The 55,883-nt window shown below is 60.7% G+C and carries 57 protein-coding genes and 2 tRNA genes (2 of these 59 only partly in view); 18 read left to right on the top strand and 41 right to left on the bottom strand.

From position 1 onward, the window contains the following. From KO492_RS06795 to modB, 4 genes are all read right to left on the bottom strand, one after another. Positions 1–1,064, bottom strand: partial view of an efflux RND transporter permease subunit gene (locus tag KO492_RS06795; RefSeq protein ID WP_216044247.1) — the beginning only. The gene continues 2,194 nt to the left of window position 1, outside the view; only the first 1,064 of its 3,258 coding nucleotides appear in the window; the start codon lies at positions 1,062–1,064; its stop codon lies beyond the left edge, outside the window. Beyond that, complete coding sequence (locus KO492_RS06790) at positions 1,057–2,040, bottom strand: efflux RND transporter periplasmic adaptor subunit (protein ID WP_216044246.1); 984 nt, start codon at positions 2,038–2,040, stop codon at positions 1,057–1,059. Before KO492_RS06790 ends, KO492_RS06795 begins: the two co-directional genes overlap by 8 nt. 324 nt (positions 2,041–2,364) lie before the next feature. Then, positions 2,365–3,447 (bottom strand): molybdenum ABC transporter ATP-binding protein, encoded by a 1,083-nt coding sequence (gene modC / locus KO492_RS06785; RefSeq protein WP_216044245.1) that lies wholly within the window; start codon positions 3,445–3,447, stop codon positions 2,365–2,367. Next, the gene (modB, locus tag KO492_RS06780) at positions 3,444–4,136 is read right to left on the bottom strand and encodes a molybdate ABC transporter permease subunit (protein ID WP_066605079.1); all 693 of its coding nucleotides are present in this window, start codon (positions 4,134–4,136) and stop codon (positions 3,444–3,446) included. Before modB ends, modC begins: the two co-directional genes overlap by 4 nt. Before the next feature lie 505 nt (positions 4,137–4,641). Here modB and KO492_RS06775 point away from each other — a divergent pair. Beyond that, positions 4,642–5,331 (top strand): sugar transferase, encoded by a 690-nt coding sequence (locus KO492_RS06775; protein ID WP_216044244.1) that lies wholly within the window; start codon positions 4,642–4,644, stop codon positions 5,329–5,331. Between the two features lie 135 nt (positions 5,332–5,466). Here the strand turns inward: KO492_RS06775 and KO492_RS06770 are convergent, their stop codons facing one another. From KO492_RS06770 to cydD, 10 genes are all read right to left on the bottom strand, one after another. Then, positions 5,467–6,894 (bottom strand): ArnT family glycosyltransferase, encoded by a 1,428-nt coding sequence (locus tag KO492_RS06770; RefSeq protein ID WP_216044243.1) that lies wholly within the window; start codon positions 6,892–6,894, stop codon positions 5,467–5,469. Then, positions 6,869–7,195 carry a lipid-A-disaccharide synthase N-terminal domain-containing protein gene (locus KO492_RS06765; protein WP_066604978.1) on the bottom strand — a complete coding sequence of 109 codons (327 nt, stop codon included), beginning with the start codon at positions 7,193–7,195 and terminating at the stop codon, positions 6,869–6,871. Before KO492_RS06765 ends, KO492_RS06770 begins: the two co-directional genes overlap by 26 nt. Positions 7,196–7,199: 4 nt before the next feature. Then, positions 7,200–7,940 (bottom strand): glycosyltransferase family 2 protein, encoded by a 741-nt coding sequence (locus tag KO492_RS06760; RefSeq protein WP_216044242.1) that lies wholly within the window; start codon positions 7,938–7,940, stop codon positions 7,200–7,202. Positions 7,941–8,180: 240 nt separating this feature from the next. After that, complete coding sequence (locus KO492_RS06755) at positions 8,181–8,543, bottom strand: DUF5368 domain-containing protein (RefSeq protein ID WP_216044241.1); 363 nt, start codon at positions 8,541–8,543, stop codon at positions 8,181–8,183. A 12-nt stretch (positions 8,544–8,555) separates the two neighbouring features. Then, complete coding sequence (locus KO492_RS06750; protein WP_216044240.1) at positions 8,556–9,872, bottom strand: NAD(P)/FAD-dependent oxidoreductase; 1,317 nt, start codon at positions 9,870–9,872, stop codon at positions 8,556–8,558. 189 nt (positions 9,873–10,061) lie between these two features. After that, a complete protein-coding gene (cydX, locus tag KO492_RS06745) occupies positions 10,062–10,184 on the bottom strand; it encodes a cytochrome bd-I oxidase subunit CydX (RefSeq protein ID WP_216044239.1) in 123 nt (40 codons plus the stop codon). Between the two features lie 13 nt (positions 10,185–10,197). Further along, on the bottom strand, positions 10,198–11,361 hold the full coding sequence (gene cydB / locus KO492_RS06740) for a cytochrome d ubiquinol oxidase subunit II (RefSeq protein WP_216044238.1): 1,164 nt from the start codon (positions 11,359–11,361) through the stop codon (positions 10,198–10,200). A gap of 5 nt (positions 11,362–11,366) precedes the next feature. After that, positions 11,367–12,980 (bottom strand): cytochrome ubiquinol oxidase subunit I, encoded by a 1,614-nt coding sequence (locus KO492_RS06735; protein WP_216044237.1) that lies wholly within the window; start codon positions 12,978–12,980, stop codon positions 11,367–11,369. 217 nt (positions 12,981–13,197) lie between these two features. Beyond that, positions 13,198–14,829 carry a thiol reductant ABC exporter subunit CydC gene (cydC, locus tag KO492_RS06730; protein ID WP_216044236.1) on the bottom strand — a complete coding sequence of 544 codons (1,632 nt, stop codon included), beginning with the start codon at positions 14,827–14,829 and terminating at the stop codon, positions 13,198–13,200. Beyond that, entirely contained in the window at positions 14,822–16,492 is a 1,671-nt protein-coding gene (gene cydD / locus KO492_RS06725; RefSeq protein ID WP_252735351.1) for a thiol reductant ABC exporter subunit CydD, read from the bottom strand. The genes cydC and cydD overlap by 8 nt, the downstream gene beginning before the upstream one ends. Before the next feature lie 290 nt (positions 16,493–16,782). Between cydD and KO492_RS06720 the strand changes: the two genes are divergently transcribed. From KO492_RS06720 to KO492_RS06695, 6 genes are all read left to right on the top strand, one after another. After that, a complete protein-coding gene (locus tag KO492_RS06720; protein WP_216044234.1) occupies positions 16,783–17,598 on the top strand; it encodes a helix-turn-helix domain-containing protein in 816 nt (271 codons plus the stop codon). Between the two features lie 123 nt (positions 17,599–17,721). Next, positions 17,722–18,732: an ArsJ-associated glyceraldehyde-3-phosphate dehydrogenase gene (locus KO492_RS06715; protein ID WP_216044233.1), complete on the top strand. Its 1,011-nt coding sequence runs from the start codon at positions 17,722–17,724 to the stop codon at positions 18,730–18,732. Then, a complete protein-coding gene (gene arsJ, locus KO492_RS06710; RefSeq protein WP_252735332.1) occupies positions 18,732–20,015 on the top strand; it encodes an organoarsenical effux MFS transporter ArsJ in 1,284 nt (427 codons plus the stop codon). The genes KO492_RS06715 and arsJ overlap by 1 nt, the downstream gene beginning before the upstream one ends. A gap of 170 nt (positions 20,016–20,185) precedes the next feature. After that, positions 20,186–20,743: a biotin transporter BioY gene (locus KO492_RS06705; RefSeq protein ID WP_216044232.1), complete on the top strand. Its 558-nt coding sequence runs from the start codon at positions 20,186–20,188 to the stop codon at positions 20,741–20,743. A gap of 3 nt (positions 20,744–20,746) precedes the next feature. Next, positions 20,747–21,412, top strand: a complete 666-nt coding sequence (locus tag KO492_RS06700; protein ID WP_252735331.1) for an energy-coupling factor ABC transporter ATP-binding protein — start codon at positions 20,747–20,749, stop codon at positions 21,410–21,412. Positions 21,413–21,416: 4 nt separating this feature from the next. Next, positions 21,417–22,010 carry an energy-coupling factor transporter transmembrane component T family protein gene (locus KO492_RS06695; RefSeq protein WP_216044231.1) on the top strand — a complete coding sequence of 198 codons (594 nt, stop codon included), beginning with the start codon at positions 21,417–21,419 and terminating at the stop codon, positions 22,008–22,010. A gap of 35 nt (positions 22,011–22,045) precedes the next feature. Here KO492_RS06695 and KO492_RS06690 read toward each other — a convergent pair whose 3' ends face one another. Next, positions 22,046–23,182, bottom strand: a complete 1,137-nt coding sequence (locus KO492_RS06690; protein ID WP_216044230.1) for a cytochrome-c peroxidase — start codon at positions 23,180–23,182, stop codon at positions 22,046–22,048. A gap of 188 nt (positions 23,183–23,370) precedes the next feature. On the opposite strand from KO492_RS06690, the gene KO492_RS06685 reads away from it, so the two are divergent. After that, positions 23,371–23,444, top strand: a tRNA-Gly gene (locus KO492_RS06685). Between the two features lie 88 nt (positions 23,445–23,532). Here KO492_RS06685 and KO492_RS06680 read toward each other — a convergent pair. Then, positions 23,533–24,327 (bottom strand): AraC family transcriptional regulator, encoded by a 795-nt coding sequence (locus KO492_RS06680; protein ID WP_216044229.1) that lies wholly within the window; start codon positions 24,325–24,327, stop codon positions 23,533–23,535. A gap of 101 nt (positions 24,328–24,428) precedes the next feature. Between KO492_RS06680 and KO492_RS06675 the strand changes: the two genes are divergently transcribed. Further along, positions 24,429–25,805: an SLC13 family permease gene (locus KO492_RS06675; RefSeq protein ID WP_216044228.1), complete on the top strand. Its 1,377-nt coding sequence runs from the start codon at positions 24,429–24,431 to the stop codon at positions 25,803–25,805. A gap of 18 nt (positions 25,806–25,823) precedes the next feature. Here KO492_RS06675 and murD read toward each other — a convergent pair whose 3' ends face one another. The 10 genes from murD to KO492_RS06625 all read right to left on the bottom strand — a co-directional run bounded on the left by murD (position 25,824) and on the right by KO492_RS06625 (position 37,489). Further along, complete coding sequence (murD, locus tag KO492_RS06670) at positions 25,824–27,221, bottom strand: UDP-N-acetylmuramoyl-L-alanine--D-glutamate ligase (RefSeq protein ID WP_216044227.1); 1,398 nt, start codon at positions 27,219–27,221, stop codon at positions 25,824–25,826. Between the two features lie 59 nt (positions 27,222–27,280). Beyond that, positions 27,281–28,363 (bottom strand): phospho-N-acetylmuramoyl-pentapeptide-transferase, encoded by a 1,083-nt coding sequence (mraY, locus tag KO492_RS06665; protein WP_216044226.1) that lies wholly within the window; start codon positions 28,361–28,363, stop codon positions 27,281–27,283. Between the two features lie 33 nt (positions 28,364–28,396). Continuing rightward, a complete protein-coding gene (locus KO492_RS06660) occupies positions 28,397–29,788 on the bottom strand; it encodes a UDP-N-acetylmuramoyl-tripeptide--D-alanyl-D-alanine ligase (RefSeq protein WP_216044225.1) in 1,392 nt (463 codons plus the stop codon). Beyond that, positions 29,788–31,272 (bottom strand): UDP-N-acetylmuramoyl-L-alanyl-D-glutamate--2,6-diaminopimelate ligase, encoded by a 1,485-nt coding sequence (locus KO492_RS06655; protein WP_252735329.1) that lies wholly within the window; start codon positions 31,270–31,272, stop codon positions 29,788–29,790. The genes KO492_RS06660 and KO492_RS06655 overlap by 1 nt, the downstream gene beginning before the upstream one ends. Positions 31,273–31,294: 22 nt before the next feature. Beyond that, on the bottom strand, positions 31,295–33,097 hold the full coding sequence (locus KO492_RS06650) for a peptidoglycan D,D-transpeptidase FtsI family protein (protein WP_216044223.1): 1,803 nt from the start codon (positions 33,095–33,097) through the stop codon (positions 31,295–31,297). After that, positions 33,094–33,450, bottom strand: coding sequence for a cell division protein FtsL (gene ftsL, locus KO492_RS06645; protein WP_216044222.1), 357 nt, complete (start codon positions 33,448–33,450; stop codon positions 33,094–33,096). Before ftsL ends, KO492_RS06650 begins: the two co-directional genes overlap by 4 nt. Before the next feature lie 2 nt (positions 33,451–33,452). Continuing rightward, positions 33,453–34,442: a 16S rRNA (cytosine(1402)-N(4))-methyltransferase RsmH gene (gene rsmH, locus KO492_RS06640; protein WP_216044221.1), complete on the bottom strand. Its 990-nt coding sequence runs from the start codon at positions 34,440–34,442 to the stop codon at positions 33,453–33,455. Position 34,443: 1 nt separating this feature from the next. Continuing rightward, positions 34,444–34,935, bottom strand: coding sequence for a division/cell wall cluster transcriptional repressor MraZ (gene mraZ, locus KO492_RS06635; RefSeq protein WP_332936584.1), 492 nt, complete (start codon positions 34,933–34,935; stop codon positions 34,444–34,446). Between the two features lie 745 nt (positions 34,936–35,680). Next, a tRNA-Thr gene (locus tag KO492_RS06630) sits at positions 35,681–35,756 on the bottom strand. A gap of 158 nt (positions 35,757–35,914) precedes the next feature. Then, entirely contained in the window at positions 35,915–37,489 is a 1,575-nt protein-coding gene (locus KO492_RS06625) for an ABC transporter permease (protein ID WP_252735423.1), read from the bottom strand. A 437-nt stretch (positions 37,490–37,926) separates the two neighbouring features. On the opposite strand from KO492_RS06625, the gene KO492_RS06620 reads away from it, so the two are divergent. Next, on the top strand, positions 37,927–38,805 hold the full coding sequence (locus tag KO492_RS06620; RefSeq protein ID WP_216044218.1) for a hypothetical protein: 879 nt from the start codon (positions 37,927–37,929) through the stop codon (positions 38,803–38,805). 16 nt (positions 38,806–38,821) lie between these two features. Here the strand turns inward: KO492_RS06620 and KO492_RS06615 are convergent, their stop codons facing one another. The 5 genes from KO492_RS06615 to KO492_RS06595 all read right to left on the bottom strand — a co-directional run bounded on the left by KO492_RS06615 (position 38,822) and on the right by KO492_RS06595 (position 42,499). Then, entirely contained in the window at positions 38,822–39,502 is a 681-nt protein-coding gene (locus KO492_RS06615; protein WP_216044217.1) for an eCIS core domain-containing protein, read from the bottom strand. A gap of 23 nt (positions 39,503–39,525) precedes the next feature. After that, positions 39,526–39,807, bottom strand: coding sequence for a DUF2312 domain-containing protein (locus KO492_RS06610; RefSeq protein WP_066603778.1), 282 nt, complete (start codon positions 39,805–39,807; stop codon positions 39,526–39,528). 125 nt (positions 39,808–39,932) lie between these two features. Further along, positions 39,933–40,688 carry a LamB/YcsF family protein gene (locus KO492_RS06605; protein WP_216044216.1) on the bottom strand — a complete coding sequence of 252 codons (756 nt, stop codon included), beginning with the start codon at positions 40,686–40,688 and terminating at the stop codon, positions 39,933–39,935. Positions 40,689–40,691: 3 nt separating this feature from the next. Continuing rightward, positions 40,692–41,705 carry a biotin-dependent carboxyltransferase family protein gene (locus KO492_RS06600; RefSeq protein WP_216044215.1) on the bottom strand — a complete coding sequence of 338 codons (1,014 nt, stop codon included), beginning with the start codon at positions 41,703–41,705 and terminating at the stop codon, positions 40,692–40,694. Next, positions 41,702–42,499 carry a 5-oxoprolinase subunit B family protein gene (locus KO492_RS06595; protein WP_216044214.1) on the bottom strand — a complete coding sequence of 266 codons (798 nt, stop codon included), beginning with the start codon at positions 42,497–42,499 and terminating at the stop codon, positions 41,702–41,704. Before KO492_RS06595 ends, KO492_RS06600 begins: the two co-directional genes overlap by 4 nt. Positions 42,500–42,635: 136 nt before the next feature. Here KO492_RS06595 and KO492_RS06590 point away from each other — a divergent pair, with 136 nt between their 5' ends. From KO492_RS06590 to KO492_RS06580, 3 genes are all read left to right on the top strand, one after another. Then, positions 42,636–43,601, top strand: a complete 966-nt coding sequence (locus KO492_RS06590; RefSeq protein WP_216044213.1) for a TRAP transporter substrate-binding protein — start codon at positions 42,636–42,638, stop codon at positions 43,599–43,601. Positions 43,602–43,678: 77 nt separating this feature from the next. Further along, positions 43,679–44,203, top strand: coding sequence for a TRAP transporter small permease (locus KO492_RS06585; protein WP_216044212.1), 525 nt, complete (start codon positions 43,679–43,681; stop codon positions 44,201–44,203). 5 nt (positions 44,204–44,208) lie between these two features. After that, positions 44,209–45,510, top strand: coding sequence for a TRAP transporter large permease (locus tag KO492_RS06580; RefSeq protein WP_216044211.1), 1,302 nt, complete (start codon positions 44,209–44,211; stop codon positions 45,508–45,510). Positions 45,511–45,535: 25 nt separating this feature from the next. Here KO492_RS06580 and KO492_RS06575 read toward each other — a convergent pair whose 3' ends face one another. Beyond that, positions 45,536–46,048, bottom strand: coding sequence for a winged helix DNA-binding protein (locus KO492_RS06575; protein ID WP_216044210.1), 513 nt, complete (start codon positions 46,046–46,048; stop codon positions 45,536–45,538). Between the two features lie 214 nt (positions 46,049–46,262). Here KO492_RS06575 and KO492_RS06570 point away from each other — a divergent pair, with 214 nt between their 5' ends. Beyond that, positions 46,263–46,478, top strand: coding sequence for a hypothetical protein (locus KO492_RS06570; protein ID WP_216044209.1), 216 nt, complete (start codon positions 46,263–46,265; stop codon positions 46,476–46,478). Between the two features lie 320 nt (positions 46,479–46,798). After that, positions 46,799–47,812 carry a phosphoadenosine phosphosulfate reductase gene (locus KO492_RS06565; RefSeq protein WP_216044208.1) on the top strand — a complete coding sequence of 338 codons (1,014 nt, stop codon included), beginning with the start codon at positions 46,799–46,801 and terminating at the stop codon, positions 47,810–47,812. An 8-nt stretch (positions 47,813–47,820) separates the two neighbouring features. Here KO492_RS06565 and ureG read toward each other — a convergent pair whose 3' ends face one another. Genes ureG through KO492_RS06550 form a run of 3 tightly spaced genes read right to left on the bottom strand, consistent with a single transcriptional unit; the run spans position 47,821 to position 49,673 of the window. Next, complete coding sequence (gene ureG, locus KO492_RS06560) at positions 47,821–48,435, bottom strand: urease accessory protein UreG (protein ID WP_066603775.1); 615 nt, start codon at positions 48,433–48,435, stop codon at positions 47,821–47,823. A 55-nt stretch (positions 48,436–48,490) separates the two neighbouring features. Further along, positions 48,491–49,129 (bottom strand): urease accessory protein UreF, encoded by a 639-nt coding sequence (locus KO492_RS06555; RefSeq protein WP_216044346.1) that lies wholly within the window; start codon positions 49,127–49,129, stop codon positions 48,491–48,493. After that, positions 49,122–49,673 carry an urease accessory protein UreE gene (locus KO492_RS06550; protein WP_216044207.1) on the bottom strand — a complete coding sequence of 184 codons (552 nt, stop codon included), beginning with the start codon at positions 49,671–49,673 and terminating at the stop codon, positions 49,122–49,124. Before KO492_RS06550 ends, KO492_RS06555 begins: the two co-directional genes overlap by 8 nt. Positions 49,674–49,748: 75 nt before the next feature. Between KO492_RS06550 and KO492_RS06545 the strand changes: the two genes are divergently transcribed. Together KO492_RS06545 and KO492_RS06540 are read left to right on the top strand one after the other, a co-directional pair. Next, positions 49,749–50,603, top strand: a complete 855-nt coding sequence (locus KO492_RS06545) for a hypothetical protein (RefSeq protein ID WP_216044206.1) — start codon at positions 49,749–49,751, stop codon at positions 50,601–50,603. 47 nt (positions 50,604–50,650) lie between these two features. Beyond that, positions 50,651–50,977 carry a hypothetical protein gene (locus KO492_RS06540; RefSeq protein WP_216044205.1) on the top strand — a complete coding sequence of 109 codons (327 nt, stop codon included), beginning with the start codon at positions 50,651–50,653 and terminating at the stop codon, positions 50,975–50,977. A gap of 29 nt (positions 50,978–51,006) precedes the next feature. Here the strand turns inward: KO492_RS06540 and KO492_RS06535 are convergent, their stop codons facing one another. The 6 genes from KO492_RS06535 to KO492_RS06510 form a co-directional block, all read right to left on the bottom strand. Then, positions 51,007–51,231, bottom strand: a complete 225-nt coding sequence (locus KO492_RS06535; protein WP_066603641.1) for a DUF1127 domain-containing protein — start codon at positions 51,229–51,231, stop codon at positions 51,007–51,009. A 154-nt stretch (positions 51,232–51,385) separates the two neighbouring features. Continuing rightward, positions 51,386–53,098, bottom strand: a complete 1,713-nt coding sequence (gene ureC, locus KO492_RS06530; protein ID WP_216044204.1) for an urease subunit alpha — start codon at positions 53,096–53,098, stop codon at positions 51,386–51,388. Positions 53,099–53,109: 11 nt separating this feature from the next. Next, positions 53,110–53,484: a lysozyme inhibitor LprI family protein gene (locus tag KO492_RS06525; RefSeq protein ID WP_303578278.1), complete on the bottom strand. Its 375-nt coding sequence runs from the start codon at positions 53,482–53,484 to the stop codon at positions 53,110–53,112. Further along, on the bottom strand, positions 53,481–53,786 hold the full coding sequence (locus tag KO492_RS06520) for an urease subunit beta (protein ID WP_216044203.1): 306 nt from the start codon (positions 53,784–53,786) through the stop codon (positions 53,481–53,483). The genes KO492_RS06525 and KO492_RS06520 overlap by 4 nt, the downstream gene beginning before the upstream one ends. A gap of 39 nt (positions 53,787–53,825) precedes the next feature. Next, on the bottom strand, positions 53,826–54,128 hold the full coding sequence (locus tag KO492_RS06515; RefSeq protein WP_066603632.1) for an urease subunit gamma: 303 nt from the start codon (positions 54,126–54,128) through the stop codon (positions 53,826–53,828). A 15-nt stretch (positions 54,129–54,143) separates the two neighbouring features. After that, the gene (locus tag KO492_RS06510; protein WP_216044202.1) at positions 54,144–54,980 is read right to left on the bottom strand and encodes an urease accessory protein UreD; all 837 of its coding nucleotides are present in this window, start codon (positions 54,978–54,980) and stop codon (positions 54,144–54,146) included. A 153-nt stretch (positions 54,981–55,133) separates the two neighbouring features. Between KO492_RS06510 and pyrC the strand changes: the two genes are divergently transcribed. After that, positions 55,134–55,883, top strand: partial view of a dihydroorotase gene (gene pyrC, locus KO492_RS06505; protein ID WP_216044201.1) — the 5' portion only. 291 nt of this gene lie beyond the right edge of the window; the window shows 750 of its 1,041 coding nt (coding positions 1–750); its start codon is at positions 55,134–55,136; its stop codon lies beyond the right edge, outside the window.

Below are 55,883 nucleotides of genomic sequence, written 5' to 3'. Positions count from 1 at the left end.
ACATCGACACTGTCGGGGATGACCTCGCCCTTCATCGCTTCGACGCGGGTCAGGATTTCATCGGCCACGATCACCGCATTCGCACCCGCACGTTTGGCAATCGCAAGAGTCACCGCAGGGCGACGGATGATTGGCGCGTCCATATCCGTTTCGCCATGCGCCTCCTCGGCCACATCTGCGCCAGCGCGGGTGAGCGTGGAGACATAGTGTTCGTCCAGATCAGAGACAAAGGCGACATCGGCCACGTCGCGCACATAAACAGTGCGTCCATCGCGTGCAGTCAGTTCGAGATTGCCGATTTCTTCGGGCGTTGTGAGCGTCTTGCCCACGATCAAACCGATCTGTTCGCCACCATCGCGCAACAGGCCCGCAGGGCTTGCGGAATTCGCGCCTTCGACCTTTCCGGCCAGTTGTTGCAGGGTGATGCCATAGAGCGCCAGTTTTTCGGGATCGGGGTCGATCCGCAGCGCCTCTTCTGTCTCGCCGATCACATAGGTCAGCCCGACATTCTCGATCCGCGCCAGTTGCACCTCGACCTCTTTGACCACCCGCGTCAGATCGGCGGCGGTCATGGTCTCGTTATCCTCGGAGGGACTGAATGTCAGGGCGACGATGGCCACGTCATTGATCCCGCGCCCGACCACGAGCGGTTCGTTGATGCCAACAGGCAAACGGTCGATATTGGCGAGGATCTTGTCCCGCACCCGCACAATCGCGGTCTCGGACGGCACACCGACGTTGAACCGCGCGGTCACCATCACATAGTCGTCGCGGCTTTCGGAATAGACATGCTCGACCTGATCTATGCCTTTGACGATGGTTTCCAAAGGCTCTGTGACCAGCTTCAGCCCGTCTTGCGCCTTCAACCCTGATGTATCCACATGGATGTCCACCAAGGGCACGGAGATTTGCGGCTCTTCCTCGCGCGGAAGCGACACCAGAGCAATCATCCCCACGGCCAGCGCGGCCATGAGAAAGAGCGGTGTGAGCGGGGAGAGGATGAAATTGCGGGTCAGATGGCCGGCGATGCCGAGCGCACCCGTTGGTCCTTTGGGATTATTCATGGCGCGTCACCACCTTGTCCCCCGCGGCCAGCCCGCTGAGGATTTCCACATAGGCGACACCGTCGCGCATCACCTCATTGCCCGGAACGACGACACGTTCGCTTGTCCCCGCCTCCTGTTCGATCTGCACAAAGTCCAGCCCACCCGATTGCGTCAGCGCAGTTTGCGGCACCAGAAAGGCGTCATGGCTGCCAACGGGCAAACGCACCTGCACGCGGCGACCGACAAAGCGGGCATCCAGCCCCTCAACCTCGACATCGGCTTCAACCCGTCCGCTCTCAATGAGCGGATAGATTTTTGCAAGCCGTCCCTCACGCGCCTCACCCGCGCCGGAAATCTGGATCGTGTCGCCTTCAGTCAGCGTGTCCGCATAGCGCTCGGAAACACCAAGGCGTAGAAATGTCCCGCCGGAACCGATGGTCGCGACCTCCTCGCCCGCCATGATGACACCGCCCTTGGACACCGGCACATCCAGCACCACACCCGCCTCGGGGGCGAGCACCTCGCCCTCTTCGATCTGGCGCGAGACGACCTGACGTTCGGCTTTGAGCGATGTGATCTGGCCTTCGAGCACGGTCACATTGGTTTGCAGGGCTTGCAGGCTGGAGGTGGAAATCACCCCGCGTTCGGACAGGGATTCACCGCGTGTCAGATCGTCCTGAGCTTTCTCAAGCTGGGAGTTCAGCGCGTCGAGCTGCGCGTCGATGCCTTCGATCTGGAACAGAAGTTTGGTGTCTTCGATCAAGGCAACACGTTGCCCCGCCTCGACGACATCGCCCTCGGTCACATCAAGCGTGGTGATCGTCCCCCCGATCCGCGCACGCGCAGGCACGCGGTCACGCGGCTCCACCTCGGCATAGACCGGTTTCCATTCGGTGATCGCCTGCGGTGTCAGGGTCAGGGTTTCCGAAAACATGGGCGTTCCGATCAGGAGCATCCCCGGCAGAAGTATCGTAAGCAAATGGGTGCGGCGCATTTTGACCTCTGTTTCAGGTTGAAAGCCCTTCACGATGCACTTGCCTCACAAGCTTGACGTGAAAGGCCCACGATATCCATCCGTGTGCGACGTTTCCCGAAGTCTATAGCTCAGGTTTCTCAAGAAACGCTTTAAGCGGACACTGGTATTCAATTTATTGCATATGTAGCAAGTTTTTTATCATCCGCAAGTATAGCATTTTTCACTATAGCTGGAAAATCCGGCGTTGTGTCGCGTCTCGCAGATTTGCGGTCAACACTGCTCCGTGAAACCGCGCGTCATCGCGAAGGCGGGATCAAGACTTGCCGTCACGCGCCGGTCCGGTCACGCACCGATATTGTCCCGCGCGATCGACACGGTTTTGATGACGGCATGACAGCGCACCCCTTCGCGCAGGTTCAGTGCCGCAACCGAGCGCCGCGTCACTTGCGAAAGCACCCGCCCCGCATCGGTGTCCAACACAATCAACACGCCCGCACCCTGTGTCGGGCTGATCTGGGAGACCACACCGCTCAGGATGTTGAGGGCGGACAAGCCGGTTGGCCGCTCCAGCGACAGCATGACATCCTGCGCCGCGATGCGCAGCCGCACGAGATGACCCACGGGCGTTTCCAGATGCGGCAGGAACAAGGCCGCACCGCCTGCCGAAAGCTCCGTCAGCCCGTCCTCGTGATGAGCATGGACCGTGGCCCGCAACAAGGCGCCCGCGCCTGCGGTGCCAACAGGCAACACCGCCGGATCGCTGAGCACCAGATCGGCAGCCCCCTGCCCGATCACGCGACCGGCTTCGAGCGCAATCACCGTGGTGGCAAGACGTGCCACCTCGGCGGGGCTGTGGCTGACATAGAGAACCGGAATGGCAATCTCGTCGCGCAGCCGTTCGAAATAGGGCAGGATTTCCGCCTTGCGCCCCTCGTCAAGCGCCGCGAGTGGCTCGTCGGCAAGGATCAACTCGGCCCCCGAGAGCAAGGCCCGCCCGATGGCCACCCGTTGCTGCTCCCCACCCGACAAGCCAGCAGGGCGACGCTCCAAAAGAGCCCCGATCCCGAGCATCTCGACCATCTGTGCCACCTCGCGCTCGGGCACATCACGGCGGGAGAACCGCCGCCCGAAATCGAGGTTTTGTGCCACGGTGAGATGTGGAAACAGGCGCGCGTCCTGAAAGATCGTGCCAACCCTGCGCTTGTGCGGCGGCAAAAACAGCTTGGCCTCGCTGTCACACAGAACACGCCCGTCCAGCGAGATCCGCGCATGGTCGGGTTTGAACAGACCCGCGATGGCCCGAATGACTGTGGACTTTCCAGACCCCGACCGCCCGAACAGGACGGTGATCCCTTCAGGCACTTCAAAATCCAGATCGAGCGCGAAATCCCGGAACCGGTGTTTGAGATCGATATGCAGGCTCATGAGCGCCCACCACCGGACATGCGCCGCGCCAGAATTTCAGACAAGATCAGTGCGCCCATCGCCAGTGCAATAGAAATCATCACAAGACGCAGTGCCGCCCCCTCCCCGCCCGGCACTTGCAAGAACGCATAGATGGCCGAAGGCAGCGTGCGCGTCTGGCCCGGAATGTTGGAGACAAAGGTGATGGTCGCACCAAATTCACCAAGCGCCTTGGCAAAGGCCAGAACCGCGCCAGCAAGAATACCGGGCCAGGAAAGCGGCAAGGTCACGCGAAAGAACACGGTCAAAGGCGATGCTCCCAGCGAGGACGCGGCCTCTTCGAGCTTCGTATCCACGGCCTCGATGGACAGGCGGATCGCCCGCACCATGAGCGGAAACCCCATGATCGCAGCAGCCAGCGCCGCCCCCGTCCAGCGAAAGGAAAACACAATGCCGAAATTCTGGAGAAACGCCCCGAGCGGCGCACGGCTTCCGAGGGAGATCAAAAGCAGGTAACCGGTCACAACGGGCGGCAGGATCAACGGCAAATGCACCAGGCCGTTCAGAATCTCGCGCCCCGGAAAGCGCCAGCGTGCCAGCGCATAGGCGACAAATATGCCAAGGGGCAAACTGGCCAGCGCGGCCCAGAACGCCACTTTGAGCGAAAGTGCAACGGCCTGCCATTCCTCCGGCCCCAAGGTGCCCTCCATGATCAAAGCGAGCGCCTGACACACAAGACGCCGCGCCGCGCCTCGGCTTTGGCAACACCCGTCCGGCTGCGCGACTTACTCTGTCGCATCATGATGTGCTGTGCGGTGTTCGTCATCATCCCGCGTCTTTACCCCTATTCGATACCCCTATTCGATTTGCCCCACAGGACTAACCAGCGTGCAAACCCAGTTCCCAGCCACGCCCACAGATTCGCGCGGCATATACCACTCTGACGGCGCGTCTTTACAGATGCATCCTGTTTTTGCGAACCGCCGAAACGTCTTCACATTTATATCGTGCATATTTCGTAGAGCTTTTCTCGAATTTGCTGCAAGAAACCGCCGAGGTGAACCAACCTTCACCTTTTTCGACATTCTCGCGGTAGGAATCGTCACACAAGAAAGATAAGGTGATGCAGATGCAGCATTCGAGGACTCTGCACCTGTGCTGCACGATGTCAAAACGGTTTTGTGCATAAAGATGAAAGTCATTTCGGGGGCGAATATGGTATTTCCTACAAAGAGCGAACGGACTTTTCGCGCCTCATCGAATGCTGTGGATGTGCCTAAAGTTACCTTCTCACCATACGAAACCTTCGGTAAGAGACTGTTTGATATAGCTTTTTTTATTCTAGTCTCTCCACTCGTCATCCCGGTTATTCTGATCCTTGCCATTCTGGTCAAACTGGATGGCGGGCCGGCGTTTTACGCGCAAAGGCGGATCGGACGGAACGGCAAGACCTTTCAGTTTTACAAACTCCGCTCCATGCGTGTGAATGCCGACGCCTATCTGGTGCAGCTTTGCAAGGAAGACCCCGAGATCGCGAAAGAGTGGGAAACCTACCAGAAACTGCGCAATGATCCGCGGATCACCAAAATCGGCAAATTCATCCGCAAGACATCGCTCGACGAATTGCCACAGGTTCTCAATGTGCTCAAAGGCGACATGAGTTTTGTCGGCCCCCGTCCCTTCATGCCCAGCCAACAAATGCTTTATGAAAACGCTCGCGGAGAAGCCTATTTCGACATGCGCCCCGGCATCACGGGCGTGTGGCAGGTCTCCGGTCGCGGTGAAACCAGCTTTGTCGCACGCGTGAAATATGACAATCTATATTATCGCAAACAGAGTTTCCTCACCGACATCAACCTTATCGTGCGCACGGTGACTGTCGTGTTCAAAAGCACGGGCCACTAAAGCCTTTCGCAATTCATTTTGGCACCGTCCGTCCCTACGCAGGGAATTCGAGGCCAATTCCGTGCGGAACTCGCCGCGAAATGCGCGCACTTCCGGATCAGAGGCCAAGCACAGCTCGGTCTGATGCTCGGTCGATCAAGACCCCGACTTGCCCAGCAGACAGTCGGCAGACACGCGACCGGCATGAAGATCCGAGCCCGCGTAAACTCCGGTCAGAACCAACCCGTCCATGAGCTCTGCCTCACAGCGCAGGCTGCCGGACCAGATGACCAGAACATCCCCGCTCACCGCCTCTGTGAGTGCAAAATTCTGCGCATAATAGCTTGAGGCGCGCCCCGTTTCCGGCATCGCATAGAGCGGCACATCGCGGTCGCGTCCGATGTAGAAAAGATCCGCAATGATATCCCGATCACTGGAAACCACGGGCACCCCCTCTGCCTCTGCGAGATCAAGAATACTTTCGGACAGGGCATGTCGCCCCAGATAGCGCTTGAGCAAGGGCTCACCCCCCACCTCCGGCCAAGGGGCCAGCACGATGAACAGCGGCAAGGTCGCGGACAGGGCCAGATTGACGCCAAGCGCCAGCCAGCGCCAAATGCGCGGCAGAACCATGACCGCGAGGATCACACCGGAGAAATAGGTCGCAACCGCCCAGTTTGCATAGGCTTTGTCCAGCAGCGCCTGCACGGTCACGGTCAAGAGCGCGGGAATGGAAAACAGCACCAGCGCGGCACGCGGGCTGCCCTTGGGGCGCAGATAGGCCACGAGCAAAGCGCCCATCGTGACCGGTCCGAACACGCCGAACTGGCTGAAGAAGAACTCGGCCATAGAGCCGAAACCCAACTGTGCCCCATGGCGAAGCCAGCCTGCGTTATCCATCGTATGCGACACGGTGGTCAGATCGTGCGACAGGTTCCAAAGCACATTCGGCAGGATCATGACAGTAAACCCTGCCAGCATCCCCGCCAGATTGCGCCATCCCGGTCGCAAGGCAGGCTGCGTCAGCATGACCAGCGCGGCTCCAACCAGAAAATAGATCGCCGCGTATTTTGCCATGAAGGCAAGGCCCGCAAAGACACCGACCGCCAAGGCATCGCGCAGCGCACGGGTGTCTGTCAGGCGAAAAAAGAATAACAAGGCCGCGGCAAAAAACGGTGCCATCACGGTATCGGTGGAAATCATCACCGAGCCGAGCGCCACAAAGGGCAGGCTCAGATAGAGCGCAACCGTCCAGAGCGCGGCAGTGCGCCCGACCAGACGGGCCGCCAAAGCGCCGAGCAGCAATGCCGTCACGCCATGCAGCACGGCTCCAGGCATCCGCACCCAGAACACCGCATCAGAACCGGCCAGATCGGTCACGGCGCGGATCAGCCAGCCGATCAGAGGGGGTTTGGAATAATAACCGAAATCGAGATTCTGCCCCCAGAACCAGTATTGCACCTCATCGACAAACAGATCGGTGCGGTCAAAAGCCAAAGCCAGAAGCCGCAGCGCCACCGCCACGGCCACAAAACCCAGCGCCAGAGGCAACCAGTCTTTAAGCGGCGTCTTTTGAAGGGTCATCTTCGGTGTTCCGGTTGGCATAGATCAGCCAGAGATTGCGGGAATAGATGACAACGCCCAGCGATTGTCCGAGCACAAAGACCGGATCCTTGCGATAGAGCGCATAGGCAAACAGCATCAATCCGCCCACCAAAGAGAAATACCAGAACGCCACCGGCACCACGGACTGGCGCGCGCGCTCAGAGGCGATCCACTGCAACAGAAACCGTGCCGTGAACATAAGCTGCGCGGAGAGGCCAAAGAGCACCCACCAAAGCTCGCCCACCGTATCCACATGCAAGATCGTCATCAGCCATTGCATGAGATCACCCCTCGGCCCGATCCGTTGTCACCTCGGTCGGGTGCGCTTTCTTGCGACGGCGCAACAACCATGCCACGCCGAGAAGGTCCACCACCCCGACAACCGCACGTTGCAGGTTGGAGTAATGCGACCGGCCGCCCCCACGCGCACGGTGGGAGACATCTACATGGCAGATTTCCCAACCATCACGGGCAAAGAGCGCCGGAAGGTAGCGGTGCATGTGATCGAAATAGGGCAGGCTCAGGAAATCGTCGCGGCGGAAGGCCTTGAGGCCGCATCCCGTGTCACGGGTGCCGTCCTTGAGAATTTTCGCCCGCACGGCGTTGGCGATTTTCGAGGCGTAGCGTTTGGAAAACGTATCCTGCCGCGCCACGCGCTGTCCGGCCACCAAACCGATTTTCTCGGCATTCGGCCCTTTGAACGGCGCGATCATGTTCGGGATTTCCGTTCCCGGATTCTGACCATCCCCGTCCAGCGTGCAGATCACCGTCCCGCGTGCGGCGCGTGCGCCGGAGTGAACCCCCGCCGACTGACCACCGGAGCGGTCATGGCGGATCACCCGCAGATTGGGCATCTCGCGCATCCGCGCGGCCAGAATATCCGCCATGCCGTCATCGGAGGCATCGTCAATCACGATGATTTCGAACGGGCCGATATCTGTGCAAGCGCCTGTGATCTCGTCGAGCAGAGCGCCAATGTTTTCCGCTTCGTTGCGGCAGGGAATGATGATGGAAGTGTCACACATAAGTCGGCTTGGCCCTTAATTGATTGCCTTCGCGCTTACCGGAGCCGCCCGTGGATGTAAAGTCAAACGCCGTTTGCCCCACGCGCCCCGTGCGCAGAAACACGCCCGCAAACGGCTTAAGTGACAGGGCGTTTCCAAGACACATTGACCCTGCCCGCCCCCTCTCACAAATGCGTAAAGACGCCCCCGGTCCGCACACCGGGAGCGCCACCCTTCAGATCGTTCGGAACGAGACGACCTTCAGGATTCGCTGTGTTTCTTCGGCGGATAGATCAGGGCCCCCGCTGTGTAGACGAGAATAGCCATGCCGATCGCCCCCAGAGCCGCAACGCCGAGGAAGACGATAAGGTCCACTGCCCCGCCAATGTCGGCGGGTGAGGATTGGGTAATGGCCATCACGAACCAGACAGCAAGAACCGCGCCCACGGGCATCGACAGTTGCGCCCAGAGGAATTTGTGCCAACTCACAGCACGGTCGCGGATCAGCACGAAGACATAGGCCAGCGTGACCACAGCCGCGATCACCACCATGGCCCAGAACAGGCCGCGTCCGAAGATTTCTTCGAACACGGCAATCATGGTTTGAAGTGTCAGATCTTTCATTGTCGTCCCTCCTCAAGCCTTGCCGCGCAGCATGGCGTTATACGTTGCCTTCAGCGCCACGTCTTCCATCAGCCAGGAAATCCACAGCTCTTCAAGCGGCGGGATAATCCCCGGGAAAGACGGTGTCAGGTTGTTGTTGTAATCGAACTCCACGAGCATCGCCCGACCGATCTTGGTGATCATCGGGCAGGAGGTGTAACCGCCGTAGAACTCGGTGGGATCCGTGCCGGCGATGGCGGAGACGATCTGGTCTTCGACCACCGGCACCTGCCATTTGACGGAGGCTGCGGTTTTGCCCTTCGGCACGCCCGCAACATCGCCAAGCGCCCAGATGTCGGAATAGCGCAGATGCTGCAGCGTGGCCATGTCACATTCGACCCAGCCCTGATCCGTCCACTTGTCAGCCCATGACAGGCCGGACTGACGGATCACCTCAGGGGCGCGTTGTGGTGCGATCAGGTGGATGTAGTCGTAATCCATTTCCTGCTCGCCGTCCGGCGTGTTGAATGTCACGCGTTTCGCGCCCGCATCAATGCCTTTCACCGTATGGTTATACACCGGATCAATGCCGCGATCTTCGAAGATCATGCGCACTTTCTCCGACACAATCGGCACCCCGAAAAGCGCGCTGTCATGGGCGCCATAGGTGATTTTGGCCTTGCCACGATTGCCCGCCCGACGCAGGCGGTCATCAATCAGGAATGCATGTTTCAAAGGCGCACCGGCGCATTTCATCTCTGTGCCCGGACGGGTGAAAATGCCCTGCCCGCCTTCGTCGGCGAATTTCGACGCGGCTTTCCAAGTGGCGGCGGCATATTGCGGACCGGCATAGAGCGCGCCGATGCCGTTTTCTCCCACCATGTCGAGGGAGAAGCCTTCGATGGCATCATGGTCGAGGATCAGCCCCGGTGCCACAACGAGGAAATCATAGGACAGCGTCTGGCCACTTTCGGTCGCGACTGTTTTCGCTTCCGGATCAATAGCGGCGGCTTTCTCCGCGATGAGCGTCACACCTTTGGGCAACCAGTCAGTCGTTTCCGAAACCACATAGTCGGCGGATTTCAAACCTGCTGCCACAAGGGTCAGCCCCGGTTGGTAGAGATGTTCCTTGCGCGGATCAATGATGGTGATCTGCGCACCATCGAGACGGTCCACGAGACGGTTGGCCAAAGCCGTGCCGCCCGCGCCTGCGCCGATGATGATGATTTTTGCGTTGGTCTTGACCGATGCTGCGCGAGCCTCTCCCGAACTCGCGGCAAGCACTGTGGCCCCTGCGGCAAGGCCGAGAAACCCTCGGCGGCCGATCTGCGGGGAATGTGAGGAATACATGTCTCTCTCCCTTTATACTTATGCATATGTATGCATGTTATTGGTGCGGAAAAGCCCCGCCCACGAAAAAATGCGGGCAAAGGCGGGTTTTAAAGGCGCTTCGGGGAGTGTGGAACAATCTCCCCGAAGCAAGCCACCTGAAGGGACCGAGCGGGCAAGGCCAGGTCGAATGGCCTTGCTGGCGTATGGTCAGGCGGTGTCGTCATGCTCTTCAATGAGACGCGTGTCTTCGCGCATCTCAAGCCACATCGCGTTGAGAACGGCGAACATGGCGGCGAGCGGAAGTCCGAGTATCCAAGCAAAATACCACATCTGTGTTCCTTTCTCAGTAGCTCTGAGCGTTGTTGTCGAGATCTTCTTCTTTGACCTTGCCCCAGAGCACTTTGTAGACCCATGAGGTGTAGGCAAGAATGATCGGCATGAAGATGATCGCACAGACCAGCATCACGAACAGGGTCAGGTGCGAACTGGAGCTGTCCCAGACGGTGAGCGAACTGTTCGGATCAACCGTCGAGGGCAGGATGAAGGGGAACATCGTCAGCCCGACCGAGGAAATGATCCCCGTGATGCCGAGTTTCGACCAAAGAAGTGTGGAGACCTCTTTGCCCTTGCTCAGACCAAGCACAGCCAGAGCGATCCCGATGAAGGCCATCGCAGGGGCGATCGCAATCCACGGACGTTCCGAATAGGCCGTCAGCCACGATCCGCCACGGCTCACTTCGGAGTAGAGCGGATTGCTCGGCCCGTCTTTCACGACCTCGCTGACAATCTGATAACCGTCAATCCCGAAGGCAAGCCAGACACCGGCCAGCGCATAGGCCACAGCCGCAACAATACCGGCGATGACGCCGATTTTCTGCGCCCGTTTCTGCACTGTGCCTTCGGCTTTCAGACCCAGCCATGCCGCCCCGTGCATCAGGAGCATCGAAAGCGACACCACACCGGCCAGAAGCGCGAAGGGGTTGAGCAGAAGCAGAAGCTTCATGATCGCGTTGCCTTCATACATCGGCATCAGCAGATCAGGCGTCAGGTAGAACGGCACACCTTGCAGCACATTCCCGACCGCCACACCGAAGACCAGCGCCGGCACGGCACCGCCTACGAAGAGCGCCCAGTCCCAACTCCGCCGCCATGTGGCGCTTTCACGCTTGGAGCGATATTTGAACCCGACAGGACGCAGGATCAACGCGGCCAGAATGAGGAACATCGCGAGGTAGAAGCCCGAGAAGGACACCGCATAGAGCGGCGGCCAGGCGGCAAAGATCGCACCGCCCCCCAGAATGAACCACACTTGGTTGCCTTCCCAGACCGGCCCGATGGTGTTGATGACGACGCGACGCTCTTTGTCGGTTTTGCCAACGAAGGGCAGAAGCGCACCCACCCCCAAATCGAACCCGTCTGTCAGTGCAAACCCGATCAGAAGGACGCCCAAAAGCAACCACCAGATCACGCGCAGGACTTCGAAACTCATAAATTCATGCAGGATCATTGTCGTTACTCCGCAGGTGTTTCAGAAAAGGGGCCCTTGCCGTCATCGGCGCGCAGACGTTGCGTATGACGCTCTGTCCACGTGTCGGTTTCAGCGACATCCATGTAGGGACCTTTTTTGATGTATTTGAGCATCAGACCCATCTCGACGATGAAGAGCACCGTGTAGAAGATCATGAAGCCCGCCAGAGTGATCAAGAGATCCGCGATCGACAGTTGCGAAACCGACAAAGCGGTCGGAAGCACACCGTCAACCGTCCACGGCTGACGCCCGAACTCGGACACGAACCATCCAAGCTCCGCCGCGATCCATGGTGCAGGAATGATGATCACGGCAAGGCGCAGCGCCCAGCGCGGGTAGTTCATCCCTTTGAACGCCGTGCGGAAGAAGAAATAGAGCATCACAGCGATAAAGCTAAAGCCCAGCCCCACCATCAAGCGGAACGACCAAAACAACGGGCCTACGCTTGGCACGGTGTCATTGGCGGCCTCTGTGATTTGTGCTTCAGTGGCCAGACGCGGATCATCAACGTAGCGTTTCAAAAGCATCGCGAAACCGAGATCGCCGGAATGTTCTTCGAACGTGGCGCGCACCTCGGCGGGCGTTGCATCGCGTTGCTCGCGGATGGTCATCAAGGCGTCATAGGCCACAATGCCGGAGCGGATTTTCTCGCCCGCTTCTGCCACAAGCTGGTCCACACCCGGAATTTCATCCGTAAGCGACCGTGTCCCGATCAACCCCATCACATAAGGAATGTGAATGGCATAATGGGTTTCACGCGCCTCTGTGTCCGGAATACCGACCAGCGTGAAGGAGGCCGGAGCATCCTGTGTTTCCCACATGCCTTCGATGGCTGCGAGTTTCATTTTCTGGGTATGGGTCGCAGAATAGCCGCTTTCATCGCCCAGAATAACAACGGAGAAGGCCGACGCCAGCCCGAAGGACGCTGCAATCGCGATCGAGCGACGGGCAAGCTCCGTGTGCCGCCCTTTGAGCAGATACCACGCGGACACGCCCAACACGAACACAGAAGCCGTCACATATCCGGCCGAAACCGTGTGCACGAATTTGGCCTGTGCCACTTCGTTAAAGACCACTTCGAAGAAGTTGGTCATCTCCATCCGCATTGTATCAGGGTTGAACTCGGACCCGATCGGGTTTTGCATCCAACCGTTTGCGATCAAAATCCAAAGCGCGGAGAAATTGGAGCCAATGGCCACAAGCCAAGCTACAATAAGGTGTGCGGTTTTCGACAGTTTGTCCCAACCAAAGAAGAACAACCCCACAAAGGTTGCTTCCAAGAAAAAGGCCATAAGCCCTTCAATAGCCAGAGGCGCGCCGAAAATGTCGCCGACATAATGGGAATAATAGGACCAGTTCATGCCGAACTGGAATTCCATCGTGATCCCCGTCGCCACGCCGAGAACAAAGTTGATCCCGAAAAGCGTGCCCCAGAATTTTGTCATTTGCCGCCAGATTGGCCGACCGGTCATGACATAGACCGTCTCCATGATCGCCACGATGATCGAAAGACCAAGTGTGAGCGGCACGAAGAGGAAGTGGTACATGGCTGTCATCGCGAATTGCAGGCGCGACAGCTCAACTAGTCCGAACTCCATGTTCCCTTGCTCCTATTGCGCGAGGTAAAGATGTCTCGCAGATGCATGTTTCTGGCATGTCCATAATATGCCACGGCATGAGCGGCTTTGACCCATGTCAACAAATTCAATATTCCAAATATACATTAAACGGACCGCGACATGGCGGCGCGGTGCGACGCTTTGCTCGGAAATGCCGCATCACATCGACGTGAAATTCACGATTTACACAGGAAATTCAGGCCCCGAGCGTCACGATCCGGTCAGCTGCGCCCTGTTCTTCGGCCCGATGCGCCGCCATCAGGACGGCTGAGTCGGGCAGCATCTGCCGCAGACCGGCCAGAACCTGATCCGCAGTCGCCGTGTCCAGCCCTTCGGTCGGCTCGTCCAGAAGCAGCACAGAAGGTTTGCGCAGAATCGCCCGCGCCAGAACCAGTCGCCGCGCCTCCCCGCCTGACAGACCCGCGCCACGCGGCCCGAGCCGCGCTTCAAGCCCGCCCTTGGTCTCCACCACAGTTCGCAGGGCCACCGCATCCAGTGCGGCCCAAAGCTCTGCGTCACTGGCTTCTGGCGCGGCCAGTCGCAGGTTGTCGGCCAGACTGCCCTGAACCAGAGCCGCCCGTTGCCCTACCAAGGTCGCGGCACCATCTGAAAAATCCGCCACGGCCAGATCATCGAGACACACACGCCCCTCTGCGGGCACAAGCGCCCCTGCGGCCAGCAAAAGCACGGTGCTTTTGCCCACACCTGAAGGGCCTTTGAGCGCAACCCACTCGCCGGGCTCCACGGACAGGGTGAAATCCTTGAGCACGGGAGCCGCCGTGCCGCGTCCGAATGTCACAGCGTCAAAGCGCAAACTGACCGGCCCGCTCGGCGCAACGCGGCGCTCCGGCAGATCCGGCACATCTGTCAGTTCGGTCACGCGCCGCGCGGCTCCGATCATCCGGCCCATTTCGGCCACGGAACGGCGCAAGGGCGCAACGGTTTCCATGAGCGCCAAAGCGGCGAAGAACCCGATGGCGGCGCGCGCTGGCGTGATCTCGCCAGCCTCGGCCAAACCACCACCGATCCAGAGCGCAGCACCGGCTGCCAGAGCCGAGATGATCATCAGCCCAACCCCAGCCTGACGTTCGATAAGATCGGTCGTTGTCGCCGCCGCCTGACGCCGTGTTTCCGCCACCTGACAGGCCGCGACCTGATCCGGCAATTGCCCGTAAACCGTGAGGTCTTCGCGGCTGGTGACAAGGTCGATGAACCGCGAACGGAAAGCCTGCGCAGCACTTTCTGCCCGCCGCGAGGGCTGGCGTGCCTGCCGGATGCCCCAAAGCACCACGGACAGACCGCCAAAGGTAAAGGTTGCAAAGATGACCACCGCCACACGCCAGTCAACGAGCCATGACAACACGACCAGCGCCAGAAGCTGTGTCATCCCGCCTGCAATCAGCGGCAGGAACAGGCGCAAGGGCACCCCGTCCAGCGCATCCACATCGGCCACAATCCGGTTCAACGCCTGCGCCCCGCGCAGCCGGATCAGGCGGTCATGCGACCGTGTCGACAAGGCCGCCAACAGCGTCACCCGCAGCTTGGCCAAGGCGCGCAACGTGGCGTCATGGGTCAGGATACGCTCGCCATAGCGCGTCGCCGTGCGCCCGATCGCCAGAAACCGCACCATCGCGGAGGGGCGGAACACATCGAACACGGCCCCTGTGCCGATCAGTCCGGCGGCAGATGCCGCGACGATGAACCAGCCCGACAGGCCGAGAAGCGAGACGCCCATGATCAGGACAAGGATCGACAGGGACAGACCGCGCAAAAGCGCCTTGCGCTCACCCTGCACCATAAGACGGAAGATATACCAGAGCTTACGCATGGTCGGCCTCCTGCCCTTCGGGGCCTGTCACAGAAGGCTCCGGCGCAACCTCGATGACCTGATCCATCCTGGCAATAAGCCGTGCGTCATGGGTCGCCACGATCAGCGTCGCACCGCGCTCCGCCAGTGCCAGAAGGGCTTCCGTAACCCGATCGGCGGTCTCACGGTCGAGATCGGCGGTTGGCTCATCAGCCAGCACAATATCCGGCCTTGCCGCCAAAGCCCGCGCCAGCATGACACGCCGCGCCTCTCCGCCGGACAGACCGCCACCGGTTTCGCCCAAAACGGTCAAATCGCCCTTGGGCAGCGCGTCGAGTACCTGTTTGAGCGCAGCTTCGTGGATCAGATCCGCACTCAAAGGCGCACCAAAGGCAATGTTGTGACGCAAGGAGCGGCCCATGAACATCGGCGCTTGCGGCATCCAGCCAAGCCGCGCCCGCCACGCATCGGCAGTATCTTCGCCCAGCTCCTGCCCCGCAACCTGCACGGCGCCGGAAGCCGGACGCTCCAGCCCCGCAATCAGACGCAACAACGTGGTCTTGCCGGAACCGGACGGTCCGGACAGCGCCACCCGTGCCCCTGCGGGGATGTCGGCATCCGGATAGACGATAGAGCGGCTGCCACGCTTGGCTGTCAGGCCTCGCAGATGAATATCCGCCGGACCGGATAAAGGTGCGACCTTCTCCCCCGTGCCCATGAGAGCTTCGGCCTCATGCCCCTTCCATGTCGCCAATTCACCGGCAACGGCCAACCCCGCCGCCTTGTCATGCCATGCGGTCGAAAGATCGCGCAGCGGTTGGAAATAGTCAGGCGCCAAGAGCAACAGGAAAATCCCGCCCCAAGGCGTGATCCCGCCGCCATAAGCGCCCCAGGACAACTCGCCCAAAAGCGAGAACCCGACCCAGACCGCGACCATTGCCACGCCCAGCGCGGCGAAGAGTTCCAACACGGTCGAGGACAGAAAGGCGATGCGCAGCACAGCCATCGTGCGCGCGCGCAGGTCGTCTGCCGCCTGTTCGAATTGCCCGATAAGACGCGGAGCCGCGCCCAAGAGCCGGATGTCGGCCAAAGCCGCAAGACGGTCCACCAGAAGATCACCCAAAGAGCCGATTTCCTGCATCTGGCGTTCTGAGGCCTCTTGGGCCGCATAGCCCACCAGCGCCATAAACAGCGGAATGAGCGGCGCGGCGATCAGGAAGACCACCCCCACCGCCCAGCTTTGCCAGAAAGCCAGTGCAAGGATTGCGAAAGGCACGGTCATCACACGGGTCTGGGCGGGCGCGTAACGGGTGATATAGGGCAACAAGGCGTCGAGCTTTTCCCCCGCCAGCGCCGCCAGCGCACCGGGACCACCCAAAGGCGACATGCCATGCGTGCGGGCCTCGCGGGTCAAAATCTCCTGCCGAGTTTGTGTGACAATGGCCTGACCGGCGCGAAACAACAAACCTTCGGCGAGATAGTTCAGCACAAGGCGCACAGCGGCAAAGGCCAGAAAAGCCACGGCACCAGCGGCAACACCGACGCCCCCTTCACCTGTCAGCAAGCGGGAGAACACACCGGCGACAAACGCCGCCTGCGGCAACCACAACAACGCGGAAAGCGCCGTCAGATAGGAGGCGGCCTTGATCGCACGTTGCTGACCGGACAGAAGTGTTTTGAGCATCTGCCGCTCCGGTTTGACCGGCCGGCTTTTCTTGTGTCGTGTCATGCGCCTGTGATCCGAGCGTGCGTTATATGTTTTATGCGGGTGCCCTTTGCTGGCACGTTGCGCCGCGAAGTGCAATCGCAACGGCGGCTTTCTCCCCCGACTGCGGCGGGGTGCCTCACCTGTCGCCTGCTTCGGACAACCAGCATTTTGTCATAAAAGTTTCATCCGGTTTTCTTCGATTTGATTTGGTTTTCTCATATAGTTCTTTTATTCACGAATTATCGAAATATTAAAGTGAGTCGGCCATGACCTTCGACACGAACACCGCCCCGCACACCTTTGCCGCTCTCGGCCATGCCGGACGTCTTTCCGTCTTTCGCCTGTTGATGCGGTTTGCGCCGCGCCCCGTGCGGCCGACCGAAATCGCGGATGCCCTCGACATGAAGCCCAACACCCTGTCGGGCTATCTGGCCGATCTGACGCAAGCGGGGCTGATCGACGCCACGCGCGATGGCAGATCGCTGTTCTATAGCGTGAACATGGAAAACTGTGACGCGCTGGTGAGCTATCTGGTCATGGACTGCTGTCGCGGACGGCCGGAAACCTGCCTGAGCGCCCTCCCGGACGCAACAACGCGCCCCTATCGGGTGCTGTTCCTCTGTTCCGGCAATTCCGCCCGCTCGATCATGGCCGAAGCCCTCCTGCGCGATCTCGGCAAGGGCCGGTTCGATGTCTTCTCCGCCGGCACACGGCCCAGCGGTGCGGTTAATGAACAGACCCTCGCCCTTCTGGAACGCAACGGCCACAGCACCGAAGGTCTGCATTCCAAAGACATCTCGATCCATCAAACCGACGACACGCCGGACTTCGACTTTGTCTTCACCGTCTGCGATGCGGCGGCGAGCGAGGAATGTGCCCCTTGGGTCGGGCAGCCTTTGAGCGCGCATTGGGGCCTACCCGATCCGGTCAAGGCCGAAGGCACCGAAGCCGAACGTGCGCTGGCCTTTGCCAAAGCCTATGACGCGCTGCGCCGCCGGATCGAGGTCTTCACCGCCCTGCCGCTCGACAAACTGGATCGCATGTCGCTTCAGGCGAAAATCGACGATCTTTCTGAGATCTAAAGCATTTCCCGAAAGACCTCCACCACGGGCTTTCGGGGAGCTCCGCACAAGGCACTGATGTCGTGGACCGTCCACAATCCACCTGTGCCTCACATAAACTGTAAAAGGGTTTAAGGAACAAACATGCCCAAAATCGCATTGAATGGCCTTGGCCGTATTGGAAAACTCGCGCTGCGTGATCTGTTTGATCGTGGTCTTGGCGAGAACATTGTGCTCATCAACGATCTGGCCGGAGACGCGGAGCAACATGCGCTCTTGCTCGAATTTGACTCCGTGCATGGCCGCTGGTCGGCTGACATCCGCGCCGAGGCGGACAGTCTCACCGTCAACGGCACCGAGATGCGCCTCACACGTCAGGCCAAAATCGAAGACCTGCCGCTGGTCGAGATGGGAGTCGATCTGGTGATTGACTGCACGGGTGTGTTCAAAACCGCCGCGAAAGTCGCGCCCTATTATGAGGCTGGCGTCAAAAAGGTCGTCGTGTCCGCACCGGTGAAAGACGGCGGTGCGCTGAACTTGGTCTATGGCGTGAACAGCGATCTTTATGACCCGAAGGCGCATGATCTGGTCACAGCCGCCTCCTGCACCACCAACTGCCTCGCGCCGGTGGTCAAGGTGATCCACGAAAATCTCGGCATCAAACACGGCTCGATCACCACGATCCATGACGTGACCAACACGCAAACCATCGTGGACCGCCCCGCCAAAGACATGCGCCGTGCACGTTCTGCGCTGACCAACCTGATCCCGACCACCACCGGATCAGCCACGGCGATCACGCTGATCTACCCCGAACTCACAGGCAAGCTGAACGGCCATGCGGTGCGTGTGCCCCTGCTCAATGCCTCGCTGACCGATTGCGTGTTCGAAGTAAACCGCGAGACCACCGCAGAGGAGGTCAACGCCTTGTTCAAAGCGGCCTCCGAAGGCGATCTCAAGGGCATTCTGGGCTATGAAACCCGCCCGCTTGTGTCCTGCGACTATATCAACGACCCGCGCAGTTCCATTGTGGATGCGGGATCGACCATGGTGGTGAATGGCACACAGGTGAAAATCTACGCATGGTATGACAATGAATGGGGCTATGCCTGCCGTCTGGCCGATGTCGCGCGGATGGTTGCGGAGGCAATGTGATGGCATCTGGCATGGACAGCACCGCGAGCACGCCGAACAGCGCGCCGGAGGGCAATCCCCTGCGCGCCTATATGGCCGTGACGGCGGCCTATTGGGCCTTTATGCTCTCGGACGGTGCATTGCGGATGCTGGTCCTGCTGCATTTCAACGGCTTGGGGTTCACCCCCATTCAGTTGGCCTATCTGTTCCTCTTCTACGAAATCGCAGGCATCGTGACCAACCTCTCCGCCGGCTGGCTTGCCGCGCGTTTTGGTTTGACCTCAACGCTTTACGCGGGACTTCTCATCCAGATCGGCGCCTTGGTCGCGCTTGCGGGGCTTGATCCCGCGTGGTCGGTCTCGGCCTCCGTCATCTATGTCATGGCCGTGCAAGGGGCCTCCGGCGTGGCGAAGGATCTGGCGAAAATGTCGTCCAAATCGGCGGTCAAGATCCTTGCCCCGAAAGGCGACGGCAGCCTGTTCAAATGGGTCGCCGTGCTGACCGGATCGAAAAACGCAGTCAAGGGCTTCGGCTTTTTCCTCGGCGCGGCCTTGCTGGCCTTGGCGGGGTTCAAAGCGGCAGTCTGGGGCATGGCAATGGTCCTGATCGCCATCCTTGTGGCCGTCGCGATATTCATGCCCAAAGGGCTTCCCACCGGCAAAAAGGGCACCAAGATTTCCGCGATCTGGTCCAAGGATCGCCGGATCAACCAGTTGTCGCTCGCCCGCATGTTCCTCTTTGGCGCGCGTGATGTCTGGTTCGTGGTCGGCATCCCGATCTATTTCAAAGCAATCTTCTCCGATGGCACGCCAGAGGGCGCGCAACGCGCATTCTTCATCGTCGGGGCCTTCATGGCCGCGTGGATCATCGGCTATGGCTTTGTTCAAGGCATCGCGCCGCGCTTTCTCAAAGGTGCGGCCGGAGATGACGCAGCGGGCACGGCAATGGCGGTGAAATGGGTGGGGCTTCTGACCCCCATCCCCTTTGCTCTGGCCGCGCTCGCCCTGATCGCGGGGGCACCGACACTGTGGCTGACCCTCTCGCTGGTCGCGGGGCTGTTGCTCTTCGGCTTTGTCTTTGCGGTGAACTCTTCGGTCCATTCCTATCTCATTCTGGCCTTTTCCGGCGATGAGCGGGTGACGATGGATGTGGGCTTTTACTACATGGCCAATGCCGCCGGTCGGCTTTTGGGCACATTGCTGTCGGGCCTGTCCTACCAGATCGGCGGATTGTCCCTCTGTCTGGCCACCGCTGGCGTGCTCTCCGCCCTGAGCTTTATCGCAGCGCGGCGCATCGGGCGCTGAGAGACTTTGCAGGCCTTAGCCGTGATGCGGTGGTTTGCAGAGTTTTTCCGCAGATTTGCAAAGCAAAGCCGCCGCAAACCCAAAAGGGCTTTACCATCGTGCGAAGATAGTCCTATCACTCCATCCCAAAGAAACGGCCCATATGAACGGTGCCCTTTGGAGAACTCCTCATGACCACACGCGACATCACCCTGATTGCCCTGTTTGCCGCCCTCACCGCCGTGATGGCAATCTTCCCGCCGGTGACGCTGCCGCTGCTGCCTGTGCCGATCACCGCGCAGTCGTTGGGCGTGATGCTCGCAGGTGGTATTCTCGGAGCAAAGCGCGGGGGGCTGGCCATCCTGCTGCTGCTCGTGCTGGTCGCCATGGGCCTGCCGCTTCTCTCCGGCGGGCGCGGCGGGCTGTCCGTCTTCTTCGGCCCGACAGCGGGCTTTCTTCTGGGCTGGCTGGTAGCCGCTTTCGCGATCGGCTGGATGACCGAGAAATTCTGGGACGGGCTGTCCTTTGTCTCGGCCACATTGATCTGCGTCACGGGCGGTATCGTTGTCATGTATGCCATCGGCATCCCCGGCATCTCCCTTGTGGCCGGTGTGCCACTTTCCAAAGCCTTCATGGGCTCTGTGGCCTTCATCCCCGGTGACATTGTCAAAGCCCTGATCTCCGCTGCCGTGATGGTGACGGTGAAGAAATCCTACCCGATCATCGGCCAGACCAACGGGGCCGCCTGATCCATGGGAATGCGCTTTGACAGGGTCTGCGTGACCAAAGCCGCGCGGGAGATCCTGTCCGAGATCACTTTGGACCTGACCGAGCATCGCATCGGCGTGATCGGCAACAACGGGTCGGGCAAAAGCACCTTTCTGCGCCTGTTCAACGGGTTGGAGACCCCCTCTTCGGGCACGGTGCGGTTTGGCGACACCACGGACGATCTGCGCCGCCATGTCGGGTTCATGTTCCAGAACCCCGACAACCAGATCGTTTACCCGATGGTCGAAGAGGACCTCGCCTTCGGTCTCAAGTCCCGCAAACTGCCAAAAGCGGAGGTGACGGAGCGTATCGAGCGCGTGCTCCGTGATCTCTCGCTCACCCATTTGCGCGACCGCCTGACGCATCAGCTTTCCGGCGGCGAGAAACAGATGGTTGCCCTCGCGGGGGTTCTGGTGACAAAGCCCGATCTGATCTGTTTTGACGAGCCGACAACGCTTCTGGACCTGCGCAACAAGATGCAGTTCATGCGCACCCTTGCCACCCTGCCCCAGCCCACTGTGGTGGTGTCGCATGATCTTGACCTGCTCGCGGGGTTCGACCGCATCCTACATATTGCAGACGGGCGCATCCATGCCGACGGACGCCCCGAAGAAGTGATCCCCGCCTATCGCACCCTGTGCGAGATTTGATCGGATGCTGACGGATCTCTATATCTCCGGCGACAGCCCGCTGCATCGCGCCCACCCCGCGTGGAAACTGGTGCTGCTCTTTCTCTTTTGCACGATCCTGTTCGTCGTCACGCACCCTGTGATGCTTGCCCTCGGCCTTACGACGGTCGCGCTTGGCTATGCTGTTGCGGGTCTCGGCCCTCGCGCTGCCTACACCGCCATCCGTCCGGCCTTCTTTGTTCTGGCGATCATTTTCGCGGCCCAGCTTTGGCTCGAAACACTCTGGCTGGCGATCTACGTCACGCTGCGCCTTGCCGCCTTGCTTATGGCTGCCGCATTGGTGACCTACACCACACGGGCCAGCGAGTTTACCGAAGGGCTTCTTGCACTCCTCTCCCGCGCGCCCTCTTGGGTGCCCAAGGCGAAAATCGCGCTGGCCATCTCGCTTGTCTGGCGGTTCATCCCGATGATCCGCGCCCAGTTCGACGAGGTGCGCGAAGCCCAACGCGCCCGAGGTCTAGACCGCAACATGCTGGCGCTTGTGGTGCCTTTGGTGGTTCGCACCCTCAAGACCGCCGATGAGGTGGCCGAGGCCATCACTGCGCGTTCACTGGATTAGAGCTCTCAGGGCCGGAGACGCAAGCGCCCGCGCCCTCACTCATCGAGCAAATGCTCGTAACGTGCATCCGTCAGCGTTTTCATGAACGCCACCAGCGCATCAATGTCCCGATCCTCGAATGCCGGTCCTGTTTCCAGCTCTTCCAGCGACAGGTTCTCCGCCACTTCTGGCGGGCCGAACGGTTCCCCCGTCTCCGGATTGATCATCCGCGCTTCGGACTTCGTGTTGTAGGTGTTGTAAAACAGGACAACCGTGCGCAGATCCTGAAAAATACCGTTGTGCATATAGGGCGCGGTCACGGCGACATTTCTGAGTGTCGGCACCTTGAATTTGCCCTCAAGCCCTGCGGTCTCTGACACCATGTCATTTTGCGCCAGTCCGAGATCGGGCGCCCCCGGCCCCACGCCATTCATTTCGCGCAGATCGACATTCTCCGGCACGCCGATGTTGTGATATTCGTAATTGGTGAAGGTCTCGCCTTCCGACCCCGCCTGTGGTTTCAACTGGTGGCAGAGGTTACAGTTGGTGAACTGCTGCGAGAAAAACAGCGTCTCGCCCAGAAGCTCCTGACGCGTCAACTCCACCTCCCCGCCCAGATAGCGGTCGTATTTGCTATCAAACGGCGAGAACAGGTCAGTCTCTTCGAAAGCAGCAATCGCTTTGGTCATCGCGGCATAGGCCTCGTCCGGATCGGAAAAGACACGCTCCCCGAACAAGTCTTTGAATGCCACAACATAGGCCGGATTTTCCTCCAGCCGCGCCACGACGGAGGCGGCATCGGGCATCCCCATTTCAATCGGGTTCACAGGTGGCCCGCCCGCCTGATCCGCAAGGGTCGCCGCACGCCCGTCAAGGAACTGGCCCCCGACATAGGTGCCATCCTCGCGCTTTTGAAACATCGGGGCGAAATGGGCATAGCTCGCGGTCGGCGCGTTGCGATCACCCAAAGACACCCCGTCATCCCCCGGAGAGGCCATGCCACGCGGATCGGCGAATCCGTATTCCGGATCGTGACAGGTGGCGCAGGACTGCGTGCGATTCTGCGACAGGTTCACATCAAAGAACAACGCCTCTCCGAGGTCTTCAAGCGTGGCGAGGTCCTCCGCCCAGAGCGCCGGAGCCGAGAGCAGCGCAAGGCAGGCAAGAGCGGAAACATGCAATTTGGAAGTCATGGACGGTTGGCTTTCGATGGAACGGAACGGATGGTCCGTCTTTACTTGAGCTTTTCACTCGGAAATTTGATCCGTGTCAAGACGGCTCCAAAAACCGTGATCGGCAGGTTTCAACATATCCCATTTCCAGATTGGCAGGAAGGCCACTTGACGCCCCAAACTCCATCGCCTAAATACGGGTCCACTGCGCGGGCGTTGTGTAGTGGTAAGACCTTAGCCTTCCAAGCTAATGACGCGGGTTCGATTCCCGCCGCCCGCTCCAATCCTCCCCTTCCATACCCATGCCAAGCGGCCGCATATATCGCGGGGTTCTTACTCCTGTGACATCTTGTCCCGTGGCTGCACGAAGCTCACCGAAACGCGGAGGGCGGTGCGCCCAAGTCTCGCTTGAACGCGGCGATAAACGCCGAGGGGCTGGAATAGCCAAGCTGTGCGGCCAGTTTCGTGCTGCTGTCGCCCTGCTCCAGCCGCTCCAGCGCGAAGAGGATTCGCCGCCGCGCCCGCCAGTCACGGAAGGTCTTGCCGGTTTCCGCCACAAACAGCCGCGCCAACGTGCGCTCGGACGTGCCGACCTCATGGGCGATCTCGGCCAGCCCCCGCCGCTCTTCGGGATGGCGCAGGAAAATCCCCATCGCCTTGATCAGTCGCGGATCACGCCCGCCCGGCAGGTGCATCGCCGCAGGTTTCAGCCGCCCGATTTCATCCAAAGCCACCCAAGCCAGCCGCCGCATTTCCGGCTTGCACAGGCTGCCATCCACCATGCGTTCCACCACCCCTCTAAGTAACGGCGAGGTGCGCAGAACCGTAACCTCTTGCGGCAGACCCGCACGGTTCACATAGGGCGGTGCGACATAGAGGTGATGGGTGAGCACCGACGAGGGCGAGCTGAGTTGATGCATCACATCAGAGGGGATCCAGATCGCGTGTTTGTGCGGGATGATCCAGACATCCTCTCCCGCCTGCATCCGCATCACCCCGTTGTAACTCATGGCCAGTTGCGCACGCGGATGACTATGTGGCGCGACCGCATATCCGCGCTCAAGCGCCTCCTGCCGTGCGACCACAGGACGACCGGGGCTCAGATCGAACCCGATCCGTGTGGGCGGCGCATCGGGATTTGGCAGGTATTCGACATGTTTTGGCATAATGTCGCTCTATCACATTTCCGAGTCTTTGACTACATCTTCACTCAAGGACCGCACGCCATTCGCCACGCGGGCAAAGCCGTCAAAACGCAGGACATTCCATGACCTACTTCCGCGAGGCCGTCATCACGGCCATCACCCTCATCGCTCTGGCCATCGCCATCACCGTTCCGGCCATCTTCACCGCACCGCAGGCCCTGATCTTTGCCATCGTGCTTGTGACACTGGGGCTTTGGGCCACGGGGCTGGTGCCGGGCTATCTCGCCTCCCTGTTCTTTTTCACTGCGCTGCTTTTGATGAACCTCTCCACGCCGGAAACCGTATTCTCCGGCTTCACCTCCACCGCCATGTGGCTGATCGTGGCTGGGTTCGTCATTGGCGCCGCGATCACCCATTCGGGGCTTGGCGCAAAGATCGGCGAGGTGGCCCGCCCGCATCTGTCCAAAAGCTATCCGATGCTGATCGGCGGGTTGATGGTGATCGGCATGGGCTTGGGCTTTGTCATGCCCTCCTCGCTGGGACGCTCCGCCGTTCTGGTGCCCGTGGGCATGGCGCTCGCGAACATGCTGGGCCTTGAGAAAGGCTCCAAGGGCCGGATCGGCGTTGCCGTCATCATCGCTTTCGGGACCAATATGCCGAGCTTTGCGATCCTGCCGTCGAACATTCCCAACATCGTGCTCTCGGGCATGGCCGACAAGATTCTCGGCGTCGAGTTTTCCTATGCCGACTATCTGCTCTTGCATTATCCAGTGCTGGGCATTCTCAAATCCGTCGCGCTGGTCGCTCTGACGCTGTATTTCTTTCCGGCCACGATCACGCCGAAGCCGGTCGAGACCACACAGGAAACCCCGTCTTCCTCGCGCAAGCAATTCATCCTTATGGGCATCCTGCTTGTGACCATCGGTTTCTGGGCCACGGACCAACTCCACCATATCAACGCCGCATGGATCGGCCTTGCCACGACGCTGGTGTTGCTGGTCCCGCGTCTGGGGCTTGTCCCGCCGCCTGTGTTCAAGGGCGCTGTCGATTTCGGCATGCTGATGTTTGTCGGTGGCGCACTGGCCGTGGGGGCGGTGGTCAACAACTCCGGCCTCGGCACGATCATCGCCCATCAGGTCGTGGGTGCCCTGCCCCTGTCCGAAGGACGCGACTTTCTCAACTTCTATTCGCTCTCGACCTTGGGCGCGCTGACATCCGTCTTCACCACCATGCCCGGCGTGCCCGCCGTGCTGACCCCGTTGACCGAAGAACTGTCGCAAGCCACGGGGTTCTCGACGGAAACCGTTCTGATGACACAGGTCATCGGTTTTTCGACCGTGATCTTCCCCTATCAGGTCGGCCCGCTCATCGTCGCGATGGGGCTTGCGGGCGAAAGCACGCGTCACCTGATGAAGACGACGCTCTCTCTGGCGGCTCTGACCTTTCTGGTCTTTATCCCGCTCGACTATTTCTGGTGGGTCTTGCTCGGCTGGATTTAACGCGCTGCACGAAACGCCTTAATCCAGCTTCTCGACCTCCGCCGAAAAGGCCTCGCCACGTTTCTCGAAATTCGGGAACTGGTCAAACGAGGCGGCGGCGGGGGCGAGCAACACCGTGTCGCCCTCCTCGGCCTCTGCCGCAGCTTTGGTAACGGCGACCTCCATCGTCTCGCAAATCTCGTAGGGCGTATCGCCGATCTGAAGCGCAAAGTCGCGCGCCGAAAAACCGATCAGATAGGCTTTCGCAACCGATCCGAGATGCGGCTGCAACGCTTCGATCCCGCCCTCCTTGCCTAGCCCGCCTGCAATCCACCGGATACGCGGGAATGCCTGCAACGCTTTGGCTGCGGCATCGACATTGGTGGCTTTCGAGTCATTCACATAACGCACACCATTGCGTTCACGCACAAGCTGTGACCGGTGCGGCAGCCCTTTGAAACTGCGCAACGCACCCTCAATCACGCGTGGCGACAGATTCAGCGCCCTCGCAGCCGCATAGGCGGCACAGGCGTTTTGATGGTTATGGGCTCCGGGCAGTCCGACCATATCGCGCAGATCGATTGAGGCGGCCTGCTTGCCCTTGCGATACTCGGACAGGAAGCCCTTGCGCGCAAAGATGTTCCAGCCGGGACCGGAGAGCTTCTGCCCCGAAGACACCCGAATAAGCCGCAGGTCTTCAGGGTTTTCGACCAGTTGATTGGCGAGATAGCGCCCCTCTTTCTCATCCACGCCGATCACCGCACGATCCGGCCCGCCTTCGGCAAAGAGCCTGCGCTTGGCGGCGAAATAGCCGCCCATCCCGCCGTGACGGTCGAGATGGTCCGGCGAGAGATTGGTAAACACCGCCACATCCGGCGTCAAAGCCCGTGCAAGGTCGGTCTGGTAGCTGGAAAGCTCCAACACGATCACTTCCCCGTCCAGAGGCTCCTCAATATCCAGAACCCCGCGCCCGATATTGCCCGCCAACTGGCACGGCGTTCCGTTTTCCTCGAAAATATGATGGATAAGCGCCGATGTCGTCGATTTGCCATTGGACCCCGTCACCGCAATCACCCGCGGCGGCGTATCGTGCTCCATCCAGTCGCCCTGCCCCAGAGAGCGGAAAAACAACCCGATGTCATTGTCCACCGGCACGCCTTCTTCCCAAGCCCGTGCGATGAGCTTGTTCGGCTCGGGATAGAGATGCGGAATACCGGGAGAGACCACAAGGCAGGACACGCCTGCGAAAGCATCGGCCTTGTGCAGGTCGTGGATCAGAACCCCGTCCGCCTCCGCCCGCTCCCGCGCCTCGACGCTATCATCCCAACACAACGCCTCTGCGCCGCCGGCCTCCAGCGCCCGCGCGGTTGCAAGTCCCGAGCGACCAAGCCCCAAAACAGCGACTTTCTTACCTTCGTATCCAAGAACAGGGATCATCCCGATCCGCTCCTTTGCTGTCCAAATACTCAAAAAGGGGGCCACGGCCCCCTTCCCTTTTAGCGCAGTTTCAACGTCGCCAGACCAATGAGCGCCAGCACCAGAGAAATAATCCAGAACCGGATCACAATGGTCGGCTCGGACCAGCCCTTTTTCTCGTAATGGTGGTGGATCGGCGCCATCAGGAACACGCGTTTGCCCGTGCGTTTGAAATAAAGCACCTGAATGATGACAGAGAGCGCTTCGACCACAAACAGCCCGCCAACAATGGCCAGAACGATCTCGTGTTTCGTGGCCACGGCAATCGCCCCCAAAGCGCCGCCCAAGGCCAGCGATCCGGTGTCGCCCATGAACACAGCCGCAGGCGGGGCGTTGAACCACAAAAAACCGAGCCCTCCGCCAATGAGCGCGGCGGTAAAGACGAGGATTTCCCCCGTCCCCGGCACATAATGCAGTCCGAGATAGTTGGTGAAGTCCACACGTCCCACGACATAGGCAATCGCGCCCAGCGTGCCCGCCGCGATCATCACCGGCATAATCGCCAGCCCGTCGAGACCGTCCGTCAGGTTCACCGCATTGGCCGCACCGACAATGACGATCATGGCGAAGGGGATAAAGAACCACCACAGATTGATCAGCAGATCCTTGAACACCGGCAGCGCCAGCTGGAATTGCAACTCGGCAGGATGCACCATCGAGGCCCAGACAGAGGCGACCAAGGCAATCACAAAGCCCAGAAGCAGGCGCACGCGGCTGGACACACCTTTGGTATTGGCTTTCGAGACCTTGGCATAGTCATCGGCAAACCCGATCAGCCCGTAGCCGAAGGTCACAAACATCACGATCCAGACATAGGCATTGTCGAGCCGCGCCCAGAGCAGGGTCGAGATCAGCAATGCGGTCAGGATCAGAAGCCCACCCATCGTCGGCGTGCCTGCTTTTGCGAAATGGGACTCGGGGCCATCGTCTCGGATCGGCTGCCCCTTGCCCTGACGCCGGCGCAGCATGTTGATCAGCGGACGTCCGAAGAACATCGCGAAGATCAGAGCCGTGAAAAACGCGCCGCCAGAGCGCATGGTGATATAGCGAAACAGGTTGAAAAAATCGCCCCCATCAGACAGGCCCGAAATCCAATATAACATCTGCTCACCTTTATCCTTTTTCTTGTGCGCGTCTTATGCGGGATGCGCTTGTCCCAATTTGCGGATTTCGTCAACCAGAAGGCTGACCTTAGACCCTTTGGAGCCCTTCACAAGCACCACATCTCCCGGACCGACCAGACTCGACAGGACTGGAACGGCCTCTTGGGCGGTCTCGAACCATGTGCCGCGACGGTCTTCGGGCAAGACATCATAAAGCGAACGCATCAAAGGGCCGACGCAATGCACAGCGTCCAGTGCAGCAAACCACGGCAATGCGGCCAGACCTCCGTGGATCGCGGTCTCTTTTTCGCCCAGCTCCAGCATATCGCCCAGAATGGCAATCCTGCGGCCAGTGCCCTGCGGTTCGGCCTTCGCCAGAACTTCCAGCGCAGCACTCATCGAGGTCGGATTGGCGTTGAAGGCATCATCAATCAATTCGACCGGCGCGCCCACGGGCAATGTCACGGTCTCGCGCGCGCCACGGCCCTCCGGCGGGGCCCAAAGCGCCAGATCAGCCGCCGCCTGCGCCACATCCCCGCCGAGCGCATAGACCACGGCCAGACAGCCCACAGCATTGGCCGCGAAATGCCGGCCCGCCGTAGAGAGCGCAAAATCGTAATGCTCCGTATCGATCACGGCCTCGCCGCGTGTCCGGCCATCCTCAAGCTCGACCGACAAAAGCCGCGCCGTGCAGGCCTCATCCTCGCCAAAGCGCAGCGTCTCACCGTCCCACGCCTGTGCGAGAAGATCGCTGACATCCAGATCGCCATTGAACACGGCCACACCGGCCTCGGTCAGCCCTTTGAAAATATCGGCCTTTTCACGCGCAATGCCAGCCAGGCTCTCGAAGGCGGCCATATGGGCGGGCGCCACGGTGGTGATCATCGCCACATCGGGACGCGCCAGACGAGCCAGAGGCGCGATTTCTCCGGGGTGGTTCATGCCGATCTCGATCACCGCGAATTCCGTGTCTTGCGGCATCCGAGCAAGTGTCAGAGGCACGCCCCAGTGATTGTTGTAACTGGCTTCGGCGGCATGGGTCTTGCCCTGCCGGCTCAAAATCGCGCGCAGCATTTCCTTGGTCGATGTTTTGCCGACCGAACCTGTGACCCCGATCACCTTGCCCTGCACACGTTCCCTCGCGGCGGCCCCCAGACGCTCCAAAGCGGGCAGCACGTCTTCCACCACCAGCAAGGGCGCATCTTCGGGCACGCCTTCGGGAATACGCGAAACCAGTGCCGCCGCAGCGCCTTTTTCCAAAGCCTGCGCCACAAAGTCATGGCCATCGCGCACATCTTTGAGCGCCACGAACAAATCCCCCGGACGGATCGTGCGCGTATCGATCGACACGCCATTGATTTCGAAGGCTTGCGTCGCGCGCCCGCCGGTGGCCTGTGCCGCCGCCTCTGAAGTCCAAAGCGCCATCACACCGCTCCGTCCAGCGCGGACACCGCCATAGAGGCCTGTTCCACATCGTCAAACGGGTAGACATTGTCTCCGACAATCTGGCCGCTCTCGTGCCCCTTGCCGCAAATGAGCAAGGCATCCCCCGGTTGCAGCGCATCAACCCCGCGCAAGATCGCCTCGGCGCGGTCCCCCACCTCGATCGCTTCGGGCGCGCCCGCCAAGACTTCGGCGCGAATGGCCGCCGGATCTTCGGAACGCGGGTTGTCGTCAGTGACGATCACCAAATCGGCATTCTCCGCCGCCGCCTGCCCCATCAAGGGGCGTTTGGTCTTGTCCCGATCCCCGCCTGCGCCGACGATGGCGACAACACGGCCCATGACATGCGGTCTGAGCGCCTTGATCGCAGTGGCAACAGCATCGGGCGTATGGGCATAATCCACAAAGACCGTCGCGCCATTGCCCCGCGTGGCGGCATGTTGCATCCGGCCACGCACGCCGACCAGTTCGGGCAGACAGGAGAACACTTCTTCCGGATCGGCCCCGCAAGCCATCACCAGCCCAGCGGCGGCCATGACGTTTTCAGCCTGAAATCCACCAATCAGATCAAGGCGGATTTGATAGATGTTGCCGACGAAATCAACGCGCAGGTTCTGCCCTGTCGGATCAAAGCGCTGCGCCACGACCCGCAAATCGGACGCATCCGAACGCCCGACCCGCATCACATCAATGCCACGCTCGGCGCAAAGCCCTTCGATCTCCATGCCCTTGGCATCGTCGATATTGACCACCGCCACACCGTCCTCGGCAAGCACACGGGTGAACAGCCCCGCTTTGGCGGCAAAATAGGCCTCGAAAGTGGCGTGGTAATCCAGATGGTCCTGCGTGAAATTGGTGAAGGCGGCGGCGGTCAGTTCGACCCCGTCAAGACGACGCTGGGCGAGACCGTGCGAACTGGCCTCCATCGCGCCATGGGTCACACCGGCCTTGGCCGCCCGCGACAACATCCCATGCAGCGTGATCGGCTCCGGCGTGGTGTGCGGGCTTGGGGCCTGCCAGTCGCCTTCGACGCCGGTGGTGCCAATATTGATCGCGCGTGCGCCCAGAAGCTGCCAGATCTGGCGGGTGAAAGTCGCAACGGAGGTTTTGCCATTGGTGCCTGTGACCGCGACCATAACCTCCGGCTGCGCACCGAAGAACAGCGCGGCGGCATAAGCCAAAGCCTGACGCGGGTCTTCCACCACAACAAGCGCAGGGTCATGTTCGGCAATGGCCTCAGCGGCCAGACGTGCGCCTTCGGGATCGGTGAGAATGGCAGTCGCGCCCATCGTCAAAGCCATCGGGACAAATTCGGCCCCATGCGCATGTGCGCCCGGCAAGGCCGCGAACAGATGCCCCGGCTCAACCCGACGGCTGTCCACCGACAGACCTGTGATCCGCGTCCTGTTTCTGGCCTCGCCACCGCTTTGCGCGGTCAATCCCAGTTCGGATAGAGATTTCATCATGACCGCGCCTCTTGTCATTCGGTTACTGTGTTGCGGTCAGTGTTACAGCAGCTTGGGAGGGGGATTCAATCTCGGGTCGCAATCCCAGAAGCGGCGCAGTGCGGCGGATCACCTCTCCGGCGACCGGAACGGCGGTCCAGCCCGCAGTGCGGCGCGGCTTTCTTCCGGAGGTTTCCACCGCCTCGTCAAGCGTAACGATCAGCACATATTTCGGATCATCCGCCGGAAAGATGGAGGCGAATGTGTTGATGGTCTTGTCATCATAATAGCCGCCGGTCGGCTTCGGCTTGTCCGCTGTCCCCGTCTTGCCGCCGACTTTATAGCCCGGCACTTCGGCAAAAGACGCGGTCCCACCCGGGCCTCCCACCACGGCGCGCAGCATTGTGCGGGCCGCTTTCGAGACATCTTCGCGCACCACACGCGGGCCTTTGGGCACATATCCATCTCGTTTGATCAGGGTCGGTGTCACCCGTGTCCCGCCATTGAGCAGCGATGCATAGGCGGTTGCCAGATGCAAAGGCGAAGCAGACAGCCCGTGCCCGTAGCCGATGGTGAGCGTGGAAAGCTCCGACCAATGCGGCGGCAGGAGCGGCTTACCCGATGGCGCTTCCGACAATTCCACCGGCACCGGCTCGAAAAAGCCCAGAGATTTCAGGAAGGCCTGCTGGCGCTCCACACCGATTTGCTGCGCCACATGGGCGGTTGCCACGTTGGAGGATTTGACGATCATCCCCGTCAGGCTCAACTCGGGGCCGTAGTTGTGTCCCTCGAACTCACCAATCGAAAACTTGCCCCAGCGGAACGGCGGCGTGGCCGGAATCAGGGTTGACGGGTTCGCAATCCCTAGCTCCATCGCTTGCGCGGCGGCAAAAATCTTGAAGGTCGAGCCAAGCTCATAGACGCCCTGCACTGCACGGTTGAAGCGCGGATTGTCGCTCGGGTCCTTGCCTTCGAAATATTTCGGGCGCGAGTTCGGATCAAAATCCGGCAGGGAGACCAGCGAAATGATCTCGCCCGTGTTGGCATCCATCATCACGGCTGCGGCGCCTTTAGCGTTGAGCATCCGCATCCCGCCCGACAGAACCTCACGCACTGTCGTCTGCACGGTCATGTCGATGGAGAGTTGCAGCGGCTTGTCGCCATTGGACGGATCGCGCAGATAGGCGTCCATCTCTTTCTCGATCCCCGCCTGCCCGACAATCTCGGCACTCATCACGCCTTCGCGGCCGAATTTCGTCCCGCCCAGAACATGCGCGGCCAGCTTGCCGTTAGGATAGAGGCGCTCTTCACGCGGACCGAACAACAGCCCCGGCTCGCCAATGTCATGCACGGCCTGCTGTTGTTCCGGCGCGATCTTTTTCTTGATCCAGAGGAACTTGCGCTTGCCGGTGAAGTCGCGGATCAGCTTTTCGCGATCCAGATCGGGGAAAATGCGTACCAGTTCTTCCGCCGCGTGGATCGGGTCCACCATCTCCTGCGGCTGGGCATAGAGCGAGTGGGTCACGCGATTGGTCGCAAGGATGCGCCCGTTGCGGTCCACAATATCGGCACGCTGCGCCAGAATGGGAGTGCCGGAAGCTGCGGCGCGCGGCTCTTCAGGCACGGAGGCAGAGACCTGCCCCATCCGCGCACCGACGACAACAAAAGCGGAGACGAAACACAGCCCCAAAACCAGAAGCCGCCCCTCGGCACGCTGGCGGGAACGGTCACGCATTTCCTCATGGCGCAGACGCAGGTTTTCGCGCTCGATCGCATCGGGGTTTTCCCCCTTCTGGCGAGCTTGAAGGATGCGGGCAAGCGGGCGAAGTGGCGTGCGGATCGTCATTGTTGGATCGCCTCCAAAGAACCGACCACATCTACCGCGTCCGTAAGCTCAAGGATCAGGTCTTCCTCTTGCGGGAAGGCCACCAGATCGACACGGCCGAACTGTTCGGGCTGAAACGGCAACAGGCCCAATCGGTCAAAATTGATTTCTGCCAGATCGCGCAGCCGCTCCGGACGATTGAGATAGGCCCACTCCGCTTTGAGCACAGCAAGCTCTTCGCGCTGATGCCCGATCTCGCGTTGCAAATGACTGACCTTCCTGAGCACATTCTGGGTGGCGTAGTTTTCCTGATAGGCCCAAAAGCCCAATCCCATCACCACCAGACTCGCAAAAATAATATAGAACCCACGCATCGTTAATCCCGCCTCAATACTGGTTTCGGCAAGCCCATAGCCTCCCGATCCACCGCTTCAAACGGCGCATCGGTGCGGCGACCAACCCGCAAACGCGCAGACCGCGCACGCGGGTTCCTGTCCAGCTCATCCTCATCAGGACCTATGGCTTTGGAGAGCTGCTCGAAACCGGGTGTTTTCACCTCTTGTTCCGGAGCATAGCGCGAGCCACCACCGCCCGTCGAGGCCCGAGCTTGAAAAAATCGTTTCACAACACGGTCTTCGAGCGAATGAAAGCTCACGACCGCAAGCTGCCCGCCCGGTTTGAGCGCCCGTTCGGCGGCCTCCAGCCCTTCAATGAGTTGACCGAATTCGTCATTCACCGCAATGCGGATCGCCTGAAACGTGCGGGTCGCCGGATGGCTGTGACCGGGTTTCTTGCGCGGCAACAACCGCTCAATGAGCGACGCCAGTTGCAGTGTCGTGGTGAATGGCGCTTTTTCCACACGATCCTTGACGATCGCACGGGCAATCTTACGGGACTGGCGTTCTTCGCCATAGTGATACAGCACATCGGCGATCTCCGCTTCATCTGCCGTATTCACAAAATCCGCAGCCGACATGCCATCTTGCGACATCCGCATGTCGAGAGGTCCGTCCTTCATAAAGGAAAAGCCGCGCTCGGCCTGATCCAGCTGCATCGAGGACACGCCCAGATCAAGCACCACCCCGTCGAGATCCGACGCATATTGATCCATCTCGCCAAACGTGCCCAGAACCAGTTCGATCTTGCCCTTATACGGTGGCTCGTTGATCCAGCCTGCCGCCATCTCATGCGCCAGAGGGTCACGATCCACGCCATACACAAGGTCCGCACCCTCGGCGATCAATCCCTTGGTGTAGCCACCCGCGCCGAATGTTCCGTCAAGCCAGCGACCACTGATCGGCGCGCAGGCCCGTAAAAGCGGGTTCAGCAGGACGGGAATGTGAGGCTTTTTCTCTTCCGAGGCCATGTCAGACCTCCACATCATCCAGAAGACTGAGCGGATCGAAATCCTCGCCCTGCTCTTCCAGCCATTTCTCGGAAATCATCGCATCCACCGCCTCATGGGTTTCCGGCTTCCAAATCTCGAAGGTTTCACCCATGCCCGCGAAATACGCGGTGCCATCAAGGCCGATCTTGTCGCGCAAAGGCTGCGGCAACACGAGACGTCCGTCATTGTCGACTTCGGTCGGACGCGCACGGTTGAGGATCATGCGCTCCATAATCTTGCGCTTCTCGGACCCCCGCGGCAGGCGCGCAATGTCGGCGGCCAGAGCGCGATAGCCCTCATAAGTGTGAACGATGAGTTGCTTTTGTTTGTCGTGACCATAGACGATCACCATGCGGGGACGGCCGGTCTCTGCAGCCAGAGGATCGCCCAGTTCGAGTTCGCGACGAAAATCGGCAGGGATCGACACGCGTCCCTTTCCGTCCACCTTAAAGGTGTGTTCGCCGATAAACATGCCGACCAACGGGCCGCTCCTTATCCTGTCCCTGCGCCCCGCGCACCCCGCGCGAAACCCTTGATGCGAAACGGCGGACCGAGCTGCTGCCACTGCTCAATCCGCCGCCCTCGTCCCGATTAACGGGCTGTCCGGACTGCACGCGCCACCTGGGGGGATGTCTGCTCGCTCGCGCGCCGGATCTCTTTATTCTGGTGAGTGTGGATGCCTGTATGAAACCTGACTATGGGTCTTTGTTCGCGGTCTTGAATGCGCCGCTCATCTCCACCTCACCGGATGAACTCACTATGCTATGGGATTTTATGGTAATCAATGGATTTCTTTTGCACAGGGCAAATCCAGACCCGAAACACACGAAAGCAGCGAGGAAGATAGCGCACACTTATACGTTGAATTTTACACATCTGCCGATAAGATAATAAAATACCACTACATATAGACACAAAAATCACAGAAATTCACCCACACCCCTCCGAGACAAATCTGTGGAAAAAATGTGAACAATCCACATTTCCACCGAGTTATCCACAGAAAAGTGATTCGCCCCATGGAGAACAGATCGGAAACACCCATAAATTCCCGGAAAGACCATGAATTCCCATGAGCGTCAGACCGAACGCTCCCATAAATTCCCATCATCCGGAAATTCACCCTTATTCGCCAGCCACTGCATGGCCTGCTCATTTCAAAACAGAACAAAAGGCGGAGGGTTCGAAGCCGCGAGATCAGAGTGTGCGTGATGAAATGGTGCCCCCACACGGACTCGAACCGCGGACCTACTGATTACAAATCAGTTGCTCTACCAGCTGAGCTATAGGGGCACTCGGGCGTCGTTTACTTGCTCGAGAAAAGGCGTGCAAGAGGTTTGTATGAAAATTATCGGACTTTCGTCGGCTTTTTGTCGGGCAAGTTGCCTAACAGCGCCGTAGCCCTCCTTCCGACACAGGACAAGGACACCTCCACCCTGCCCCATCCGCGCTCAGCTCAGGTCGGCGGCGTTTTCGGAGCGGGCCATGAGGATCACCGCGCCCAGCCCGACGAGGATCACCAGAAGGGCGGCGGGGGAGGCTTGTTCGAGCTGTTCGAGCGAGGCCTTGTCATAGACCCGCGTGGCCAGCGTGTTGTAGTTGAACGGACGCAGGAGCAAGGTGGCCGGAAGCTCTTTGACGCAATCGACAAAGACCAGCAGAAGCGCCGTGCCCACAGAGCCGCGGATCAGGGGCACATAGACGCGGGCCAAGGTGCCGCCCAAGGTCTGGCCCAAGGAGCGCGCGGCCATCGGCAGGGAGGGCGAGACGCGGCCAAGGGCGGCATCGGTCGCCCCTTGGGCAATGGCGAAAAACCGCACCACATAGGCGAGAATAATCGCAAAAGCCGAACCGGTCAGAAGCAGGCCGGGATCGGAGCCGGTGATGTACTCGATCGTATCGGCCAGAAGGTGATCCAGCCCCGCCAGAGGAAAGAGGATGCCAAGGCCCAGAACCGCACCGGGGGCGGCATAACCCAAGGTCGTGAAAGGCAGGATCAAACGCGGAAGTTTGCGCCCCGTCAAACGCACCCCGTAGACCATGAACAGGGCCGCCAGCACGGTCAGAACCGCCGCACTTCCCGCCACGGTCAAAGTATTTTTCAAGGCCGAGAGCAAGCCCGGTGCAAGCCATTGTTCCGGCTCGCCCAGCGCATGATTGGCAATCACACTGACTGGCAGGACAAACCCCACGAGAAACGGCACGGCACAAAGCGCCAGCGCCAGAAGCCCCTGCCAGCCCGTGAGCCGGATCGGCGCAATCGGACGGGTCTGGCGCGCGTTCTGGTGGAACCGTGCCCGTCCGCGCGAGCTTTTCTCGAACCCCACCAGCAACAGCACAACAACCAGCACCACCGTGGCGATCTGTGCCGCGCCGCCAGCATTGCCGCCTTCGAGCCATGTAGAGAAAATGCCTGTGGTGAGAGTCTGCACGGCAAAATAGGACACGGTGCCATAATCCGACACGGTCTCCATCATCACAATCGCGGTGCCTGCCGCAATTGCCGGACGCGCCAGAGGCAGGCCGACACGCCAGAACCGCGCAAACGGCCCTGCCCCCAAGGCCCGCGCCGTTTCATAGACGGAGCCGGATTGTTCGCGAAACGCCGCCCGCGTCAGCAAAAAGACATAGGGGGTCAAAGCGGCGGCCAGAACGATGATGGCCGAGCCCAAGGAACGGATTTCGGGGAACCAGTAGTCGCGCGAGGTCTGCCAGCCGAAAATCTGACGCAGCCCGCCCTGCACCGGTCCGGCATATTCCAGAAAATCGACCAGAGCATAGGCCCCCACATAGGCGGGGATCGCCAGAGGCAGAAGCAACAGCCATTCCAGCGCCTTGGAGAGCGGGAAACGATACATCGTCACCAGCCACGCCGCGCCCGTGCCGACACAGGCCGACAGGCCCGCCACGCCAAAGGCCAGCACTGCGGTCGTGCGCATGTAGCGTGGCAAGGTGGTGGAGATGAGATGCGGCCAGATATTTTCGCTGGGGTGAAAGGCAATCCAGACCACAGCCAGAAGCGGCATCAACACCAGAAGGGCGATAAGAAAGGCCCCTGCGGACCACGGCGACAACCGCGCGACCCGCGCAAGTTTGCTGTGGCGGCGCGGGGCGCTTGCGGTCTTGCAGGCGGGTGTCTGAGCGATTTGGTCGGTCATCCGGTTGGCATAATCCCTTTTGGCAGCGAGGTGAAGAAAAACCCGCAAGGGCGGAGCCGGACCTGCCCATGCGCGAAGCTGCGCAAACATGCGCGCGCCCCTCGCACTACCCGCACACAGGCGGCTGTGGCGACGGCTGTGACCCTGTGCATCAGGGGCCGATCTGCAAACCTGTCAGGCTCTGTGCGGAAATGCGGTTTCCCTGACAGGAAAAGAGCTTATATTAGAGCGACATCGCGAGGCCCGACAGGGCGGACCATAGAACAGATGCAGACAGCAAAGCAGCTCGGAAAGCGGATAGCCCCATGATGATCTCCATGCATATCGGCGCGCATTGCACCAATGGCGCACAGCTTATGCGCGGCCTGTTGAAGAACAAGGCCGTTCTGGCCGAACATGGGGTCGCTGTGCCGCCGCCGTCGCATTACCGCGATCTGCTTCCGCAGATCATGAAGAAGGTCAAAAGCGAACGCGCCACACCTGAGTCGCAGGAGATTCTGCTCGACCAGATTATCGAGCTGGACGACTGCCAGCGCATGGTTCTGAGCTATGAAGATGTGATCTGTATGCATCCGCTGATCTTCGAGAAGGGCCAGTTCTACAAGAAAGCGAATTTCAAACTGCCGTGGCTGCGCAATGTGTTTGCCGATCACGAGATGGAATACTTTATCGGGCTGCGCAATCCGGCGACATTCGTGCCCAATGCCTTTGCCAAATGCGGGCCGAACACCAGTTTCGAGGCATTCATGTCCGGCGTCGATCCGGAAACCCTGCGCTGGTCGGAGCTTCTCGAACGGATACAGGCGGCCTGCCCCGATGTGGGGATCACCTGTTTCGCCTATGAGGACACGCCTCTGACATGGTCACAGGTCATGCGCGAGATGACAGGGGTTGGTCCTTTGGTGCCCATGTCGGGCGGTTTGGACATTCTGGCCACGATCATGAAGCGCGAGGGCATGAAGCGGCTGCGCACCTATCTGAACACCCATCAGCCACAGAACGAAGAGCAGCGCCGCCGGATTTTGCAGGCGTTTCTCGACAAATATGTGGATGAGGATTCGCTGGAAGAAGAGATCGACCTGCCCGGCTGGGACAAGGCGCTGGTGGCGCGGTTGAGCGAGGCTTACGAAGAGGATCTCGACCGGATTGCAGGGATGAACGGGGTGCGTTTCATCGCGCCGTAAGCTGCGCGGCTTGGCGTCAGTTTTCCAGATGTCGGGCGATCAGCCCGTCCAGGCGGCTCACCGGATGGGATTTCACCCATTGCGCGACACGGCATCCGGCCTGCGCATAGGCGCTGGCATCGCGGGCGGCGGCGGAGTGGCGCCAGTCGTGGGATTTGATCGGCAACGCCCCCTGCCCCGGATCGCATGTGTCGGGGTTCAGGTCGAACCGCGGGTCACGTGACACCCAGACGGCAATCCCCTCATCCAGCCAAGCCGGAAAACCCATCTGGCCGCGCAGCCCGATCTGGCGGTGCAGCGCCACATGGGCCAGTTCATGGGCGATGATCTCCGTGTCATGGCCGTCTGGTGTGAGGTAGAAGAGATGGCTGCCATAAGTCATGGCGCGCGCATCCATATCGCCCATCACCTTGTTGCAGGTCTCGGTATAGCAGATCAGGATGCGGGGCCGCGCCTGCGGGCCGAACACATCGGCGACGCGCGCCTCAGCGCGGGCAAGGCGGGTCAGCAGGGGCGCAGACGTGGTGGGGCCGCGCAATTCGGAATAGACCTGCGGGGCGATTTCCCTGAACCCGAAACACGTCGGGCAGACTCCGGCCAGAACCGGAGACCGCCCCAGAAGACCCAGCCCGATCCCGAAACCGAGGCCAAGCGCGACAAGCACGGCGGCGGCTCGGTTGCGGGTATGTCGGGTCATGGAAACCTCTCCGGACGGACGCCTCAGCGCATGCCCAGAGCTTCTTTATACATGTCGAGAATGGCCTCTTCTTCGGCAATCTCGTCTGCGGATTTCTTGCGCAGCGCGATGAGTTTGCGCATGGCCTTGGTGTCGTAGCCGCGGCCTTTGGCCTCGGCCATCACCTCTTTTTGCTGATCGGCGATGTCTTTTTTCTCAAGCTCGAGGCGCTCGTAACGCTCGACGAACTGGCGCAGCTCGTCGGCGGTGACACGGTAGGATGCGTCGGGACCGGATGCGTGGCCGGAGGTGTTGTCGTCGTCCATCATGGGGAAACCTTCCTCAAAGTTTTTGCTCTTATCAAGTCCTGATCCCTACCCGCGACGCCGCGCTATGGCAAGCCTGTCCCCCCGCACAAAGCGAGAGGATTTCCGCGCAATTTGTCCCCGCGCTAGAGCGAGGCGATCTCGACCCCTGCGGCCTCAAGGCCGGAGCGCAGCCCTGTCGTCATCGCCAGCGCCCCAGCCGTGTCACCATGCACGCAGATCGTGTCGATCTTGCACGGAATGCGTTTGCCACTCTCGGCAATGATTGCGCCTTCTTCAAGCATCGCCAAAATCCGCGTGGTGATCGCCTCCGGATCATGCAGAACGGCACCGGGCTGGCTGCGATCCACCAGCGTGGCGTTGTCATTATAGGCACGGTCGGCGAAAATCTCCCCCGCCCAAGCGCAATCAAGCTCGCGCACCACCTGCTCCATCGCGGTCGCCGCCAGAACCATAATCACAATGTCAGGCTGCACCTTGAGCGCAGCTTCGTAGCAGACCCGCGCCAGACCGGCATCTTCGGAGGCCATGTTGGCCAGCGCCCCGTGCAGCTTGAGATGTCGCACCTCGCCACCCGCCGCACGCGCCATCGCCTGTGCCGCGCCGAGCTGATAGGTCACCATATTGGCGATTTCCTCATGGCTCAGCGCCAGACGCCGCCGTCCGAAGCCTTTGAGATCGGCAAAGCCCGGATGCGCGCCGATACCGACACCGTTGGCCACGGCCAGACGCATGGTCTCGGCCATCACATCCGGATCACCCGCATGAAAGCCGCAAGCAATATTGGCCGAAGTAATCACTTCCATCAGCGCTGCATCATCGCCTTTGGACCAGTCGCCATAGCCCTCGCCAATGTCGGAGTTCAAATCCGTTTTCAGCATCTCTCAACCCTCCAGGTCATCGCCAGCGGTCACACCGCTGATCAGTTGATAGCGTAAAAGATCATGGATCGTCGCCGGATCACGGATGAGCGGCTTGGCGCGTCTGCGCAGTTCCTTGAGCCGTTTGTCCTGTGCGGCGGCGATCCGGTCGGCCTCCTCCAGCGTGATCTGCCGGAACCGCAGCGCCGCACCCAATGGGGCCTGCGCCACCACGGGCAGGTCTGCGGCAATCACCGTGCCGATCCGTGGATAGCCGCCGATGGTCTGACATTCGTTCAGCAGCACATAGGGCAAACCGTCACCGGTCATCTGGAGATCGCCCTCCAGAATAAAGTCTGACGCCAGCCCTTCTGGCGTTTGAGCCAGAAACCGTGCCTCCGCTTCCAGCCGCACGCCCTGACGGTTGGCCGTGGCCGATCTGGCAAATGTCGTCGCCTCGAAGCGTGCGCGGGTCTCGGGCGCGAAGAGCGCGGTTTGCGGCCCCGCGATATAGCGCACCTCTCCGCCGGAAAACCGCGTGTCCAGCGGCAGGCCCAGCGCAGAGGCGCCCGTATCTCGATCCGGTCCCAGCGGCAGGCGCGCACCCGTTGCAAGCGCCGCACCGATCCCCGCAACACCGTGGGTCGAGCGGCTGCCCATCACCTCGGGCGTCTCGATCCCGCCCGCGAAGGAGAGATAGCCATAGGTGCCGCGCTCCGCCGCGCCGATGCTCAGACGCTCTCCGGCCTCCAGCAGATGCGACGCATTCCAGCGCAACTCCTTACTGCCGAGTCTAACCCGCATGGGTGCGCCGGTCAGGGCAATGCGCGTGGGCGCGGTGACTTCAAACGTGCCACCGAACCCCGCCATCTCGATGGCCGCCAAAGGCTGACGATGCCCCAAAAGAGCGGCGGCTTCATAGAGGGCGACCGGATCGGCAGCACCTCCGCGCGACAGGCCCAAATGGGTCAGCCCCGTGCGCCCGAGGTCTTGCACCGTCAAGCCGGGGCCGGATTTATGAATCACAAGCTCTGTCATCGGCGCACCTCCAGCCGTGCCCCGCCTGCGGGATCGCCTGCGGACAAGAGCGCCGACATCTCCGCCCCCGAGACCGGCACCAGCCGCATCTCGTCGCCCGCACGCAGCGGGATCGGCGTGTCGCTGTCGGGACGGAAAGGACGAAAGGCCGTGCGGGCCACCTGACGCCAGCCGGTCGGGGAGGCATTGGCGAAGAGCACAAGCTGGCGCACCGCCAAGGCAATCGCGCCCTGCGGCACCTGCGGGTTCAGCGCAGACATGCGCGGCAGATCATAGGGCGCGGGCAAAAGGCCGAGATAGGGCTGTCCCGGTGCAAACCCGATGGCCAGCACCCGCAGAGGCGTTTGCGCGATGTCTTCGATCACCTGCGCCGCAGCGCGACCGCTCAACGTGGCGACCTCGTCGAGATCGGGGCCGTGCTCTCCGCCAAAGGCCACGGGCACCTGCCACAAACGCGCAGCGGGTTCCGGCGTGGCGGTGTGCCAGTCTTCGGCCTCCACAAGACGCGCGATGGCGGCGCGCACGGTGGCCCGCTCCGAGCTTGCCGGATCAAAGGAGAACAGCACGGAGGTGAGACAGGGCGAGACCTTTGTCACGCCCGGCAATGCGCCGGACCGAGCGGCCTCTTGGGCCTGCGCATGCAGCTTTTGCACGGCGGCTGTGACCCATGGCTCCAGCGTCAAAGCGAATCGGACCAGCCATCCGTCACGCCCCAAGGTCAGGATTTCCGGCGCACCGGTCCCTGCAGGTCGTCGCGAAATTTCTTCCGCGATTTCAGGTGGTTTCCCACGCATTTTCATATCCCTGTTGTGCGACGTCTGACTGCGTCTTGAAAGTTTTCATTGACATAAATCTCAAAACGCTGACAATTTGTCAACGTTATGACATCGAGGTGAACCAATATCACCCGATCCCAACAGGAGAGAAAAGATGAATAAATTTGCATTCACCCTCGCAGCCGCGATGGGCGTTGCCACTGCCGTATCCGCCGACACTTGGGACATGCCGACCCCCTACGGGGATGCGACCTTTCACACGGTGAACATCCGCGAATTTGCCGCCGATGTGGCCGAGGCCACCGATGGCGCGCTGGAAATCGAGGTCCATTCCGCAGGCTCTCTTTTCCCTCACGGCGAGATCAAGAACGCTGTGCGCTCCGGTCAGGTGCCGCTGGGCGAGTTTTTCCTCTCGACACTGGCGAATGAAGACCTTGCCTTCGGCATGGACAGCCAGCCGTTCCTCGCCACCTCTTATGAAGAGGCCGAAAAGCTCTGGGCCGCGCAGAAACCTGTGATCACCGAGCTTCTGGGCGAACAGGGTCTGATGCCGTTGTTCTCCGTCGCATGGCCCGCACAGGGGCTTTACACCAATGGCGAGATTGCCACGGTGGACGATCTGTCGGGGCTGCGGTTCCGCGCCTACAACCCTGCGCTCGAACAATTTGCCGCCCTTGCCAAAGCCGCGCCGGTACAGGTTGAAGCCGCCGATATTCCGCAGGCCTTCACCACCGGTCAGGTCGAAGCGATGATCACCTCGCCCTCGACAGGTGCCAATTCGAAAGCATGGGATTTCGTGGACACATACACGCCGATCAACGCATGGGTGCCAAAAAACATCGTGGTGGTGAACCAGCGCACCTTTGACCGTCTCGACGAAACCGTGCAAGCCGCCGTTCTGGCCGCTGCTGCCGAGGCCGAGAGCCGCGGTTGGGAGATGTCCAAGGCCGAGGCCGAAGAAAAAACCGCCGTCATGCAAGAGAACGGCATGACGATTGCAACACCGACGCCGGAACTGGTCGCAGGTCTTCAGGCCATTGGCGAAGAGATGCTCGCCAAGTGGAAGGAAGAGGCCGGCGAAGACGCTCTGGCCATTCTCGACGCCTATCAGGCCGAGTAACCCCCCTGCCTTGCCGGTCCGCTTTGCACGAGCGGGCCGCGCCTAGTTCTCTTGGGAGTCCATTGGGAGTTGCCGCCATGCGCCGCCTGCTTGATACGCTATACACGATTTCCGGCGGTCTGGCCGCCCTGTCCATTCTCGCGATCTGTCTTCTGGTCAGCGCACAGGTCGGACTGAATATCCTTGCCCGTCTGGGCGGGCCGTCCTTGTCCTTCACCATCCCCTCTTACGCCGATTTCGCGGGTTATCTGCTGGCGGCGGCGAGTTTTCTGGCGCTGGCGCCAACCTTTCGCCACGGCACACATATTCGGGTCAATCTGGTAATCTCGCGCCTTGGCGCGCGGGTAAGCTGGGCGCTGGAACTGTTCACGCTGGCGGTGGCCGGATGCGCTATGGGATATGCCACATGGTATGCGGCCAGCCTGATGAAGGAGAGCCACCACTACAGCGACAAATCCACCGGCATGATCGCCGTGCCGATCTGGATACCACAGGTGGTGATGGTGCTGGGGCTGGGTCTTTTGACACTGGCCATCCTTGATCGACTGGTCGAAAGCCTGCGGGCGCGCCAGCCGGTTCTCACAGATGATGCGACGGAGTAAACATCATGTCTGATCCCGTCGTCTTCTCGATCCTTCTCGCTTTGTTGCTCGGTCTGCTCGCCAGTGGCGTCTGGGTGGCAGTCTCGCTGCTCACTGTGGCTCTGGCTGGTCTCACCTTTTTCTCCAACGCGCCGACAGGTCTGGTGATGGCCACCACGCTCTGGGGCCATAGCCACAGCTGGCCTCTGGCCGCGCTGCCGCTCTTTATTCTCATGGGAGAAATCCTGCTGCGCTCGCGCCTGTCGCAGGATATGTTCTCCGGCCTCGCGCCGTGGCTGGGCCGTGCGCCCGGACGCCTGCTGCATGTCAACGTGCTGGGCTGTGCGATCTTTGCAGCCGTTTCCGGCTCCTCTGCCGCCACCGCCGCCACCATCGGACGCATGTCCGTGCCGGAACTGACCAAGCGCGGCTATCCCGAAAGCCTGATCCTCGGCACTCTGGCGGGTTCTGCCACGCTGGGCTTTCTGATCCCGCCCTCGGTGATCCTCATTGTCTACGGGGTGGCGACCGAACAATCCATCGCGCGGCTGTTCATTGCGGGTATCCTGCCGGGGATCATGCTGGTCGGGCTGTTCGGCGGCTATGTGGCTCTTCGGGCATGGATGAATCCGGCCCTCATCCCCGTCGAAGACAGCCACTTCTCTTTGCGTGAAAAGCTTCACGCCTCCAAGAGCCTCCTGCCCGTCATCCTGTTGATCGGCAGCGTGATCGGGACGATCTACACCGGCGTGGCCTCCCCCACAGATGCCGCCGCCGTGGGCGTACTGTTCTCCATCATTCTGGCGGTCTCCACCGGCAGCTTCACCCGCCGCGATTTCATCGACGCGCTGATGTCGGCCATGCGCACCAGTGCCATGATCGCCTTTATCCTACTTGGCGCTGCGGTTCTGTCCGTCGCAATGGGCTTCACCGGCATCCCGCGCAATCTGGCGGCGTGGATCGGCACATTCGGCCTCTCCCCCTATGCGCTTCTAGCGGTGCTGACGGTGTTCTTTATCGTGCTGGGCTGCTTCCTCGACGGGATTTCGGTCGTGGTGCTCACCACTTCGATCATCCTGCCGATGGTGGAAGCCGCAGGGATCGACCCGTTGTGGTTCGGCGTCTACCTCGTCCTCGTGGTGGAGATGAGCCAGATCACCCCGCCCGTGGGGTTCAACCTCTTTGTGATCCAAGGGCTGACAGGGACGAATATCCTGCGCATTGCCAAGGCCGCCCTGCCCTTTTTCGGGCTATTGCTGCTGGCGGTCGTGCTCATCACGCTGTTTCCGCAGATCGTCACATTCCTGCCCTCCGCGATGGGGAACTGACGCCTTGCGCCACCCCCGCGCGGCGTCACAAAGACGAGGCCGCGCGGCTGGCCTGATCATAGAAACCGGACAGGACCCGCAGCGCTGCGGCGATCTCGCTCAGGTTGGTGCCTGCCATATTTCCGCCCACAAGTGGCTCCAATAGACATTCCTCCCGCACCTTGCGGTAACTCTCGCACAGGGCGCGGCCCGTCTCCGAGGTGCGATAGAACACTTCCTTGCCGCGTTTCTCCGAGGTCAGAAGCTCCAGCTTCAGCAATTTGCGCAGGGCGTAATTCACCGTATGCGTGTCCTCGATATTGAGCAGAAAGCAGATGTCGGTCAGACGTTTTTCGCGGTCGCGGTGGTTGGTGTTATGCAGCACAAGGATTTCCAGAGCGGACAACTCCCCCATCCCCGCCGCCGCAATACATCGCTGCATCCAGCGCGCGAAACTGTTGTAGGCGATGATCATGCCATATTCGAATTCGGAGGCTTCCGCCGCCGGACCTTCGGCAAGGTGCTGCGAGGAAACGATGCGGCGTTGTGGGTCTGACATGGGAAACCTTCCAGAAATATCCATCCTTACCCGCATATTATAAATAATTTGTAGGTGTTTTGTAGCTTTTTCACCGCTATATTTCGATGTCCTTGCCCCGTGCTGCGCAAATATGGGGGTAAGACCGTCTTTGTGCCCGCGCAAATGCTTGCTTGAACGCGCAGGTTCTGTTTCAAGCGGGGCACGCGCACAAAGGCATAAACGAGGGACGAAGATGGACATATTGATCTGGGGCGGAGTGGCTTTGACTTTGGGGGGGGTGGCCCTGTTGATCTATTGCATCATGGCCGCGCTGAAGGCCAAGAAAGCCGGCGGCACGGATGAAGAAATCCGCGCACGGCTCCAGAAGGTCGTGGCCCTCAATCTCGTGGCCCTTCTGGTCTCGGCGATGGGGCTGGGCGCGGTCACCATCGGGATCATTCTCGGCTGATCTTTTGATTCTCGGACTGCGGAGGCAAAGCCCCTGTCTGATCGGCGCCCTGAGGGGCGACGGTCATATTGTGCGGCGTAATTATGCAGCCTTCCCCATCAAAGCGGCAGCAATCCGCGCACCGTTTCCTCTAACGAGACAGTGAGCCGGAAAACCTTAACCCTCTCTTCAGAATGCCCCATAAAAGCCTTAATTGGAGAAGAAACGGTTAACCAAATTCAACGTTATCTGTGATCCAAAGACCTGCGGGTTGGAACGGCACCGAAAATGCGCCTGCCCGACGCCACGGGGCCTGTGTAAAGAGAGCAAGGAGAAGTCTGGTGAGTGAGCAGAAAACCGAGTTGGAAAACGCGATGAGCGCGGTCAACGACATTTCGGATTTGCCACGGGAAGACTGGCGCGATGCCATCGCCGAGCTGGGCGAGGAGTTGGGCTATTTCCAATCTCTGAGTGATGGTCACAGCGTGGCCTTTCTGGACGAAAAGCCGTGTCTTCTGGTCACCTTCGAGAGCTATGAACGCGCCACCGAGCGCACGGAGAACGGCTATCCGCTCGGGATGACGCTGGCCGGACAGCATGGCTGGTCCTCGCTCACGCTGATGTCGCACGGGGCCGACGAGACCGGCGACTGGTTCCGGTCCAAAAAGATTTACCGCTATTTCGACCGCCTTGTGGACGAGGGGTTTTTCGAGGATTTCGATCAGGTGGTGTTTTATGGCGCAGGTGCCTGTGGCTATGCGGCGGCGGCCTATTCCGTGGCCGCCCCCGGTGCCACGGTCATCACCATCGCGCCGCAAGCCACGCTCAACGGGCGGCTGGCCTCTTGGGATCACCGTTTCCCGAAAACCCGCCGCATGGATTTTACGACGCGTTACGGCTTTGCGCCTGACATGCTTGAAGGAGCAGAGAAGGCCTATGTCTTCTACGACCCCAGAGTCGAAGTCGACGCGATGCATGCCGCGTTGTTCAATGCCCCGCATGTCTCCCGTGTGCCCTGCCGGATGTTCGGCGTTGATCCGGAATATGAACTCATGGAGATCGGTGCGCTGGCCCCGATCCTTGAGGCCGCGATGGAAAGCCGTCTCACCCAGCGCGTGATCACACAAGCCCTGCGCAAGCGTCGCGCGAATATGGGATATCTGCGCCGCCTTCTGGCCGAAACCGCCCCCAGTTCGCGTCCCTATCAGACCGTGCTGCTGTGTCGCCATGTGCTGCGCGACCGCAAACACGCGCCGCGGTTCAAGCGCGCCTATAATGCGGCGGCGGAAATCCTGAAAACACAGGGCAAACCGCTCCCCGCAGAGCGCGCGAAACCCGAGAACGAAACCGCCTGAGCTCAAGCTCAGGCGAGGCCCCCCTCTTCCTCGACAAAGCGCAGAACCTCCTCGACGCCCTGACCGTGACGCAGCGCGGCCATGACATAGGCATTGGAACCACGGGCGCGTTTGGTGTCCGCTTCCAGAAGCACCGGATCGACGCCCACATGCGGCGCGAGGTCTACCTTGTTGACGATCAGCATATCCGAACGCGTCACCCCCGGCCCGCGTTTGCGCGGAATGTCCTGCCCCGCCGCCGTGTCGATCACATAGAGCGTCAGATCCGCCAGTTCCGGCGAAAATGTCGCCGCGAGATTGTCGCCGCCACTTTCGATCAGGATCACGTCGAGATCGGGAAAGGCCTCCGTCAGATCGGCAATCGCCGCAAGATTGATCGAAGCATCCTCGCGGATCGCCGTATGCGGACAGCCACCGGTTTCCACGCCGCGAATGCGCTCCATCGGCAGGATTTGCTGGCGCATCAACGCCTCCGCATCCTCGCGCGTGTAAATGTCATTGGTGATGACCGCGATGGAATATTTCTCCGAGAGCGCCTTGGCCAGCGCCCCTGTCAGCGTGGTTTTTCCCGCGCCCACAGGGCCGCCAATGCCGACCCGCAAAGGTCCGTTCGGTGATGCCATTTCTGCCTCCAACTGTTGTTCGACCATCCGGCCCTCAAGCTTTTCGCTCTTGGCCTTATGTCTTGAAAATCCTGACGTCCATATTCTCATGACGCGCCGCGTTCAGATCGGCGGCAAACGCGCCCGTGGTCAGTGTCTCCGCCGTCGCGGACAGCGCCGCCTCCGAGACACGTTCGATCTCGTCATGCAGGGTCGCAAGCACCCTCTGCCCCGCCGCCTGCCCCAGCGGCACAAAACGCACTCCGGCAGACACGAGGTTGGACGTAAAGCTATGTAGATAAAGCGCAATCACGGTGCGGTCAGGCAGGTCCAGCCCCCGCGCCGCCTCGCCCACCGCCACCGGCAAGGCCCGCGCTTTGCGCTCCGGCCCGCCCATCTGCGCCACGGTTTTCACAAAGGCCTGCCCCTGTTCGAACGTCTCCGCCCAGCGCTCTTTCGAGCCTGCCAGAGCCTCGGCCAGATCCCCGACTTCCTGCGCATCCGCACCTTGGAGCACCATAGACAGAAGGCAGGCATCCACATGCCCGCCGCCGCGTGTAAGGATCACCCGCAGCCAGCTTTCCAACCCCTCGGCATCGCGCACCGCCCCGTCGGAAATCGCCAGTTCCAACCCGTGCGAATAGGCAAACGCGCCGAGCGGGAAAGATGGCGACAGCCATTGGGTCAGGGTCAGAAGCGCATGCGGATCAGTCATGGTGGTGATCTGTGTGGGCGTGGGCATGGTCGTGCCCGTGGTCATGGTGATGATCGTGGTGGTGATCATGGTGGTGATCGTGATCATGCGAATGGCTGCGCCCGTGGTCGTGGCCCATCGTCCGGCCATGCCCGTAAGCGCCCCCTTCCGGCGTGAACGGCGCGACAATCTCCGTCACCTCGGCCCCAAGCTGCTCCAGCATCGCTTTGAGAACCGGATCTCGCTGGATCACCAAACGCTCCGGCGCGATTTGGCAGGGCGTGTGCCGGTTGCCAATGTGCCACGCATAGCGCGTCACCGTCTCGCCCGTAATCGCATAGAGCTCTTCCTCGGCGGCACGCACTCCGATCACACTCCCGTCCTCGCAAGCAAACCCGTCGCCCTGCTCGACAGACACAGTCTGCGGCAGATCGACAAACACCGCCTCGCCCGTAGATGTGGTCAGTTTCTTGCGCCGCAGCAAGCGCTGGTCATAGGTCAAGGCGACCCAATCCGTTGCGCCTGCTCCGCATCCTTTGCAGATTTCATAGGATTTTTTGCTCATTTTCAAACTCCGGTCGGATGATTGGGACTTTCTTAACCGACTCGCCCCCAAATGTAAGGCAAGGAGATCTTGCCGATGACGTCCATGCCTGACCACACACCTCTTGATGCCGTTGACGCGCTCTTTGAATTGCGCGCGGAACTGGCGCGGCTGCGCAAACGCGAGGCCGCACTTTGCGATGAAATCCGCAGCTTTGCGACAGAAAACGGCGGCGGGAAAGTTTCCGGCGCACAGCGGGTCGCCGTGATCGAAACCCGCAAGCCGCGCCGGATTTCTCCCGACAGACTGCCGCAGGCGGTGCTTTGTGATCCGCAATTTTTCGAGACAGAGGAAGAGACGGTTGTGCTGCTCTGGCCCCGCGCCGCGACGGGCCATGCGGCCTCAAACCCGCAAGAAGTCGGGTTTGAGGCGGATGTCGGCGGCGTGCCGGAGGCCGGTGCTATGGCGGTAACGGAGCAACCCGCGCTCTTGGACCCCGCCGAAGGGGTAAGGCCGGAGCGGCAGGACGCGCCTTTCGTGAACCCCGACGACCCGTTTGGCCTTAGACAAGAGGCAACCGACAGTGCACCAGATGCGAAGGCTGCGCCCTCGCCCGCTGTCGAAGACGAAAAAAGCCCGCGTGACTTACGGCCCACCGAACACGCAGATTTGCAGCCTTTGGTTGGCCTGCCGGAAGAGGACGTGGCGCAGATGCGCTGTGATCTGGAGTCCGACCTCGCGCCCGTCACCCTGCCGGATGCTCTGGCAGCCACGCAGGCGCTGGAGGCCAAAGCCGATATGCAAGCCGGTTTGAGTGATGCATTGAACGGCGCTTCGACGCCGCAGAGCGCGGAGGACAGCGCCGCGCCAGAGAACGGGTTCAACGAATTCGCCCTGCCGCCCGCCACCGCTTTTGCCTCAAGTCGTCTTGCTGCAAACGGCGAAAGCTGAGCCACCCGCCCCTGTATTTCCCAAGATCCAGAAGGAGAGAAAACACCATGTATATGACCCGTTCGCCCGTAGACGAGCTTGCCCGCCTGCGCGCCAAGATCGCCGAATTGCGTGCGCGCGAAGCCGCCCTTGAGGCCCGTTTCATCGAATGTAACGACACCGGTCGTTTTCCGGGCTACACCTGCGACGTGGTGGTGTCCCGCACTGCCTATCAGGTGTTTGATATTTCCAAACTGCCGCAAGAGATGCTCGACGACGACCGCTATTATGCGACCAAACATGTCACCTCGATCCGCATCGAGGACCGCGACGACAGCATGGATGTGATCGCGCCGGACGACCCCGAAGAGATCGAAGTGCTCGAAAGTCTGTGACGCAGACCGCCCTTGCGCGACCGTGTCTCTCAGGTGGAAAACAGGTCGCGGAAGACGTAATGCGGGATCCGGTCGCGGGTGATGCCAAGCTCCGACAGTTCGGCATCGCTCATCGCGTCCAGCCGCGCCAGTTCGCCCAGACGCTTGCGCCGGACGGAATAGGCATTCACCCCCTGCCCCAAGGAGGCAAAGAACAGATCGATACGCGCCCGTAGGCCCGGTGTGAGAATGACGATATTGGCGACATGCTGCATGTCTGGAAACCTCTCGTGAGACGGGTTTCCTCCCTGTCCCGTCACGATAGAGCATCACAGCCAACACACAAAGCCTCACCACCGGTCACGCAGGCCTGTGGCAAAGACGCGCCGAGAAAGACCGCATCCCACAGGAGATTTGCCCGAAGAACCATCAGAACAGGAAGTAACGCTGCGCCATCGGAAGCTCTTTGGCCGGTTCACAGGTCAGCAATTCTCCGTTCGCTCGCACCTCATAGGTCTCCGGATTCACCTCGATATCCGGCGTCGCATCGTTCATCACCATGGACGATTTGCCGATATTGCGCGTGTTCTCCACCGCCACGGTCTGTTTCGCCAGCCCCAGCGATTTGCCGATCCCATCGGCCTGCGCCGCCTGAGAGACGAAGAGCACGGCAGACTGTTCCACCGCGCGGCCCATCGCCCCGAACATCGGGCGCGTATAAACCGGCTGCGGTGTCGGGATCGAGGCGTTCGGATCGCCCATTTGCGCCACGGCGATAGAGCCGCCCAAGAGCACCATCTCGGGCTTCACACCGAAAAACGCCGGCGACCACATCACCAGATCGGCGCGTTTGCCCACTTCGATGGAGCCGATCTGTGTTGACATGCCATGGGCAATCGCGGGGTTGATCGTGTATTTCGCAATATAGCGTTTGACGCGCAGATTGTCGTTGTCACCGGTCTCGTCAGAGAGACGCCCGCGCTGCTTCTTCATCTTGTCGGCGGTCTGCCATGTGCGGATCAGAACCTCGCCCACACGCCCCATCGCCTGACTGTCCGAGGCAATGATCGAAAACGCCCCCATGTCATGCAGGATGTCTTCGGCGGCAATGGTCTCCTTGCGGATACGGCTTTCGGCAAAGGCCACATCCTCGGGGATGGATTTGTCGAGGTGGTGACAGACCATGAGCATGTCGAGATGCTCCTCCAGCGTGTTCACCGTATAGGGCCGCGTCGGATTGGTGGAGCTGGGCAACACATGCTCCTCGCCCACCACCTTGATGATGTCCGGCGCATGACCTCCGCCCGCCCCCTCGGTGTGGAAGGCGTGGATGGTCCGGCCCTTCATCGCCGCCACCGTGTTCTCCACGAACCCGCTCTCATTGAGCGTATCCGTATGGATCATCACCTGCACATCCATGTCATCGGCCACCGAGAGACAGCAATCAATCGCCCCCGGCGTGGTGCCCCAATCCTCGTGCAGCTTCATCGCGGCAGCACCGGCATTGACCATCTCGACCAGTGCGGCGGGTTGGCTCGCGTTGCCTTTCCCCGCAAGCGCAATATTCATCGGCACCCCGTCCAGCGCCTGCAACATCCGCCCGATATGCCACGGCCCCGGTGTGCATGTGGTCGCTAAAGTCCCATGCGCAGGCCCCGTGCCGCCCCCCAGCATGGTGGTCACGCCGGAATGCAGCGCGTCCTCGATCTGTTGCGGACAGATAAAATGGATATGGCTGTCAAAACCACCCGCCGTGATGATCCGGCCCTCGCCCGCAATCGCCTCGGTTCCGGGGCCGACAATGATATCCACACCCGGTTGCGTGTCGGGGTTGCCCGCCTTGCCAATCCCCACAATCCGCCCGTCGCGCAGCCCGATGTCGGCCTTGTAAATCCCCGTCACATCCACAATCAGCGCATTGGTGATGACCGTATCCACAGCCCCCTCGGCGCGGGATTTCTGGCTCTGCCCCATACCGTCGCGGATCACCTTGCCGCCGCCGAATTTGACCTCTTCGCCATAAGGGCCGGTGAGATCACGCTCGACCTCGATGATCAAATCCGTATCCGCCAGACGCAGCTTGTCGCCAGTGGTGGGGCCGAACATATCGGCGTAAGTCGCGCGGGAAATCTTTGCAGGCATCTTGGTCCCTCTCAATTCATCTCGTAGACGGCGCGCATCTCTTCGGTGCGCTGGCGCGTCAAATGTTCCAAACAACTGTTAACGATGAACGGCTCCATTGAGCCCCCCTCGAACAGAAACCCCTCGGCTGTGCAGGCCGCATCGCGGTAAGGTATCCACGCCCGTTGCGCCGCACGCAATGCCTCGGCCGCCCCGTCACTCCAGCCCCTCGCGACCTCCATAGCCCGTGCATAAGTGTCGTTCAGGTCAACGTCGGCGCGCTGCCACGCCTCATAGGCACAGATGTTCATATCGGACTGACTCACAGGATCGGCACAATCGCGTTCCTGAGCGAACCCCGCCGCAGGCACGACAAAACAAAGCGATATGAGGCCCTTGCGGATCACAGCTCACCCATGACTTTCTGGTTGAACCCGTAAACCTTGCGTGCACCGGACAGCGGCACGAGGCTCACTTCCCGCATCTGCCCCGGCTCGAAACGCACCGCCGTGCCAGCTGCGATATCAAGCCGCTTGCCCCGCGCCGCATCACGATCAAACTCCAACGCCGCGTTGGTCTCGAAGAAATGATAGTGCGAGCCGACCTGCACCGGACGGTCGCCGGTGTTGGACACGGTCAGGGTCGTGACCTCCGCACCTGCGTTCAGTTCGATCTCGCCGTCCTGAATGAAATACTCTCCGGGGATCATGGCCGCGCCTCCTGCTTTCTGATGGCAAAAATACTCATTTCAACGGATCGGATGATGCACGGTGACAAGTTTGGTGCCATCGGGGAAGGTCGCTTCGACCTGCACCTCGTGGATCATCTCCGGAACACCTTCCATACACATGTCTTTCGTGACCACATGCGCCGCCGCCTGCATCAATTCGGACACCATCTTGCCGTCGCGCGCGCCTTCGACCACGAAATCCGTGATCAGGGCAATCGCTTCGGGGTGGTTCAGTTTCACACCGCGTTCCAGCCGCCCCCGCGCCACCATGGCGGCGAGCGAGACCAGAAGTTTGTCCTTTTCCCTAGGCGTCAGGTTCATCTTTATTCCTCGTTGTCATACCTGCCAGACACGCGGCAGTTCCGCCTGTCTGATCTTTTTCAAAACCTGCGCCACATAGCGGCGCAAAGGATAACCGTCGGCGGCCATGGCGCGGATCACCAGCTTGCCGTTCCAGCCGGACACGCCCGCAGTCACGCCCTCTTGCGTGATCTGTTTGACCAGACCGGCCATGCCCTCGGCCCCCTGATCGAACAAGCCGACCGTGGCAATCGCACGCGCGCCGTTCAGCGTCGCCGGATGGTCACGCGTGGCCAGCAGCCCTGCGTCGATTTCCAGCGGTTCCATAAATTCCAGCCGCCCGGCGCGGCGGATGTCGCGGCGGTCGGTCAGGTGCAGGCTCTCGATCACCTCGCCCATCGCAGCACGGCCCAACACCAGCGACTCAACAAAGAGAAAGCGCGCATCTCCGGCAATCTCCGCCTTGGTGCGCCGTGACAGGCGGGAGCGTTCGAACAGGATCGTCTCCTGCGGCAACCACTCCAGCGTGGCCCCCGCGCCCGCGACCAGCGCCACTGACACCTCGGCATTTGCGCCCTGCGAGACCGACGCATAGGCGCGTTCAGCGGTCTGGGTGGTGCCAATCAACTGCCCTCCGGCCTCGACCTCAAGCCGGTAGTCAAGCTGGTCCCCTGCGGTCAAGCCACCGGATGTATTGAGAAAAACCACTTCGGGCACGTGGCTGTGCACCTTGGGCATCATGGCCTTGGCCGAGCCGGACTGGTGCAGGTCTTTGAGCCCGCCTGCCCCCATCACCACATGCGCCCGTCCCCGCACGCGCTGCATCCGCGCGGTGTCGGTCCGGTTCGTCTGCGGGTGGTGTCGATCCAGCATCAAAGCCTCCAAGTCGTTCAGAGCCTAGCGGCAGAGAAACCGAAGCTTCAATCCCGCACGGGGGCCATTCGCCCTAAAAACCGACCAAACGCTCAAAAAATAAGCGATATCTACCATCTGGCGCTTTGAGCCGGAAAGAGGTAATCCAATCGCATGACCGAGACTCTCACCATCCGCCGCCCCGACGACTGGCATCTTCATCTGCGCGATGGCGCGATGATGGAGGCCGTCCTGCCCGAAACCACGCGCCACTTCGCCCGCGCGATCATCATGCCGAACCTTGTTCCGCCGGTGGTCACCAGCGACGATGCCAGCGCCTATCGCGAACGCATCCTCAAGGCGAACCCGCGCAAGGGGCAGTTCGACCCCTTGATGACGCTTTACCTGACGGAACAGACCGATCCCGAAGATGTGGCTTTTGCCCATGCCTCCGGTCTTGTGAAAGCGGTCAAGCTCTATCCGGCGGGGGCGACGACCAACTCCTCCTCCGGCGTGACGGATTTCGAGAAAGTCCGCCCCGTGCTGGAGAAAATGGCCGAGATCGGCCTGCCGCTCTGTATCCACGGCGAGGTGGTGACACCGGACATCGACATTTTCGACCGCGAGAAAGTCTTTATCGACAAGGTTCTGGACCCGATCCGCAAGGCCAACCCCGATCTGAAAGTGGTGATGGAACATATCACCACGAAAGACGGGGCCGATTATGCCCGCGAGGGCGGCGAAAAACTGGGCGCGACGATCACCACGCATCACCTTGTCATCAACCGCAACCACATCCTCGTGGGCGGGATCAAGCCGCATTACTACTGCCTGCCGGTGGCCAAGCGCGAGACGCACCGTCTGGCTCTGGTCAAGGCCGCCACATCGGGCGATCCGACCTATTTCCTCGGCACCGACAGCGCG

It is taken from the genome of Celeribacter halophilus (assembly GCF_018860305.1).
Taxonomy (GTDB): Bacteria; Pseudomonadota; Alphaproteobacteria; order Rhodobacterales; family Rhodobacteraceae; genus Celeribacter; species Celeribacter halophilus_A.
The sequence above is the reverse complement of the archived record's forward strand: the minus strand, read 5'-3'. Positions and strand labels throughout refer to the sequence as shown.

Coding starts and splice junctions, on each gene's coding strand:
- KO492_RS06650 (WP_216044223.1), bottom strand. CDS start 33,097: ATGACGATCCGCACGCCACTTCGCCCGCTTGCCCGCATCCTTCAAGCT.
- KO492_RS06610 (WP_066603778.1), bottom strand. CDS start 39,807: ATGGACGACGACAACACCTCCGGCCACGCATCCGGTCCCGACGCATCC.
- KO492_RS06770 (WP_216044243.1), bottom strand. CDS start 6,894: ATGACCCTTCAAAAGACGCCGCTTAAAGACTGGTTGCCTCTGGCGCTG.
- KO492_RS06755 (WP_216044241.1), bottom strand. CDS start 8,543: ATGAAAGATCTGACACTTCAAACCATGATTGCCGTGTTCGAAGAAATC.
- cydC (WP_216044236.1), bottom strand. CDS start 14,829: ATGCGTAAGCTCTGGTATATCTTCCGTCTTATGGTGCAGGGTGAGCGC.
- rsmH (WP_216044221.1), bottom strand. CDS start 34,442: ATGGCCTCGGAAGAGAAAAAGCCTCACATTCCCGTCCTGCTGAACCCG.
- mraY (WP_216044226.1), bottom strand. CDS start 28,363: ATGTTATATTGGATTTCGGGCCTGTCTGATGGGGGCGATTTTTTCAAC.
- KO492_RS06620 (WP_216044218.1), top strand. CDS start 37,927: ATGATGATCTCCATGCATATCGGCGCGCATTGCACCAATGGCGCACAG.
- modC (WP_216044245.1), bottom strand. CDS start 3,447: ATGAGCCTGCATATCGATCTCAAACACCGGTTCCGGGATTTCGCGCTC.
- cydB (WP_216044238.1), bottom strand. CDS start 11,361: ATGATCCTGCATGAATTTATGAGTTTCGAAGTCCTGCGCGTGATCTGG.
- KO492_RS06570 (WP_216044209.1), top strand. CDS start 46,263: ATGGACATATTGATCTGGGGCGGAGTGGCTTTGACTTTGGGGGGGGTG.
- KO492_RS06580 (WP_216044211.1), top strand. CDS start 44,209: ATGTCTGATCCCGTCGTCTTCTCGATCCTTCTCGCTTTGTTGCTCGGT.
- KO492_RS06775 (WP_216044244.1), top strand. CDS start 4,642: ATGGTATTTCCTACAAAGAGCGAACGGACTTTTCGCGCCTCATCGAAT.
- KO492_RS06520 (WP_216044203.1), bottom strand. CDS start 53,786: ATGATCCCCGGAGAGTATTTCATTCAGGACGGCGAGATCGAACTGAAC.
- KO492_RS06675 (WP_216044228.1), top strand. CDS start 24,429: ATGACCTACTTCCGCGAGGCCGTCATCACGGCCATCACCCTCATCGCT.
- modB (WP_066605079.1), bottom strand. CDS start 4,136: ATGGAGGGCACCTTGGGGCCGGAGGAATGGCAGGCCGTTGCACTTTCG.
- KO492_RS06765 (WP_066604978.1), bottom strand. CDS start 7,195: ATGCAATGGCTGATGACGATCTTGCATGTGGATACGGTGGGCGAGCTT.
- KO492_RS06705 (WP_216044232.1), top strand. CDS start 20,186: ATGACCACACGCGACATCACCCTGATTGCCCTGTTTGCCGCCCTCACC.
- arsJ (WP_252735332.1), top strand. CDS start 18,732: ATGGCATCTGGCATGGACAGCACCGCGAGCACGCCGAACAGCGCGCCG.
- cydX (WP_216044239.1), bottom strand. CDS start 10,184: ATGTGGTATTTTGCTTGGATACTCGGACTTCCGCTCGCCGCCATGTTC.
- ureC (WP_216044204.1), bottom strand. CDS start 53,098: ATGCCTGCAAAGATTTCCCGCGCGACTTACGCCGATATGTTCGGCCCC.
- KO492_RS06575 (WP_216044210.1), bottom strand. CDS start 46,048: ATGTCAGACCCACAACGCCGCATCGTTTCCTCGCAGCACCTTGCCGAA.
- KO492_RS06515 (WP_066603632.1), bottom strand. CDS start 54,128: ATGAACCTGACGCCTAGGGAAAAGGACAAACTTCTGGTCTCGCTCGCC.
- KO492_RS06680 (WP_216044229.1), bottom strand. CDS start 24,327: ATGCCAAAACATGTCGAATACCTGCCAAATCCCGATGCGCCGCCCACA.
- cydD (WP_252735351.1), bottom strand. CDS start 16,492: ATGCTCAAAACACTTCTGTCCGGTCAGCAACGTGCGATCAAGGCCGCC.
- ureG (WP_066603775.1), bottom strand. CDS start 48,435: ATGGCATCACCGAACGGACCTTTGCGGGTCGGCATTGGCGGCCCTGTG.
- KO492_RS06535 (WP_066603641.1), bottom strand. CDS start 51,231: ATGCAGCATGTCGCCAATATCGTCATTCTCACACCGGGCCTACGGGCG.
- KO492_RS06720 (WP_216044234.1), top strand. CDS start 16,783: ATGACCTTCGACACGAACACCGCCCCGCACACCTTTGCCGCTCTCGGC.
- KO492_RS06550 (WP_216044207.1), bottom strand. CDS start 49,673: ATGAGCAAAAAATCCTATGAAATCTGCAAAGGATGCGGAGCAGGCGCA.
- KO492_RS06700 (WP_252735331.1), top strand. CDS start 20,747: ATGGGAATGCGCTTTGACAGGGTCTGCGTGACCAAAGCCGCGCGGGAG.
- KO492_RS06625 (WP_252735423.1), bottom strand. CDS start 37,489: ATGCCGCTTCTGGCTGTGGTCTGGATTGCCTTTCACCCCAGCGAAAAT.
- KO492_RS06600 (WP_216044215.1), bottom strand. CDS start 41,705: ATGACAGAGCTTGTGATTCATAAATCCGGCCCCGGCTTGACGGTGCAA.
- murD (WP_216044227.1), bottom strand. CDS start 27,221: ATGATCCCTGTTCTTGGATACGAAGGTAAGAAAGTCGCTGTTTTGGGG.
- ftsL (WP_216044222.1), bottom strand. CDS start 33,450: ATGCGTGGGTTCTATATTATTTTTGCGAGTCTGGTGGTGATGGGATTG.
- KO492_RS06660 (WP_216044225.1), bottom strand. CDS start 29,788: ATGGCGCTTTGGACTTCAGAGGCGGCGGCACAGGCCACCGGCGGGCGC.
- KO492_RS06735 (WP_216044237.1), bottom strand. CDS start 12,980: ATGGAGTTCGGACTAGTTGAGCTGTCGCGCCTGCAATTCGCGATGACA.
- mraZ (WP_332936584.1), bottom strand. CDS start 34,935: ATGTTTATCGGCGAACACACCTTTAAGGTGGACGGAAAGGGACGCGTG.
- KO492_RS06690 (WP_216044230.1), bottom strand. CDS start 23,182: ATGACTTCCAAATTGCATGTTTCCGCTCTTGCCTGCCTTGCGCTGCTC.
- KO492_RS06585 (WP_216044212.1), top strand. CDS start 43,679: ATGCGCCGCCTGCTTGATACGCTATACACGATTTCCGGCGGTCTGGCC.
- KO492_RS06555 (WP_216044346.1), bottom strand. CDS start 49,129: ATGACTGATCCGCATGCGCTTCTGACCCTGACCCAATGGCTGTCGCCA.
- KO492_RS06545 (WP_216044206.1), top strand. CDS start 49,749: ATGACGTCCATGCCTGACCACACACCTCTTGATGCCGTTGACGCGCTC.
- KO492_RS06595 (WP_216044214.1), bottom strand. CDS start 42,499: ATGCGTGGGAAACCACCTGAAATCGCGGAAGAAATTTCGCGACGACCT.
- KO492_RS06540 (WP_216044205.1), top strand. CDS start 50,651: ATGTATATGACCCGTTCGCCCGTAGACGAGCTTGCCCGCCTGCGCGCC.
- KO492_RS06510 (WP_216044202.1), bottom strand. CDS start 54,980: ATGCTGGATCGACACCACCCGCAGACGAACCGGACCGACACCGCGCGG.
- KO492_RS06750 (WP_216044240.1), bottom strand. CDS start 9,872: ATGTATTCCTCACATTCCCCGCAGATCGGCCGCCGAGGGTTTCTCGGC.
- KO492_RS06615 (WP_216044217.1), bottom strand. CDS start 39,502: ATGACCCGACATACCCGCAACCGAGCCGCCGCCGTGCTTGTCGCGCTT.
- KO492_RS06655 (WP_252735329.1), bottom strand. CDS start 31,272: ATGATGAAATCTCTATCCGAACTGGGATTGACCGCGCAAAGCGGTGGC.
- KO492_RS06760 (WP_216044242.1), bottom strand. CDS start 7,940: ATGTGTGACACTTCCATCATCATTCCCTGCCGCAACGAAGCGGAAAAC.
- KO492_RS06590 (WP_216044213.1), top strand. CDS start 42,636: ATGAATAAATTTGCATTCACCCTCGCAGCCGCGATGGGCGTTGCCACT.
- KO492_RS06605 (WP_216044216.1), bottom strand. CDS start 40,688: ATGCTGAAAACGGATTTGAACTCCGACATTGGCGAGGGCTATGGCGAC.
- KO492_RS06695 (WP_216044231.1), top strand. CDS start 21,417: ATGCTGACGGATCTCTATATCTCCGGCGACAGCCCGCTGCATCGCGCC.
- KO492_RS06790 (WP_216044246.1), bottom strand. CDS start 2,040: ATGCGCCGCACCCATTTGCTTACGATACTTCTGCCGGGGATGCTCCTG.
- KO492_RS06715 (WP_216044233.1), top strand. CDS start 17,722: ATGCCCAAAATCGCATTGAATGGCCTTGGCCGTATTGGAAAACTCGCG.